This window comes from Litorivivens sp., from assembly GCF_057445395.1.
In genome coordinates this window covers 1-47,947 of record NZ_JBVBUV010000024.1, presented here as the reverse complement: position 1 = coordinate 47,947, position 47,947 = coordinate 1, and the positions used below count along the sequence as shown (strand labels likewise).

General features: G+C 53.8%; 40 protein-coding genes, 1 tRNA gene and 1 pseudogene. 32 read left to right on the top strand and 10 right to left on the bottom strand.

Features of this window, described 5'->3' with window-relative positions:
- Positions 1 to 64: 64 nt before the first annotated feature.
- Together AC222A_RS09210 and AC222A_RS09205 are read left to right on the top strand one after the other, a co-directional pair.
- A complete protein-coding gene (locus AC222A_RS09210) occupies positions 65 to 634 on the top strand; it encodes a chalcone isomerase family protein (protein WP_372759112.1) in 570 nt (189 codons plus the stop codon).
- A 190-nt stretch (positions 635 to 824) separates the two neighbouring features.
- Positions 825 to 1,820: a hypothetical protein gene (locus AC222A_RS09205; RefSeq protein WP_372759111.1), complete on the top strand. Its 996-nt coding sequence runs from the start codon at positions 825 to 827 to the stop codon at positions 1,818 to 1,820.
- Positions 1,821 to 1,839: 19 nt separating this feature from the next.
- Here the strand turns inward: AC222A_RS09205 and AC222A_RS09200 are convergent, their stop codons facing one another.
- Positions 1,840 to 2,016: a carbon storage regulator gene (locus AC222A_RS09200; protein WP_372749153.1), complete on the bottom strand. Its 177-nt coding sequence runs from the start codon at positions 2,014 to 2,016 to the stop codon at positions 1,840 to 1,842.
- 269 nt (positions 2,017 to 2,285) lie between these two features.
- Between AC222A_RS09200 and AC222A_RS09195 the strand changes: the two genes are divergently transcribed.
- From AC222A_RS09195 to AC222A_RS09175, 5 genes are all read left to right on the top strand, one after another.
- Positions 2,286 to 2,726, top strand: a complete 441-nt coding sequence (locus AC222A_RS09195; RefSeq protein WP_486774884.1) for a response regulator — start codon at positions 2,286 to 2,288, stop codon at positions 2,724 to 2,726.
- 159 nt (positions 2,727 to 2,885) lie between these two features.
- Positions 2,886 to 4,094 (top strand): acetyl-CoA C-acetyltransferase, encoded by a 1,209-nt coding sequence (locus tag AC222A_RS09190; RefSeq protein WP_372749155.1) that lies wholly within the window; start codon positions 2,886 to 2,888, stop codon positions 4,092 to 4,094.
- Positions 4,095 to 4,160: 66 nt separating this feature from the next.
- On the top strand, positions 4,161 to 6,305 hold the full coding sequence (locus AC222A_RS09185; protein ID WP_486774883.1) for a 3-hydroxyacyl-CoA dehydrogenase NAD-binding domain-containing protein: 2,145 nt from the start codon (positions 4,161 to 4,163) through the stop codon (positions 6,303 to 6,305).
- A 72-nt stretch (positions 6,306 to 6,377) separates the two neighbouring features.
- On the top strand, positions 6,378 to 7,547 hold the full coding sequence (locus tag AC222A_RS09180; RefSeq protein WP_372809979.1) for an acyl-CoA dehydrogenase family protein: 1,170 nt from the start codon (positions 6,378 to 6,380) through the stop codon (positions 7,545 to 7,547).
- Between the two features lie 10 nt (positions 7,548 to 7,557).
- Positions 7,558 to 8,340, top strand: a complete 783-nt coding sequence (locus tag AC222A_RS09175) for an enoyl-CoA hydratase/isomerase family protein (RefSeq protein WP_372782933.1) — start codon at positions 7,558 to 7,560, stop codon at positions 8,338 to 8,340.
- 178 nt (positions 8,341 to 8,518) lie between these two features.
- Here the strand turns inward: AC222A_RS09175 and AC222A_RS09170 are convergent, their stop codons facing one another.
- Positions 8,519 to 8,707, bottom strand: a complete 189-nt coding sequence (locus tag AC222A_RS09170; RefSeq protein WP_372782931.1) for a hypothetical protein — start codon at positions 8,705 to 8,707, stop codon at positions 8,519 to 8,521.
- 307 nt (positions 8,708 to 9,014) lie between these two features.
- Here AC222A_RS09170 and AC222A_RS09165 point away from each other — a divergent pair, with 307 nt between their 5' ends.
- From AC222A_RS09165 to AC222A_RS09110, 12 genes are all read left to right on the top strand, one after another.
- The gene (locus AC222A_RS09165; protein ID WP_372782929.1) at positions 9,015 to 9,443 is read left to right on the top strand and encodes a c-type cytochrome; all 429 of its coding nucleotides are present in this window, start codon (positions 9,015 to 9,017) and stop codon (positions 9,441 to 9,443) included.
- 214 nt (positions 9,444 to 9,657) lie between these two features.
- On the top strand, positions 9,658 to 11,607 hold the full coding sequence (locus tag AC222A_RS09160; protein ID WP_486774882.1) for a PKD domain-containing protein: 1,950 nt from the start codon (positions 9,658 to 9,660) through the stop codon (positions 11,605 to 11,607).
- Between the two features lie 235 nt (positions 11,608 to 11,842).
- On the top strand, positions 11,843 to 12,688 hold the full coding sequence (locus AC222A_RS09155; protein ID WP_486774881.1) for an HDOD domain-containing protein: 846 nt from the start codon (positions 11,843 to 11,845) through the stop codon (positions 12,686 to 12,688).
- A gap of 88 nt (positions 12,689 to 12,776) precedes the next feature.
- Entirely contained in the window at positions 12,777 to 13,460 is a 684-nt protein-coding gene (locus AC222A_RS09150) for a c-type cytochrome (protein ID WP_486774880.1), read from the top strand.
- Positions 13,457 to 14,629: a cytochrome-c peroxidase gene (locus AC222A_RS09145; RefSeq protein WP_372748132.1), complete on the top strand. Its 1,173-nt coding sequence runs from the start codon at positions 13,457 to 13,459 to the stop codon at positions 14,627 to 14,629. Before AC222A_RS09150 ends, AC222A_RS09145 begins: the two co-directional genes overlap by 4 nt.
- On the top strand, positions 14,626 to 16,071 hold the full coding sequence (locus tag AC222A_RS09140) for a parallel beta-helix domain-containing protein (RefSeq protein ID WP_372748131.1): 1,446 nt from the start codon (positions 14,626 to 14,628) through the stop codon (positions 16,069 to 16,071). The genes AC222A_RS09145 and AC222A_RS09140 overlap by 4 nt, the downstream gene beginning before the upstream one ends.
- A gap of 55 nt (positions 16,072 to 16,126) precedes the next feature.
- Positions 16,127 to 18,391: a TonB-dependent receptor gene (locus AC222A_RS09135; RefSeq protein ID WP_486774879.1), complete on the top strand. Its 2,265-nt coding sequence runs from the start codon at positions 16,127 to 16,129 to the stop codon at positions 18,389 to 18,391.
- Positions 18,392 to 18,539: 148 nt separating this feature from the next.
- Complete coding sequence (locus tag AC222A_RS09130; protein WP_372748129.1) at positions 18,540 to 19,049, top strand: TlpA family protein disulfide reductase; 510 nt, start codon at positions 18,540 to 18,542, stop codon at positions 19,047 to 19,049.
- Between the two features lie 88 nt (positions 19,050 to 19,137).
- Positions 19,138 to 19,350 (top strand): DUF4266 domain-containing protein, encoded by a 213-nt coding sequence (locus tag AC222A_RS09125; RefSeq protein WP_372748128.1) that lies wholly within the window; start codon positions 19,138 to 19,140, stop codon positions 19,348 to 19,350.
- 10 nt (positions 19,351 to 19,360) lie between these two features.
- The gene (locus AC222A_RS09120; protein WP_372748127.1) at positions 19,361 to 20,563 is read left to right on the top strand and encodes a DUF3570 domain-containing protein; all 1,203 of its coding nucleotides are present in this window, start codon (positions 19,361 to 19,363) and stop codon (positions 20,561 to 20,563) included.
- Between the two features lie 66 nt (positions 20,564 to 20,629).
- Positions 20,630 to 21,520, top strand: a complete 891-nt coding sequence (locus AC222A_RS09115) for an FAD:protein FMN transferase (RefSeq protein ID WP_372748126.1) — start codon at positions 20,630 to 20,632, stop codon at positions 21,518 to 21,520.
- 160 nt (positions 21,521 to 21,680) lie between these two features.
- On the top strand, positions 21,681 to 24,308 hold the full coding sequence (locus AC222A_RS09110; RefSeq protein WP_486774878.1) for a c-type cytochrome: 2,628 nt from the start codon (positions 21,681 to 21,683) through the stop codon (positions 24,306 to 24,308).
- A 43-nt stretch (positions 24,309 to 24,351) separates the two neighbouring features.
- Here AC222A_RS09110 and AC222A_RS09105 read toward each other — a convergent pair whose 3' ends face one another.
- Positions 24,352 to 25,479 carry a DUF1214 domain-containing protein gene (locus AC222A_RS09105; RefSeq protein ID WP_372749027.1) on the bottom strand — a complete coding sequence of 376 codons (1,128 nt, stop codon included), beginning with the start codon at positions 25,477 to 25,479 and terminating at the stop codon, positions 24,352 to 24,354.
- Between the two features lie 207 nt (positions 25,480 to 25,686).
- Between AC222A_RS09105 and AC222A_RS09100 the strand changes: the two genes are divergently transcribed.
- From AC222A_RS09100 to AC222A_RS09085, 4 genes are all read left to right on the top strand, one after another.
- A complete protein-coding gene (locus tag AC222A_RS09100) occupies positions 25,687 to 26,235 on the top strand; it encodes a heme NO-binding domain-containing protein (RefSeq protein WP_372749028.1) in 549 nt (182 codons plus the stop codon).
- Positions 26,232 to 28,604, top strand: coding sequence for a response regulator (locus AC222A_RS09095; RefSeq protein WP_372758604.1), 2,373 nt, complete (start codon positions 26,232 to 26,234; stop codon positions 28,602 to 28,604). Before AC222A_RS09100 ends, AC222A_RS09095 begins: the two co-directional genes overlap by 4 nt.
- Entirely contained in the window at positions 28,601 to 29,677 is a 1,077-nt protein-coding gene (locus tag AC222A_RS09090; RefSeq protein WP_372749030.1) for a response regulator, read from the top strand. The genes AC222A_RS09095 and AC222A_RS09090 overlap by 4 nt, the downstream gene beginning before the upstream one ends.
- 95 nt (positions 29,678 to 29,772) lie before the next feature.
- Positions 29,773 to 29,849 (top strand) — tRNA-Met (locus tag AC222A_RS09085).
- Between the two features lie 70 nt (positions 29,850 to 29,919).
- Here AC222A_RS09085 and AC222A_RS09080 read toward each other — a convergent pair.
- From AC222A_RS09080 to AC222A_RS09070, 3 genes and pseudogenes are all read right to left on the bottom strand, one after another.
- A pseudogene (locus AC222A_RS09080) lies at positions 29,920 to 30,247 on the bottom strand (transposase); the annotation flags it as partial.
- 176 nt (positions 30,248 to 30,423) lie between these two features.
- Positions 30,424 to 32,514 carry an elongation factor G gene (gene fusA, locus AC222A_RS09075; protein WP_372759606.1) on the bottom strand — a complete coding sequence of 697 codons (2,091 nt, stop codon included), beginning with the start codon at positions 32,512 to 32,514 and terminating at the stop codon, positions 30,424 to 30,426.
- Positions 32,515 to 32,839: 325 nt separating this feature from the next.
- On the bottom strand, positions 32,840 to 34,024 hold the full coding sequence (locus AC222A_RS09070; protein ID WP_486774877.1) for an autotransporter outer membrane beta-barrel domain-containing protein: 1,185 nt from the start codon (positions 34,022 to 34,024) through the stop codon (positions 32,840 to 32,842).
- A gap of 268 nt (positions 34,025 to 34,292) precedes the next feature.
- Here AC222A_RS09070 and AC222A_RS09065 point away from each other — a divergent pair, with 268 nt between their 5' ends.
- The 3 genes from AC222A_RS09065 to AC222A_RS09055 all read left to right on the top strand — a co-directional run bounded on the left by AC222A_RS09065 (position 34,293) and on the right by AC222A_RS09055 (position 36,268).
- Positions 34,293 to 34,775 (top strand): Dps family protein, encoded by a 483-nt coding sequence (locus AC222A_RS09065; RefSeq protein WP_372783102.1) that lies wholly within the window; start codon positions 34,293 to 34,295, stop codon positions 34,773 to 34,775.
- Positions 34,776 to 35,352: 577 nt separating this feature from the next.
- The gene (locus AC222A_RS09060) at positions 35,353 to 35,796 is read left to right on the top strand and encodes a PleD family two-component system response regulator (protein ID WP_372760466.1); all 444 of its coding nucleotides are present in this window, start codon (positions 35,353 to 35,355) and stop codon (positions 35,794 to 35,796) included.
- 13 nt (positions 35,797 to 35,809) lie between these two features.
- Positions 35,810 to 36,268 (top strand): response regulator, encoded by a 459-nt coding sequence (locus AC222A_RS09055; RefSeq protein ID WP_372760468.1) that lies wholly within the window; start codon positions 35,810 to 35,812, stop codon positions 36,266 to 36,268.
- On the opposite strand, the gene AC222A_RS09050 is transcribed toward AC222A_RS09055, so the two are convergent.
- Both AC222A_RS09050 and AC222A_RS09045 read right to left on the bottom strand, forming a co-directional pair.
- On the bottom strand, positions 36,269 to 37,063 hold the full coding sequence (locus AC222A_RS09050) for a tyrosine-protein phosphatase (protein ID WP_486774876.1): 795 nt from the start codon (positions 37,061 to 37,063) through the stop codon (positions 36,269 to 36,271).
- Positions 37,064 to 37,162: 99 nt separating this feature from the next.
- The gene (locus AC222A_RS09045; RefSeq protein WP_372763822.1) at positions 37,163 to 39,535 is read right to left on the bottom strand and encodes a TonB-dependent receptor; all 2,373 of its coding nucleotides are present in this window, start codon (positions 39,533 to 39,535) and stop codon (positions 37,163 to 37,165) included.
- 210 nt (positions 39,536 to 39,745) lie between these two features.
- Here AC222A_RS09045 and AC222A_RS09040 point away from each other — a divergent pair, with 210 nt between their 5' ends.
- The 5 genes from AC222A_RS09040 to AC222A_RS09020 all read left to right on the top strand — a co-directional run bounded on the left by AC222A_RS09040 (position 39,746) and on the right by AC222A_RS09020 (position 44,856).
- Positions 39,746 to 40,600: an alpha/beta fold hydrolase gene (locus tag AC222A_RS09040; RefSeq protein WP_372748237.1), complete on the top strand. Its 855-nt coding sequence runs from the start codon at positions 39,746 to 39,748 to the stop codon at positions 40,598 to 40,600.
- Positions 40,601 to 40,691: 91 nt separating this feature from the next.
- Entirely contained in the window at positions 40,692 to 41,867 is a 1,176-nt protein-coding gene (locus AC222A_RS09035; protein WP_486774875.1) for an acyl-CoA dehydrogenase family protein, read from the top strand.
- 24 nt (positions 41,868 to 41,891) lie between these two features.
- The gene (locus AC222A_RS09030; RefSeq protein ID WP_372748235.1) at positions 41,892 to 42,569 is read left to right on the top strand and encodes a glutathione S-transferase family protein; all 678 of its coding nucleotides are present in this window, start codon (positions 41,892 to 41,894) and stop codon (positions 42,567 to 42,569) included.
- A gap of 199 nt (positions 42,570 to 42,768) precedes the next feature.
- The gene (locus AC222A_RS09025; protein ID WP_372748234.1) at positions 42,769 to 43,926 is read left to right on the top strand and encodes an acyl-CoA dehydrogenase family protein; all 1,158 of its coding nucleotides are present in this window, start codon (positions 42,769 to 42,771) and stop codon (positions 43,924 to 43,926) included.
- A gap of 60 nt (positions 43,927 to 43,986) precedes the next feature.
- A complete protein-coding gene (locus tag AC222A_RS09020; RefSeq protein WP_372748233.1) occupies positions 43,987 to 44,856 on the top strand; it encodes a helix-turn-helix domain-containing protein in 870 nt (289 codons plus the stop codon).
- A gap of 8 nt (positions 44,857 to 44,864) precedes the next feature.
- On the opposite strand, the gene AC222A_RS09015 is transcribed toward AC222A_RS09020, so the two are convergent.
- Both AC222A_RS09015 and AC222A_RS09010 read right to left on the bottom strand, forming a co-directional pair.
- Positions 44,865 to 45,530: a fumarylacetoacetate hydrolase family protein gene (locus tag AC222A_RS09015; protein ID WP_486774874.1), complete on the bottom strand. Its 666-nt coding sequence runs from the start codon at positions 45,528 to 45,530 to the stop codon at positions 44,865 to 44,867.
- A gap of 85 nt (positions 45,531 to 45,615) precedes the next feature.
- A complete protein-coding gene (locus AC222A_RS09010) occupies positions 45,616 to 47,115 on the bottom strand; it encodes an amidase (RefSeq protein ID WP_486774873.1) in 1,500 nt (499 codons plus the stop codon).
- A gap of 309 nt (positions 47,116 to 47,424) precedes the next feature.
- Between AC222A_RS09010 and AC222A_RS09005 the strand changes: the two genes are divergently transcribed.
- Entirely contained in the window at positions 47,425 to 47,793 is a 369-nt protein-coding gene (locus AC222A_RS09005) for a PH domain-containing protein (protein WP_372748230.1), read from the top strand.
- The last annotated feature ends 154 nt before the right edge of the window (positions 47,794 to 47,947 follow it).

Below are 47,947 nucleotides of genomic sequence, written 5' to 3'. Positions count from 1 at the left end.
GGTGCTAATTTAATCTTTTTCATGCGAAATTGCGTATGAACTGCAGGTTAAAATGGAGAGCGGTATGCGTTCGATGCTGAGAGTTTTGACAGGGTTATGTGGCGTGCTATTGGCGGCGACGATACATGCTGCCCCTTTCGGTGAGACAGTAACCGTGGGCGAACAGACTCTTTCAAAGGTGGCACAAGCGCGCTACTCGCTGTTGTGGAAGCGAATTACAGATGTGGCGCTCTATGTTGATCCGGCACAGGTGAAGCCAGACTCCATTCTCGAGGCCGATTACGCGAAATATTTGACCATAGAATATGGTGTGCCGGTCAGTGCTGAGCGGTTTGAAAAAATGTCTCGCGATCTGCTGGTTGAACACTGGCCAGAAGAAGTGCTGGCGCGGCACCGTGCCGCTATTGATACGTTCTGCGATTGGCTCGAAGGGGTAAAGCCTGGAGACAGGTATGCCGTGTACTGGTTACCTTCGCAGGGCTTGACGTTGGCTCTGAATGATCGGCCGCTTGGGTCTCTGAGTGGCGATCCTCAGGGCGCGGCCATTGTGTTGAGCCTCTGGTTGGGGCAGGCCGCCGTCAGCGAGGCGCAGCGTGATTCTCTACTGCAGGCCTGGCGTACCGCTTCCTTATAGCAGGTCCCTTTACTAGGTTGCCGTCGTTTCCAGCGAGCTGTGCCGTTAGATAGGATTGACCAATAGCGGTGCGCTGTATAACCATCTATAGTAGGTAAAAAAAGCTGGTGGCAGGAAAGTATTGTCTAGTTCATGGGGAAATCATGCGTCCGCGACCGGGCTGGTATGGGTGCTGCTATGCACAGTGTGTATGCTGGCTCCGCCTGCGATACATGCGAAGGAGCTGACGCCAGTCACCGAGAGCGATGAGATTGATTTTGGTGCACCTCAGCGAGATAAGACGAAAAAGACCGAAAGCAGTCAGCCCAATCTTATAGTGCGCAGCTTGCAGCAGATGGAAATTCAGCGTGACTGGATTTCTAAAGGCTACGTCAAAATGTGGCGCGGCCTGGATAACTATTTTTCAGACGGTGCCTCTTATGAGTCGGAAAACCACAGTGAGCTGCGTCTTGAGCTGAAACAAACTTGGGCAGCTGAAGGCGATATCGGCAGCGATGCCAAGCTGCGCGTGCGTGTGGATCTACCCAATACTGAGCACAAGCTCAAACTGTTTTTCAGCTCCGATGAAGATAGTGATGCCGAGGAGCGAGTGCGCTCGGTTTCCAAGGGGGAGCGGATTGAAAAGGACAATTCTGTTTCCGGTCTCGAATTCTTCCCTGACGACAAAGAGCGCAAGTGGAAGCGTAAGTTTAGCGGTGGCGTGCGCTTGCGCTCGTCGCTGGTGCCTTATGTGAAATTCAGGATCAAGCGCGAGTGGGGCGAAGAGGACGGTGAAGGTTGGTATCGTCAGTTTCGACAGCAGGTTGAGTACTTTGACGACGACGAGCGCTGGAGCGAATCTACCGAATTTACCATGTCGCGGCCCTTTGGCGAGGTCTATATCTTCAATGCTTGGGTTGAGGCCGAGTATAAAGACCCGTTGAATGTATTCGAATTTGCCAATGTCTATACGCTGACACGCATCTTGTCTGAGCGCTCGGCACTGCATTATCGCATCGGCGGTATTGGTGCGAGCCAGCCCGTGCCTCGCCTCAACGGTGTGTTTTACGGCTTAAGTTGGCAGTTCCAACTCTACGAAGACTGGGTTTTCCTGGGGCTCTCGCCAGAGGTATTTTATCCGCGAGAAGAAAACTGGGGCGCGGAGCCCACGATCACAGCCAATCTCGAGATATTTTTCGCGGAGTAAAAAGGGGGCGGGACGTGGATCAGTCCCGGGGTTTGGAATCGTCGGCCCGCTTTTCCAGTTCTGCGCGCAATACGGTGACTTCACGTGGTGCTTCGATACCAACGCGGACGTTTTTGCCATTCACAGATACAATGGTAATGCTGATATCATCACCGATGGTGAATACCTGCCCTGGCGTTCTATTCAAAACAAGCATAACTTCTCCCTACGCGGGCCGCCATTTCAGCCACGATCTATACAAAAGAGCTGGAATTCTACCCCACTTGTTCAGAAATAGCATGGTTCGGTTGGGCCTAATTGTAATTAATAGGTCACAGTATGGCTGGCTATTCTTCGCCAGCCTTGATGACGTGCCATACCCCATCCGGAAAAATACCTATAGTGTTTAGCCGCTGAAGAAGCGGTAATAGGCGGAGGTAAATCAATATAGCGAGGCTGGGAGCAAAACTCGCCAGGGCGCAGGTTTTGACATATTCCACTATGGACAGCAACTTTCTGGTTTTGATGACCGCCGACTGTCTCAGCGACATCGTTGTGATCAATCGCGTGCTCGGAAAGCGCATTCCCGGATTTCGCGAAATCTGGGTGAATGACGGTGAGGAGCTGCTGGACTATTTGGAGCGTGTTGGCAAATTTACCGATCCGCTTTCGAGCCCGGAGCCTAACTTGGTTTTGTTGGCAGATAGCCAGTCTGCGACATCGGGTTTGCGCACGCTTCGTCTTGCGGCGCGCCGAGGGTACCCGCGTCGCATCCCCTTTATTTTCCTGTCAGAAAATGCCGCCGAAGACGATGAGCGGTTTGCCCAGCAACTCGGCGCCAGATTCCTGCTTCCCCAGCCAATCGATAAACTTCGCTTTGACGACCAGCTATCGGCCCTGAAAGAGCTGCGCCGCCGCGCCGCCTGAGCCGGTATTTGTGCAACTTGTCCGCTAGTCTCAGGTCCGTGCAGCGTCCGCCCAAGCCAATCTATCTGTAACAAACTGTCAATCGGCTGTCATTGCGCGTCATTGGCAGTTGTACGCTGACGAGTAATTCTACGGCCAGTTAACTGACCGGAGAATACAATGAGTCATTCCGCTTTCATTTTCGATGCGGTTCGCACACCGCGCAGTAAGGGTAAGAAAGACGGCACACTGCACGAAGTTAAACCAGTGGATTTGCTCGCTGGCTTGCTCAATGGCCTAAAGGACCGCTACGAGCTGGATACCGCCAAGGTTGATGACGTGGTGATGGGCTGCGTGGTGCCGGTAGGTGAGCAGGGTGCCTGCGTAGCCAAAACGGCGGTTTTGAAGGCTGGTTGGGACGAATCCGTGGCAGGCGTGCAACTGGATCGATTTTGCGCCTCCGGTCTTGAGGCGGTGAACATCGCAGCCCAGAAAATTGCGTCGGGCTGGGAACACCTGGTGGTTGCCGGTGGCGTGGAATGCATGTCGCGGGTACCTATGGGTGTCAACGGGGGTGCCTGGGGCGAAGATCCAGCAACGGCGATTGACACAGCGTTTGTTCCTCAGGGCATTGGCGCAGACCTCATCGCAACACTTGATGGCTACAGCCGCGCAGACGTCGATGCTTTTGCTGCAGAGTCCCAGCGTAAGGCTGCTGCGGCGCGTGAGGCGGGATATTTTGACCGCTCGGTGATGCCGGTGCGTGACGACAACGGCCTGGTCATTCTAGAAAAAGACGACTTTATCAAGCCTGCAACAACCGTTGAGAGCCTGGCGGGGCTGAAACCTTCTTTCGAGTTTCTGGGGTCGTTGGGTTACGACGATATCGCCCTGAGCAAGTACCCTCAAGTGGAAAAGATCAATCACGTACACCATGCTGGCAACTCTTCCGGCATCGTCGATGGTGCCGCAGCGGTGTTGATCGGCAGCGAAACAATAGGCAAGCAGTTGGGACTCACCCCGCGTGGCCGTATTGTGGCCACGGCGGTAACCAGCACCGAACCCACCATCATGCTGACCGGGCCGGCACCGGCTGCGTTCAAAGTGCTTGAGCGTGCAGGTATGTCGCTTGACGATATTGACCTGTTCGAAGTTAACGAAGCATTCGCCTCGGTACCTATGCGCTTTCAGAAGGCCACTGGCGTTCCGTTTGAAAAGATCAATGTAAACGGTGGTGCTATTGCTATGGGCCATCCGCTGGGTGCAACGGGCGCCATGCTTACCGGTACCTGTCTGGACGAGCTGGAGCGCCGTGGGTTGCGCTATGGCCTGATCACCCTGTGTGTTGGTGGTGGTATGGGGATTGCGACCATTATCGAGCGAGTTTGAGGCTTGCCCCGTCCCACGCACTGCAGATTAGATGCAAACGACATAACCGAATAGCAGGACAGAACAATGACTGGACAATTTCACTACGAAAAAGACAGCGACAGTATCGTAACCATCACCATGGACATGAGCGGTCCGGTGAATGCGATGAACGACGAGTACATTGAGTTAATGAGCGCCACGATCGAGCGCCTGGAAAAGGAGCGCGATAGTATTGCCGGCGTGGTGCTCACCTCTGCCAAGAAAACATTCTTCGCCGGTGGCGATATCAAGAATATGCTTAAGGCCCAGCCTGGCGAGGAAGAGGCACTCTTCGTCATGTGCGAAGACATCAAAGCCATGCTGGCGCGACTTGAAACTTTGGGTAAACCCGTGGTCGCCGCAATTAACGGCGCTGCGCTTGGTGGCGGCTATGAAATCTGTCTGGCCTGTCATCACCGTGTGGCACTGAACACACCTGCAGTGCAGATGGGCCTGCCAGAAGTGAGTTTGGGTCTGCTACCGGGTGGCGGCGGTATAGTTCGCTTGGTGAGCAAGCTCGGTGTTGAAAAGGCCATCATGCCCTTGCTGGAAGGCACGCGATTTAACGCGTCCAAAGCGCAGGCTGCTGGTCTGATCGAAGAATTGGCAGACTCACCTGAAGACATGATCACAAAAGCCAAGGCATGGGTGAAGGCCAATCCCGAGGCCAGTAACCCCTGGCATCAGAAGGGCTTTAAAATTCCGGGTGGCGATATGCGCAACCCTAAGGTGGCGCAAATGGTGCAAGGTGCCATCCCCATGCTGATGCAGAAAACCCGTGGGCTGGTGCCCGCCCCGGCGCGCATCCTCGATGTGGTGGCCAATACCCTGAGAGTCGATTTTAACACTGCCATGCGCATTGAAAGCCGCGGTTTGGCGGCGCTGGTCACTACCCCTCAGGCGAAAAACCTCATGACCTTTTTTATGCAGATGAATCAGGTTAATGGCGGCGGAAGTCGGCCTAAGGGCATTGCTAAAAGCGCGGTTAAAAAGGTCGGTATTCTGGGGGCGGGCATGATGGGGCAGGGCATTGCTTATGTGTCGGCCAAAGCTGGTATTGAAGTGGTGTTGAAAGACATTAGTCAGGATGCCGCAGATAAAGGCAAGGCTTACAGTGAAAAGCTGTTGGATAAGGCGGTTTCGAAAGGTCGCATGACCGAAGACAAGAAGGCGGGCATTCTCGCTCTGATCAAGGCCACGGCCAATGCGGAGGACCTCAAGGGTTGCGACCTGATAATTGAGGCTGTGTTCGAAAATGTGGATCTCAAGCATCAGATGACACGCGAGCTGGAGCCGCAGCTTGCCGAAAACGGCGTGTGGGGTTCTAACACCTCAACCCTGCCGATAACGTTGTTAGCTGAACCGTCCGAAAAGCCGGAAAACTTTATTGGCATCCACTTCTTCTCGCCTGTGGACAAGATGCCGCTGGTGGAAATCATCGTAGGCGAAAAAACCTCAGATGAAACACTGGCCCGAGCCTTTGACTACGCACAGCAAATCAAGAAAACCCCCATCGTCGTAAACGATTCCCGTGGTTTCTTTACCTCACGTGTGTTTGGCACCTATATCGACGAAGGCGCATTGCTGCTGGAAGAAGGGCTAGCTCCGGCCTTGATTGAGAATCTTGGTAAGGCCATTGGTATGCCGGTAGGACCCTTGGCGGTGCAGGACGAAGTAAGTCAGCAGCTTACGGTAAAAGCCAACGAAACCAATCGCGAATTAGACAAGCGTCTGGGCCAAGAGATCGGTTCCGCCAATGCAGGCTACCGCCTGGCAAAGAAAATGATCGACGAATACGGTCGCGGTGGGCGGGCTCACGGTGGGGGCTATTACCAGTATCCGGAAGGTGGGGCCAAGCATTTGTGGCCGGAGGTAAATAACTGGTTCTACGACGCGTCGGTTGAGTTGCCTCAGCAGGATATCAAAGACCGTTTGTTGTTTCGGCAGATCGTTGAATCACTGCGCTGTTTCGAAGAGGGCGTAATGAACAATGTGCCCGATTCCAATATTGGCTCCATTATGGGTATTGGCTTTCCACCCCATACCGGCGGGGTCTTCCAGTTCATCAATACCTATGGGCTGAAACAGTTTGTGGATCGCTGCAATGAGCTGAGTAAAAAGTATGGTGAGCGTTTCTCGCCGCCGCAACTGCTGCTCGACAAAGCCAAAAACGACGAGCTGTTTGTCTGAAATCACACCGACGACGATTCACGCGAGCCGCCCTTTGGGCGGTTCTGCGCACGCCTATGCGGAGATAAGAATATGCTAAAGCGCAACTTCACCGAAGAGCAGAACATGTTTCGAGGTGCTTACCGGAAATTCCTTGAGAAGGAAATTGCCCCGCACGTTGAACGCTGGCGTGAACAGGGAATTGTTGACCGTGAAGCCTTTACCAAAGCTGGGGAGCAGGGCTTTCTGATGATCTGGCCGGAGGAGCAGTACGGTGGAATGGGGGATGATGATTTTCGATTTGAGCAAATCATTATTGAAGAAACCGCCAATGTATATGCTGGTGACTGGACCAATACGCTGCACAGCCGATTGGTAGGGCCTTACTTGTCGCGCTTTGGTAGCGACGAGCAGAAGGCTCGCTTTCTACCCAAGTGTGTTACTGGGGAATGCATTCTGGCGGTCGCCATGACTGAGCCGGATGCGGGTTCGGATCTTGCCGGTATGCGCGCGACCGCAAAAGATATGGGTGATCACTGGCTGTTAAACGGCGCCAAAACCTATATCAGCAACGGTATCAATGCCGATCTTGTGGTCGTGGCCGCCAAGACAGACCCGGACAACAATCCGCATGCCATGGGGCTGTTTCTGGTGGAGCGCGGAATGGAAGGTTTTGAGCGAGGCCGCAACCTGAAAAAAATGGGTATGAAAGCCCAAGACACCGCCGAACTGTTTTTTAACGATGTGAAAGTGCCGAAAGAAAATGTACTGGGCGACCCGACCCTGGGTTTTGTCTATCTCATGCAAGGTTTGGCAGAAGAGCGTTTGATTGGCGCCTGCGGTTTTATTGCCTCAGCGCAGAAGGCGTTTGAGGTAACGCGGGAGTTTGTGATGGAGCGGAAGGTGTTTGGTAAGCCCTTGTCTTATATGCAGAACACCCAATTCAAGATGGCCGAGCTGCGCACGGAAATAGATGTGGCCCAAGCCCATGTTGATGCCTGTGTCGCCGCGCACAACGCCGGCGAATTAACCGTTGAAGATGCGGCCAAGGCCAAACTCTATACCAGCGAAGTGCTGTGCCGAATGGTGGATGAAGGCGTGCAGCTGCACGGCGGCGCAGGCTATATGGACGAGTACCCCATTTCCCGGATGTATACCGACGCACGTATTACCCGCATTTTTGCCGGCACTTCTGAGGTGATGAAACTGATCGTCGGGCGCGACATCTTTTCAGAAAACTTTGTGCCTTATATCGACCGCTAGGAGGCTGGCCATGTCTGGTTATGACACCCTGCAGTATTCTGTTGATGGGCATGTGGCAACGATTCTGCTGAATCGACCAGAAACGCTGAACGCCTTTACAGTGCAAATGCGCAAAGAGCTGCTGTCAGCCTTAATGGCTGTGGATGAAGATGCCGATGTACGCACGGTCATATTGGGCTCCACCGGCAAGGCTTTCTCTTCCGGTGCAGATTTGGCAGAAGGGCTGGGCGAGCAGAAAACTGTCGAAGACCAGCTGATGAAGGAGTATGCGCCCATACTGGCTGCGATGGCCGAGCTCAAAAAGCCAATTATCGCGGCTGTGCCGGGAGTAATGGCTGGAATTGGTGCGGCTTTTGCGATGAACTGCGATCTGGTGGTGATGGCCGATACCGGTAGCTTGCTGATGGCCTTTACCAATATCGCATTAGTCCCCGACGGCGGCGCCAGTTGGCAGCTTCTGCGCCATCTAGGCTACCAGAGGGCATTTCAACTGATTGCCGAAGGCGGTCGTCTCAGCGCCCACGAATGCCTAGAGGCAGGCATTGCCAACAAGCTGGTGCCGGCAGGCAGCTTGATGGACGAATCGCACAAGTGGGCCGCTGAGCTGGCACAGCGAGCCCCTGTGGCGTTGCGGGAAGTGAAGCAGCTGTTGCGCAGCGCAAGCAGCCTCACTTATGCCGAGACAATTGCATTAGAGGCGAAAACCCAAAATATCTGCTTGGCCACCGAGGATGCTACGGAAGCTGTGCAGGCCTTTATGGACAAACGCCCGGCGGTATTCCAGGGGCGATAACAGTGAGTCTAACGCCTGAGTGAAATTTGGCTGATAGACCAGTGTATTTGACGTTTCCCAGAACCCCGCGATAGGTGCTTTTGGCCGCTCCCCCGTCCAGGGTTGCCTGCGCGGCTATCGCTACACATAGCAATAGCCGTCAAAACCTATATCAATCGCAGTGCGGTCAAAGCGTTTTTTACTGGTTGATAACCGGTAATTCCATTAGCTCGGCATCGCCAGGCAGGTCGATGGCGGCAATTTCAATGTTTTCATTAGCTCTAACGGCGCCTGTTACGACCACTTCTTCGATCTGTCGTACAGCGTCGTCGGCGACGCTTACGCTGGTGGCTACAGTCAGGGCTATCAATGCAATCATGCGGTTCATGGAATATCTCTCCCGGCTTTTGGAAATTCTGTGGGCGCTATTCTCACCGCTAATTGTGACGGGCGTATGACAATTCCTTTCCTCTCATTTTATGGCATGTGGTTACCGGAAGGGTGTTCGCGTCTTTTGACGGTGATATTGAGTTGCTGGGTAATAGCGAGCGTTGGGTCGATGTCATCGCGGCTGTTGTGCTGAGATCTGACGGGCATCTATTTGCGGGTGGCCTACCGGAGGCGGAGCCGCTATAATTCGCGTCCAGTTTTCCCAAGGCGGCGCCATTCCCGCCACATCATTGAGGACGGTACTAGTGAAAAAGGCAGTGAGTGTTAATCTGGCGGCGATTTTTGTGCTTCTGGCAGGTTTTAGTGCATCGGTATGGGCGCTCACCGACCAACAGCGCGCCGAAATGGAAGAGCGTATCAAGCCGGCCGGGCAAGTATGTCTGGAAGGTGACAGTAGCTGTGGCAGCGCCTCTGCGTCCAGTGACGGAGTGGGTAAATCCGGCGAAGAAATATACAGCACCTATTGTCTGGCGTGTCACACTACAGGTGCAGGTGGCGCCCCCAAGATTGGTGATAAGGCCGCTTGGGCCGATCGCATGAGTAAGGGTATTGGTGAAGTTTACGCTAACGCCATAAATGGCATTAACGGTATGCCGCCAAAGGGAACCTGTATGAGCTGCTCTGATGGCGAAATTGAGGCGACAGTCGACTATATTATTGAAAACAGTAAGTAAAATAGCCTGTTTTTTTAAAAGCCGCGCCCGTCGCGGCTTTTTTTTTGCCTACCACACCTGCTTTGCCAAAATGAGACGAGGCCTTCAATCTTCGCGTTGTCTTACATGAGCTTTGTAAGTACACTTTTTCTCATAATACCTAAATTGTGTAATGACGGCTCGCGCCATGGACTGAGCCGGTGCGTACTATTTCAAGGATGTCAGGTACTTAACGATGTATAAAAAACTCCTCGTGCTCTCCCTAGGGGCGGTTCTTGCCGCGTGTAATTCAGGTTCAAGCTCATCGAGAGGCGGCGGCACTGCCAGCGAGCCTCCGCTGACCGAAGGCCGTCTGATTGACAGTCCGGTAGCCGGGTTGGTCTATGAGACTAACTCTCTGGTGCCGGTGACTACGGACTCAAACGGTACATTTGAGTACCGCGTTGGTGAAGAAGTGCGTTTTCTGCTCGGCGAGCAGGTTTTGGGTAAGTCACCAGGTAAGGAACTGCTTACTCTACTGGATATCGTGCCGGGGGCACGAGAGGCTCGAGATGCTGAAGCCACGCTTGAAGACGTATATAACCAATTTCCCCAAATACTGAACATCGCCCGCTTGTTGCAGAGCCTGGATATAGATCGTGATCCTACGAACGGATTGAGCATTCCGATTGAGGCTCAGCGTATTGCGGAAACGTATGGCAATATCGATTTCTCATCAGCTGATCTTTATGCAGATGAGGCCAGTACCGGCTATAAATTTGTCTGTGACGTGCTCAAGAGCCGGGCAGCTGGCACTCAGAAAAATTCAGCCTGCGATGGCGACATTATTGTATCCAGAGCTGATGCTGCAGCCGAGGTGACGGCCACTGAAAACGCTCGTGATTCTGGAGAGCCCATAAATAAACTGCCGGTCGTATCGGCGGGGCGTGACCAGATTGTAGCGGAGACTCGGGCAGTGGAATTGCTAGGTAGTGCTTCGGATCCGGATGGCAATGGTGTCTTTGATTCGATAGCTTGGCGTCAGAGTGATCGCAATGGGGTGGCGCTGGATAACCCGACAGTTACGATTAGGGATTCTGACAAGCTCGTCGCCTCTTTTGATGCGCCGGAAGTGTCGCAGGATATAAATCTGTATTTCACCCTCTCGGTGGTCGATAGTCGGGGAGGTAAAGGCTCAGATACGGTAGCGATTTTGGTCGCCGATGATACAGATCTGGATCCAGTTGCAAACGCGGGTCCGGATCAGCGCGTGGGGCCCGGTGCCGTCGTTACCCTGGACGGGTCGTTGTCTGACGATGATCTTGATGGGAATGATCTGGCCTATTCCTGGGCGCAGGTCGGCGGTGAAAATGTAGAGCTGACCGGAGCGGATACCCGCTCACCGACGTTTACAGCACCGTCACCTGAAAACAACGCCGTGCTGATTTTTCAGCTGACGGTTACTGACTCAGCGGGGCAAAGCGATAGCGACACTGTCCAAATCGATATTCAGGTAAACCCTGGCTTAAATCCACCCACCGTTGATGCGGGCAATGATCAAAACGCTGTTTCGGGCGAAGTGGTGGTGCTGGATGGCAGCGCATCGGATCAGGATGGTGATCCACTGACTTACACGTGGACACAGGTTGGTGCTACTGACGAGACGAGAGTAACGATTTCGGATGCCGATTCGCCGCAAGCTTCCTTTACTGCTCCTGACGTAGATCAAACTACGGAGTTAACATTTAGTCTCACGGTTTCTGATGGCCTTTCCTCTCGATCCGACCAAACGAAAGTCACTGTAGTGCCCGCTCCTAGCTGCAGTATCGAAGATCCGGCCACGTATAGTCTGTGCTTTGAGGCATGTTCCGATCAAAACCCTGAAACGGCTTGCCTTGTCCCAATAGAAGGTGATCCTGCAGCCGTTTTTGACCAGCTCGATGCCTGTGCGGACCGTGATCCTGCAACAGTCTGTCCGCTGCCGGTAGAACAGCAGCCGGGCGGTGGTGATCCGGTGGCATGTGACTCCACTAATCCGGAAACTTACGGCCAGTGTTTTGCAGACTGCACTGATCAGGATGTATCTACGGCCTGCCCGTTGCCGATCGAAGGCAATCAGGCTTCTCCGGAAACCGTACTTGAGCAGCTCAATGCCTGTGCCGATGGTGATCCTGCAACAGCCTGTTTGCTGCCTATAGAGGGCTAGCTTGGATTGTCCCCCGCCTGCTGAGCGTGTCATGTAGTGGTGTAGTGGCGGTTTTAGCTGGCAATCTTTGAGAAAGCCGCTAATTAGCGGCTTTTTTGTTTATCAAATAGTTAAATCTTTGTGTGTGGCATTAGGGCTAGCCCGTATTGCCATTTGATTCGCTGAGAGTGACAGTGGAGTTTTAGTTGTCGCAGGGTACGGACTAATTAGCGAACGATCCCATGAGAGTGGCAGCTTGAGCGCTGTTCGACGTGAGTTTTTTGCGCGAATTTTGAGGGCACTTAAGGACGGCACGCTCGAGTTGCCCAGCTTGCCCGACATAGCACTGGAAGTGCGATCGATAGCGCTTGAACGCAATTTGGCTCTGAACGAGCTAGTACAAGTGATCCAGCAGGATCCTGGCTTGAGCGCCTATTTGATCAAAATAGGGAACAGCGCACAGTATAATCGCGGGCGTGTGGTTTCTTCTTTAACGACGGCGTTGACGCGGCTTGGCATTGATGCCACCCGTGATCTCACCGCAAGTTATGCCATCCGCACCCTGTTTTTTCTGAAAGAGCCCACTATCAAAGGGCATTTACGTGCGGTCTGGCAGCGTAGCGTCCACACCGCTGCTATGGCGCATGTAATGGCGCCGCGCTGTGGGTTTCCAACGGAAAAAGCCTTGTTGGCGGGGTTGATGCAAGATATAGGAGCACTGCCAATTCTGGCGCAGCTCCAACACTTTCCCGATCTTGCAGCCGATTCCGCCAGTGTTCAGGAATTACTGCAACAGTTTGCCGGGAAAGTAAGCGGATTAATCCTGAATGCTTGGGGCTTCGAGCCCGCCATGGTTGTCGTCGGACTTGATCGCGAAGCATGGCTGCGGGACAGGCAGCCAGCTCCCGAGCTCGCCGATCTGATTCTGGTTGCCCGCTACCACACCTATATCGGACAACCCGGTTTTAAGGCATTGCCACCCTTGCCTGATATGCCCGCCTTTGCCAAGCTCGATCTTGGCGCTTTGGGGCCTGAACAGGGTCTGTTGTTTTTGAAGGAAGCCAAAGCCGAATTGGAAGCCCTCCGCCTAGCGTTGCAGTAGCGCCATGTTTTCGCTGTGCACTTGACCTGCAAACTGGGTTAGAATCTGAACGCTACCATGTCTACCCGCTTTGTCTCGGAGAAATATAATGATAATCAAGCGCTTGGCAGTGTTTGTCGCCGCACTTTTTCTGTTTGCATGCAGTGACGAACCTTCGATCACTGCCGATAGCCAGGAAGCCGCAAGCGATGCCAAGGCCGTGCTCGCACAGGCAAGTGCGAGTGATGGTAAGGCGCTATATATCGCTTGTCAGGCCTGTCACGGCCCAAAAGGCCAAGGCAATAGAGCGCTGAATGCGCCGTCGTTGGTCAATCAGAGTCCCTGGTACCTCAAGCGCCAAATGTTGGCCTTCATGGAAGGACGGCGCGGTGCGCACCCGGAGGATACTTTCGGGCAGCAAATGGCTGCTATCGCCAAAACCTTACCGGATCAGGCCGCGGTGGATGCATTGGTCGCCTATATAGATTCCCTCTCAGGCCACACTCCTGAGAGAACGGTAAAAGGCGATACTAAAAAAGGCGAAGATTACTACACCATGGTGTGCGGCTCTTGTCACGGGCCCAAAGCCGAGGGTAATGAGCTGCTGGATTCACCGGCGTTGGCCGGGATGGACGATTGGTACCTCGTTCGCCAGTTTGAACTCTTTCGTAAAGGAATACGCGGGGCCGACGACAAGTATGGTCGTCAGATGGTGATGATGGCGCCAGCCTTGCCAACCGATGAAGACGTAACCAACGTCGTCAGTTATATCCAGTCTCTCGCAGAGAAATGATGCGCCGCTTTTGGTTGAGTATGCTGGTTGCTGTCGCGCCGTGGGCGTCAGCGACAGACTGGCAGTTATCGGAACATTGCCCTGCGGGCTTTCAGTTGGATGAGGGCCGCTGCTATTTCGCATCGCTGTATTCCGACTATCGCTCGCTGCAGGATTCGGGCGTTGGAGGGTTGAAAACAGGTTTGCCGGAGATTCGGGACGGATTTTCGCCGCAACAGATTGATCTGGGACGTTTGCTTTTTTTTGATCCCTTACTGTCTGGTGATCAATCTATAGCCTGTTCTTCTTGCCATCAGCCCGACAAGGCTTTTACCGACGGCTTGCCGCTAAGTCGTGGTATTCACAACCGGCTGGCCGCTCGCTCAGCTCCAAGCCTTTGGAATGTCGGGTTTCTTAAGACGCTCTTTTGGGATGCGCGCGCCACCACGCTTGAGCAACAGGCAGAAGGCCCGTTGTATGCGGAACACGAGATGGGCAATACACCCGAACAATTGCTTTCAAGCCTTTCGCAGAATGCGATCTATCACGAACTGTTTGCGCAAGCGTTTCCCGGTATGGGGTTGTCGTTAGAGGCTGTCTATAGCGCGCTGGCAGCATTCGAGGCGTCATTGATTTCACTCAACAGCCGTTATGATCTCTATGCCCACGGCTTTCACAACGCGCTTAATGCACAAGAAATCGCGGGAATGAATATCTTTCGCTCGTTTGTTGCCCGCTGCGCCGAATGCCACACCCCGCCCCTGTTTACCAATCAGCAACTTGCGGTGCTGGGTACCCCTGAGCCTGAAGGCCGTGCGCTGGATATTGGTGCTGAGGGGCCAACAGGGGATCGTTCTTTGCGTGGCGGCTTTAAAGTGCCAAGTCTGCGTAATATAGAGTTAACCGCACCTTATATGCATTCTGGTCGTTTCAAGTCGTTGCGCGAAACCGTTGAGTTCTACACCAAGGGGCGGGGTCATGCGGTACCCGAGGGAGAGCACCTGAGTATCCACTGGCATATTTGGGAGCCTAAGCTCACGGATGCCGAGCTTGACCGGCTAGTAGATTTTCTTCGCACTCTTACAGATCAGAGTTTTATGCCCATTATTCCGGAGCGCGTGCCGTCAGGCTTACCTGTCGGCGGACAAACCCAACATCCTTCATCCCTCGCAATGGGAGATAAACCATGAAAAAAATAACGCTGCTGCTAAGCCTGCTTTTCTGCCTGCCGCTTTATGCTAAGGAGATAACAGTAAAAGACGGTGAGACCATACAGCAGGCCGTCAACAAGGCTGAATCGGGCGATGTCATTCTGATTCACCCCGGCACGTATCGTGAAAGTGTGTATATCGACAAGGACAACATCACGCTGCGGGGCGTTGTAAAGGAAGGTAAATGGCCATTGCTGGAGGGCGATCACAAGCTCAATGACGCCATTCTTTATTCCGGTAATGGCATCACAATTGAGTGGCTCAAGATTATGCATTACAAGGGTAATGCGATCATGGGGCAGTCCGGTAACAACTACGTGATTCGGAACAACTGGATTATCGATACCGGTGTTTACGGCATCTTCCCACAGTTCGGCAAGAATGGCTTGATTGAATACAACGTGTTGAGCGGCATTGAAGATGCGGCGATATACGTAGGTATGTGTGACAACGTAGATGTGCGCCACAACGAAGTTTTTAACAGTGTCGCAGGTATCGAGATTGAAAATACCCGTCATGCATTGGTAGAGAACAACTACGCACACAATAATACTGCGGGCATACTGGTGTTTATTACGCCGGGCCTGCCCATCAAAACTGCCTACGACATCATTGTGCGCAACAATTTTATCGTCGATAACAACACGCCGAACTTTGGTGCCCCAGGCTCAATCGTATCCAAAGTGCCCGTGGGTATTGGTGTCGTGGTGATGGCGGCTGACGATGTGAAGATTGAGGGCAATATCATTACTGGCAATAAAACCGCCGGCATCGTCATTACCGATCTGGCGTTTGTGACCGATGTCGCCAGTGACAAGGAAAGCGAGCCCAATCCGGACAACATCAAGGTGCTGGACAACCTGATGTTCAACAATGGCGCTGAACCGGTTGCCGAGGTCAAGGCTGCCATGCTGACCAAATTCAAGACCACTGGCCCGGACATTCTGGCCAATGTGGGCAGTGCCCAGGAACCGGACAACTGCATACTCAATGCCGAACGCTATACTTCCTTTGGTATTGGCAAGTGGAGCAAGTGCGAAATCACGACCACGGCAGACGTGACCACCTACCTGCTGCCGGAAGATGCCGCCCCTCGCACCATCGAAAGCGATGCCGACCGTGTGGCGCGTTTGTACAAAGGAATCTGTGCTGGTTGCCATGCCTACAACCTGCGTATGATTGGGCCTCCTACCATGGCTATTCAGGCGCAGTACTACGAAAACCCGCAGGGTATTGCCGACTACCTTGCCAATCCGGTGAAAAAGCGCCCGGACTTTCCACCGATGCCCTCGCAGGGGCATTTGTCCGAGGAATTGCGGCTGAAAGTGGCCGAGTACATGCTGTGTCTGTCACCGAAGAAACTTAAAGAAGTGGCCGCCGCTCAGGGGCAGGTCGCCAAGTGTGAAAAAATGGCCGACTAACGCAAGCCCGGGGCTGCCTCCGGGTTGAACAGCTGCTAAACGAGAGTAAAGAATAATGAAAAAAACGTCGCATCGATTAGCTCTCCCCCTGTTGGCTTTTACCGCCACGGCGGTGGCAAAAGACCTGGCGCTGGAGGAGGTGGTGGTGACCGCCCAGAAGCGGGAGCAGAACGCCCAGACCGTGCCGGTTACCGTGGACACGGTAACCTCGGCAGACATTGAAAACACGGGCGCCCTGATTCTGGAAGACATGCAGGATTATATTCCCGGCTTTCAGATTGGCAGCACCAAGGATGGTGAAGCGGGCGGCGGTATTACCCAGTCGCAGCTGGTCGTGCGCGGTGTGGAGGGCTCGAATATCAGCACCGGCGGCGACCCCTCGGTAGCGGCTTTTTACGACGAAGTTTATCTACCGCGCGCCGCCACAACGGTCGCCTTTTCCGATATGCAGCGTATTGAAGTGCTCAAGGGGCCGCAGGGTACCTTGTTTGGGCGCAATGCGGCGGCAGGTGTTGTTAGCATGATTCCCAATGCGCCGGGCGAGGAAACCGAAGGCATGCTCAGCGCGCGTATCGGCAACTACGGTCTGCGACGCTACGAAGCGATGGGCAATATCACGCTTGGTGGCGTTGCCTTCCGGGTTAACGCATTGACCAATACGCGCGAAGCGGTGATCGAAAACTTTGGCCCGTCGCCGAACGATCCGCGCGAGCAGGACAATCAGTCAGCGCGGCTGGCAGCGCGCTGGGATGCCAGCAACTGGCTGACCCTGCAACTGTCCTATGATTATGACAAGGTCGACAACGGACCCAAGGCAGCACTGGGTGTGCTCAACGATAGAACCCAATACCCCGACCCAACCGATCGCAAGCTCAATACCGACGTTATCGCAGGTCGCGAAACCCGTGATATGGATGCCTGGATCGCCAAGGCCTTTTTCGATATCAACGAACAGTGGGCGGGTAAGTTCATCACCAGTTACCGCCAGTTCGATACCTTCAACCTGCAGGACGAGGATGGTACCGGCGAGCACGAGGTATACGTTGATACGAACAATATCGAAGACTCTGATATTTTCTACAACGAACTGCAGTTCAATTTTACCGGTGACTTTCTCGACCTGGTTGTAGGGCTGAATTACAGCGACGAAGATACCTTTCAGCGTACCGATCTTACCTTCAGTACCGCTGCCGCTGTGTCGCTGGCGTCAGCGCAGGTGGGGATTCCGCCATCGCTGCTCAATTCGCTGATTGGCCCGGGCTACGAGGGCACCTTTGGCAGCGAAAGCATGCTGAACGAGGGTTCTTTCAAGAACTATGGCGTATACGGCGATGCGGATTTCACTTTGAGCGATCGCTGGAACGTCATAGTCGGGCTTCGTTATTCCAAGGATGAGAAAGAATTCAGCTGGCACGCGCCGCATTCGGACTTTGTGATCGCCCAATTGCTCGGTGAAAACCTTATCTTCAATACTGAAAACAACGAGCCGGAGTATGCCGCCGAAGAATGGAGCAAGGTGACCGGCCGGTTGGTGGCCAATTACCAGATGACCGAAGAGGCCATGACCTACCTGTCGTATTCCACCGGGTACAAGTCGGGTGGTTTTGACTCACTGAATCCGGGCAGCGGTCAGGCGCCGCTGGAGCCGGAAGAAGTGGTGAATATCGAGCTGGGTATCAAGGGCGACTTTTTCGACAAGCACCTGCGTACCCAAATTGCGCTGTTCTATATGGAGATAGAGGATCGGCAGGAATCCATCGAATCCCAGCAACCCGGTACCGGCGCGGCAGTTCCCACGGTGATCAATACCGACGAGGAATTTACCGGCACGGAAATCACCCTGGATTGGCTGATTTCAGACCAGCTGCGTACCGGCATTATCTACAGCTACCGGAAGCAGGAATCCCAGCGTGAAGCCCACTTCGATGCCCAGGCCGAATTCAAGGAAGCCGAGCAGCTGAATGTCACTGCTCCGCAGGACTACACCATTACCCTTGACTGGTCGCCAGTGCTGCCCTTTGGTTCCCTGTTGGTCCATCTGGATTATATTTTCAAAGACAACACCGACCCGGAAAACGAAGATCACGAAGACTTCTTCTATCAGGTTAACGGCTACGGCGAAGATTCCCGCGTGTTCAATGCCCGGGTCTTGTTTGTGCCCGGCGCGGGAAATTTTGAAGTGGCGCTGTGGGGCCGCAACCTGACGGGGGATGATGGCATTTCGCAGCCGGGTGGTCTCACTGGAGATCTGCTGGGCACCTACCACGTTGGTGTGCGAGATCCTCGCACTTACGGTGTGGACCTAAAATACGTGTTCTAGTTTTGGTTTGGACGTAAATCGCTCACTATACTGACGGTATGCGTCTTTCCAGTGCTGGCACGGCAAAGCCAAACTTGGCGTGGGTGGGTGCCGAGGTAGCGGCAACAAATAGTTAGTCTCTATATGGATGGGGAGGGCGCGTCTTACGATGATTTTGCGATGTGTTGTACTAACACTGCTGTGGTTTGCGCCGCTGAGCTACGCGTTGAAGGTGGGTGACCCGCTGCCCAACTTTGCACGCCCGGGCTTGCTGCATTCGGATACCTTGCGCACCGAAAACCTGAAGGGCCGTGTCCTCTATATCGATTTCTGGGCTTCCTGGTGTGGCCCTTGCCGCGTATCGCTACCGGCAATGGATGTCTTGTTTCGCGAATTTCAGTCGCAGGGCTTCACTGTGGTGGCCGTTAATCTTGATAAAAATGAAAATGAGGCTCAGGCCTTCCTAAAAGCCCACCCGGTAAGTTACCCTTTGGTGAAAGACGACGGCAGCTTGCCCAAGCGCCTTGGCGTGGTCGGCATGCCAACCGGTTTTCTGGTGGATCACACCGGCCTTGTACGGGCTGTGCACGAAGGGTTTCGCAAGGGCGATGAACGCAAATTGCGTACCCAGATTGTACGGTTGCTCGAGGAAGCCCGGCAGCAGAAAAGTCGGCAATAGCCGCTGGCAATAACAGCTGGCAATAACAGAACCAAGACCTGCACAACCAAACAGCCAACGATAACAATACACTGGTGGTAACAGGTAAATGCGCATACTCAGTCTCGCGACCGTGATTTTTCTTCTCAGCGCCTGTAGTGTCACCAGGGTTGATCCCTGGGACAGGCAGTATCTGGCGCGACCTGAAATGGCTTGGGACCCTGACGGCAGTAGCGCCACCTATCGGGCGCATGTGTATTTCAGTAAAGAAGCCAGCAACGGTGGTGCCAGTGCCGGCGGTGGTGGCTGCGGCTGTAACTAGGGCTTAGCGAATGAACAACAATAACAAGAAACCCTCTGCGCTGATGGCGCTGACCAGTGCCGCCATGGCACTGCCTGGAGTTGGAGGCAAAACCGAGGCAGCAGCTCCGGTAAGTGAGCCCGTACTTAGCTACCACGTCTCTCATTATCGCGAAGCTGACATTGAGCGCAAAGATCATCTAGGTGGCGCGCGCGAGCGATATGAGATCGATACCCATCAATTAGGTTTCGCGGCACCATTAACGCGCGCCGCCGACCTTAAGCTCGATCTGATGGTTGAATCCATGAGTGGCGCCTCTCCTTGGTATATTCAGCCTGATGCCGATGGGCGGCCGGTACAGGCGATGAGTGGCGCCTCGATAAAAGAAGAGCGCTACGACGTGCAGGGTCGCTTTAATCATTTTGTCAGTAAAGATACCGTGTTGTCCTACCTGGCGGGCTATTCCGACGAACATGATTATCAAGCCATCAATGTAGGGCTCGAGATTGAGCACAATATTCCAGTGCAGCAACTTACTGTGTCGGGCGGCATTGGCTACAGTGACGACGAACTTGAGCCTACTCAGGGCACCACGCCGGTCAGTGTGGTTAAGGCAGACAAGGATAACCTGACGGCTTTTGTTGGCGTCGGCCTGATCGTGAACGAACGTACGGCAGTGCAGACTAATTTGAGTGTGAGTGATCAGCAGGGTTTTTTATCTGATCCCTACAAGCTGGTTTTTATTGCCAATCAGGTCAACCCTCTGTTTGCAGACTCGCGACCAGACGATCGGCGGCAGTGGGTGTGGCTTACTCGGCTGCGACATTTTGTGCCTGCGGCGAATGCTGCGTTTCACGCGGATTATCGTTATTTCGACGATGATTGGGATGTAGAATCACACACGCTGGAGCTAGGTTGGTATCAGAATATAGGCGTAAGCTGGCGCTTCGATACAGCGCTTCGTTGGTACTCTCAAACGGCGGCTTACTTTTACGCCCCGTATTTTCTGTCGGCGCGGCCAGACGGTTACGCCACCAGTGACTATCGGCTGTCGCCCTATGGCGCTTTGGGCTTGCGTCTGAAGTTAGTGAAGAAGCTTGGCCCGTGGCAATTAAGCGCCGAGCTGGAAAGCTACAGCGCAAAAGACAGCTATTCGCTCGATAGTGTTGAAGTGGAAAATCCGGGCTTGGTGGAATTTACGACGTTTTCACTTGGTTTCGATCGTGTCTTTTGAGGCTTCGTGTGTACATGTTTTCCAACGATAGCGTCTGGCATATTTCAAGTTTTGGTTGAGCACCGCTTGATCTATCAGTCCTTCAAGTTTCACGCGATGGGTGGCCCCTGCGAGCTTAAGCTCTATGCAGAAAGTGCGCAGGCTGTAGAAACCGCCGCTGAAGCAGCAATGGCAGAAGTACAGCGCATCGAAACCAAATATTCCCGCTATCGCGATGACAGTATTGTTTCACGCATCAATAAACTTGCCGGGCGCTCGGGCGTGGTGGTTGATGACGAAACGGCTGCGCTGCTGAATTACGCCAATACCGCTTTTGAACAAAGTGACGGGCTTTTCGATATTACATCCGGTGTGCTGCGCAAGGTGTGGGATTTTACCAGTGGCAAACTTCCGCAGCCGGAAGCACTGGCTGAATGCTGCCAGAAGATCGGCTGGCAGCGGGTTGTCTGGAATGGATCGCAGTGTAGCTTGCCGGAAGCCGGAATGGAGATCGATTTCGGCGGTTTCGGAAAAGAGTATGCAGCAGACCGCGCTGCTGATATCTGTCGGGAGCATGGAATAGCGCACGGGCTTGTAGAGCTGGGAGGCGATATTCATGTGCTTGGTCCGCATCCAGATAATTCTCCTTGGCAAATTGGATTGCGCAACCCCCGCCAACCGGATCAGGCAATCGACGTCGTCAGTATCAGTCGAGGCGGGCTTGCGAGCAGCGGTGACTACGAACGCTTTATGCTGGTCGATGGTGTGCGCTACAGTCACCTATTGAATCCCTTCACCGGCTGGCCCGTGGCAAGCAACCTTGCACAGGTCAGTGTGCTGGCGCCGTTGTGCCTGGTGGCGGGTACTGGGGCCACGGTGTCCATGCTGAAGGGCGAAAGCGGAGAGGCGTGGCTGCAGACATTAACGTTGCCCTATGTTGCTGTCACGCCGCAAGGCCAGATCTCGCGGCGCTTCTGATAGAACGAGCAAACTATAACCGGGTTCATGCTGAGAGTTTTTTGATTGATGCGTTTCCGGGTTTTAGGCCAATAGCGGGTTGTCGGGGGCATAGATCCGATGACGTCCTGACGGCACAGTAGGGGTGAAAGTGGCTTCCATAGCGGGGTAGGCAGAAATCATGGCGGCGAATTATCTGCAGTTATTGCTTATCAGCCTTGTGGTGTTGTTGGTTGGCTGCCGCAACGGTGACAGCAGCGGGGTTCCGCAAAATCCAAAGGGGACTGTGCTGGAGGGTGGACATAGCGGTGATGATGTCGACAGTCTGGACGGCTATTTTGCGGCCAGTGTTCAACCTCTGCTGAGCTATTGCCGTACGTGCCATCAGCCGGGTAAAACGGGTGACGTGGAAGGCGGCAATACATTTATGCTCAGCGCTAACCCAGCTGAAGATTTAACCCGGATGCACACTGCCTGGAAGAACTTGGGCGCTGGTGTAACGTCGAACGCAATTCTTACCCAAAATTCTGACAGCAGTGAAAACCACACTGGTGGTACACCGTGGCGGCTTGACTCAACGGAGTATCGCGCCGTCGCCGCGCTGCTACAGTGCTGGGATGAGCCGGCCAGTTGTGCGTTTGGCGATGTTGGTAAAGTAGACGCGCTACTTCCGCTATTAGGCAGTGCTCGCGGCGGGCATTTCTGGGATGACTACTGCAATGGCCTGGTGGAGGCCGATGGTGCCAGGCTCTTCGATGAAAACGGCGTTTATCTTACCAAGAAAAACGCTACGCCCTTGCCGGATTCCGCTTTGCTTCCACATGACCCGCGCGATCTGGTGCGCGCTGGAGTGAGTGACGGTAAATACGTCTACTTCAATGCATTTTGGCGTGATTGCCATGTGGTACCGGAATTGGTGAAGGAGTTTCCTCATCCGGAAAACTGCGGGCAGTACCGCGCGAGTATCGCGCGTGGCTCTATTATCATGGGTGCCGCCCCGGAAATTGATGCTAGCGGAAGGGCTTATACCTACGGCACCCATGAACCCTACAAGTCAGGTGTGGCGAGTATCTACAAGGGTCACAAAGACGAAGGTCGGATGATTCGCAAGGGCACCACCTTTGCTGGCGATTCTCCCCATGGTGCAGCGGCACTCACTGCCCGGCAAATCAATAATCTTTGGATTACCTGGGGCTTGCCTTCCCGCCCCGATAATTTTGATCAGCTGATGGCAGAACGCTATGGTTTCGGGCAGCCATCCGCGCAGTTTCCCTACCCGGTAATCGACCAGGCGAAGGGCATAGATGAAACTGCCCAGCTCAGTAAAACGTTTGGGGGCACCGGTAAGCTTCCCTTTGGAATGGTGCAAACACGGCTGAAAGACGGTACTTACAGTGGAGAAGTGAGCACTAACTGCCAGGGCTGTCATGGTTCGCAGGTGGGGCAGGAGTTTGTGGTGGGCGCCGGTGGCGGCATGCTGGATGCCACCGTATCGTCCAGAGATTTCGCGGCCCTTGGTTCTGCCGCTGGAGTGGCGATTGATCGCGCCGGGCTGGCCGGGCGCGTGCGCGGCACCAACAACGCACAGTTTTCCAATATCACCGCGTTGTCGGGCGTGCGCTCACCGCAGCAGATGGCGGATGTGCTTCAAAACGGAACCACGGGTACCGGCGATACGCCGGCGTGGTGGAATGTGGGCAAGCGGCCGGTCAAATTCGTAGACGCGATGTTTTCCGGCGACGCAGTACGGGTAGATTTCGCCTTGTTCAGCCCACTTTTGACCAACAAATATGGCGCTGCGGGTGAGCAAAATGATTATGACTCGTGGAGCAGTGATCATGTGCAAGATGGCGACCACTACATTACGTCTCGCAAGGCTCCCTTGTATCCTCTGCCAATCGATAAGGCGTTAGCGCAGGAGGGTGCGATACTTTTTCATACCAAAAACCTGTGGGCTAACGGTAATGTTGTGCCAGCACCCGCTGGTGGTAATGGTTCCTGCGCCAGTTGTCACGGGGCCTACTCACCGCGCTTTATCAATGATCCTGCCTTTCTTGCTGATCCACGACTCGAGGGGATTGCAAGTTATGTCGTGCCACTCGACATTATCGACACAGATCCGGTGCGCATGGAAACCTATAACGATGGTACCAACGAGGGCAATTCGAATACTGCCGTTGGGTACCCTGAAACGGCGCCGGGCAGCGCAGAACGCGCCGAGCTCAGCTCGGCTGACAATGCTCGTGTCGAAGACTGTCGCGTGCAGAACCTGGCGGATTTACAGAAGAACAGCCAGGGAGAACAACGCCCACAGGGCTATGCAGCACCGCCACTTTACGGCATTTGGGCTACGGCCCCCTATCTGCACAACGGTGCTGTGCCCTCGGTGGAGGCGCTGCTACATTCAAGTTCGCGACCTGACATCTGGCGCCGCGTCTCGAAACCGGCGCCGGCAGGTCAGGACAATGTGGTGATGGGCTTCGACCACGATCTGCAGCGGGCATATGATCAGCGAGCAATGGGTTGGAAATATGATGTATTGGAGTGCGGTGGTAGTGACGCGATTCCGCAGCTGGATTGCACGCCGTTGGCTCAGGAAAACCTCGATTTTTTCTTGTCGGAATACTACGGGGGGCTGCTGCTAGGCTGGAATATCACCAACCCGCCGTCACTTTCGAACAGCGATATTGAAGCGCGGAAAATTTATAACGCACGCATGTTCAGTCAGGGTAATGGTGGTCACGTGTTTACCGACGTGCTCACTGCGCAAGAGCGCAGCGCGATTATCGAATACCTGAAAACGCTGTGATTGCGCCGCCAGTAACCGACTCGGCTTGCCGGTCGGTGGGTTACTAACGCAATTGCGTCAGGTCGACCACTTCGGCATGTGGTGTTTCCACCTCGCCATCAACCAAAAAGAATCGCCAGAACATAAGGCCCAGCACTCGGCCTTCAGTATCTAGCCAATTTGGCAAGCCGGGATCTTCATGGGCGATGATCATACGAAAGGAGCCATCTTCTTCGAGCTGAGTTTGTGCGCGATTAAGCGAGGCACGGCGATTATTATAATCGTAGGTTTGCTGATGGCGCGTCCATAAATTCAGGCTGCCAAAACGGCAGCTGGGCCAGCGACCGGTAATCACCAGTGCCTGGTGTGGTTCCAGATAGTAGGGTGCCATGGAGTAATGAGCATCAAAGGCAGAAAGACCAAAGTCGCCCGGTACTACCGGCTTGGGAAAGGCGTTAGGTGTCAGCGCGACAAAGGGCGGTTGCTCGGCCTTGGCCATCGGAGGCATGCCTAGGGTGCGGCTTCGAACAAAACCGGCCACTCGGCGAATGCCTTCCGCGACGGATACGTCATCAGGTATCAGTGAGGGGCGATCCGGATTGATTGCTTCAATCAACAGTACTGGCTCACGGGCGGGGTTGCCGGCGGCGCACTGGGCTTCCTCAAAGTAGTGACGGGTTGTGATCCGGGACGCGCCTTCCGGTAAGGGCAACCAGTTACGCTCTGAGGGTGCTCCGCCCAGTCGCAGCTCAAACCAGCCATCGTCGTCCACATCAAATTGGGTGTCGTTGATAACGCCCGCAGTTTTACTCGCCATGCTGCCATCGTCAGTGCCAATTTCAATTGTGATGGATACATACACGGCGCCGTTGATCTGGCCACGCACCCGGTAGGCATAGTCCGGGCTTACCGGAGCGTCAAAGTAGATCGCGTCGCCATTATCGCCGGTAAATTTGCGCCAGGGCGTGACAATGCGCCGAAATTGCGGGTAGGCAACATCGAGCTCAAACATCCCGGCCAGACCGCCCTCAAGCACATGCATCAGCGAGCGATGAGCGGCCGCAACATCCGCCTCAGTGTGAATGTTCCACTCAGGGCTAGCCCAGCGGCTGTCTATTTCCTCAAGCAAATCAATGAGTTCTCGTAGTGCGCTGCGGCTTTGGCTGGTGATGGGCTTTGTGGTTTCTGGCATGACAGATGCTCCGGTGGGCTGACAGCGACTATTTTTATGGATGCTGTTCTGAAATTACCGTACAGGTTACGTTTTTTCAATAGAGTGAGTCGTGGCGTTCGCGCTAATCGTCACATATAGTTAAGTACTAACGCGGATAACACCATAAGCAAAAAACGTAGAAGCTATTGATAAATAGTGCGTTATAACCAATTTTGAGGGTGGGTAATGAAAGGCATCGTATTTACAGAGTTCATGGAAATGGTCGATGAGAAGTTTTCGCCGGAGATGACGGAGTCCTTACTCGACGAAGTGGATCTCGAATCCGGAGGAGTCTACACCTCGGTTGCCACCTACGATCATGGCGAGATAGTCAGTCTTGTTGGCAAGCTGTCGGAAAAGACCGATATTCCCGTGCCCACGCTTATTCAGGTATTTGGTGAGTACCTGCTTGAGCGCTTTACCGTACTGTACCCTGCATTTTTTGAGGGTGTCACATCCACCTTTTCATTTTTGGATAGCATCGAAAACCACGTACACATTGAGGTTAAAAAGTTATACAACGATGCGGAGCTGCCGACCTTCAAAACGGAAAAGAACGGCGACCTGGAAATGACCATGATCTACCAGTCGCAACGTCCATTTGCCGATTTGGCTGAAGGTCTGATAAGGGGTTCTGTTGCATTTTTCGGCGAGGAAATACGAATAACTCGAGAAGATCTGGGCGACTGTAATGGCAGTCATGCCAAATTTCGCTTGGAAAAAGTAGTGGCATGAGTCTAACGCCCGAACAAATTGCCAGGCGCTACGAACGGGAGAAAAAAGCGCGCCTATCGGCTGAAAAACTACTGGAGGAAAAAAGCCGCGAGCTTTACGACGCCTATCAATCCCTGAAATCAGCTGCAGAGGGCTTGGAACAGCAAGTGTCTGAGCGGACTGAGGAACTGCAGAAGGCGATGGAAGAGGCCAAGGCGGCCAGTGAGGCAAAGTCTGATTTTCTGGCGAATATGAGCCACGAAATTCGCACGCCAATGAATTCCATTATTGGCATGACACATCTGCTCAGCCAGACCCCTTTGACGGATAAGCAGAAGAACTACATTTCCAAACTCGGTACCTCTGCGAACTCTTTGCTCGGCATTATCAACGACATACTCGACTTCTCGAAAGTAGAAGCGGGCAAGCTGGAAATAGAAAACACAGCATTTTCAATTGAAGAAGTGCTTAAAGAAATCATTGCTGTGCTCAGTATTCAGGCCACCAGCAAAGGTCTGGAATACCTTATTGATTACGATGAAACCATTCCCGAACAGCTGATGGGTGATGCCCTGCGGCTTTCTCAGGTGCTGATCAATCTCTGCAGTAACGCCATCAAATTCACAGAGGAAGGGGAAATTATCACTCGCGTTAGCGTGAACGACAGAAGTGAAAGTGCTATTACGCTGAATTTCTCGGTCGAAGATACGGGTATAGGCATCGCTGAAGATCGTCTGTCGGAGCTTTTTCTCTCATTTTCTCAAGCAGATGCATCCATCACACGCAAACACGGCGGTACTGGGCTCGGGTTGTCCATTTCCAAGCGGCTGGTTGAACTTATGGGTGGTGAGCTCAAGGTAGAGAGCGAGCTCGGGCAGGGCAGTAAGTTCGGGTTTGCGCTAACACTGCCTTTGGCAGAAGAGACCGAGTCGAGCGTGAGCCCGCAAGATACTTACGCGGAGAAAAAAATACTGGTGCTTGATGATAATCGTGCTGCCAGGGAAATTCTCGAGGCCATGCTGGAAAAGCTGGGGGCGAAAACTACGAGTGTGAGTGCGAAGACTGAGCTCAATGCGTTGTTGGGTGACGGTCAACAGTTTGATCATTATATTATCGACTGGCGAATGCCGGACGGTGGTGGCGTTAATACCGTTCAGTCGCTGATCAATGACTATAGGGTGGATGCTTCTAGAATTATTATGATGTCGGCTTACGATATCGATGATCTGAAGTCGGAGTTACGCTCCCGCGACATAAGTGTTGGTGGACTTCTTGCCAAACCCATCATGCGTAGGCATCTCGCGCAAAAGCTCGGTTTACATGAAGACAGTGATACCGACTCCAATGTAGATGCAAGCGAAGCCTGTAGTCGTCTTTCTGGATTAAGCCTGCTTGCTGCCGAAGACAACCCGGTAAATCAATTTATCCTTAAAGAAATACTCGCGAAACTTGGTGTGCAGGTTCAGATTTGCAATGACGGCGTCGAGCTGGTGTCGGTGCTGGAAAAAACTACCGATTTCGACTGTATTCTGATGGATGTTCAGATGCCCAACATGGATGGGCTGGCGACCGCGAAACATGTTCGGCAGGAGCTCGGGCTAACGGGAATTCCTATCATAGCCTTTTCTGCCAACGTCATGGCCCAGGATCAATTCAATGCGCTGCAAAGCGGTATGAATGACCACCTTTGCAAACCTGTAAATGTAGAAATTTTGACCGACATTGTTGAGCGATGGACGGCCTTTTCACGGCGTTGCCTTAACCGCCGTGACATTGAAAATGGCAGCGCCGAGTTTCGGTTCTTTTCACCTGACAAGGCACTCGCTACGTCTGGAAATAATGAATCGCTGGTGAAAAATATGCTCGGCACTTACGTTGCCAAAGCAGCCGGCGAGGAAGAAATGCTAACTACCGCATTGCACAATGCAGACGATAGCACTTCGCTAGAGGTCTGCTCTCGTATTGAGAAAACCGCGACCGCTATTGGGGCCGCGCAATTGGCGGGTAGCGCCGCTGAAATTGCCATGCTGGTGAGAAGAGAGGCGCATGAAGAGGCGCAATTGCGCCTGAATATACTCAGTCGAGACTTGGAGAATTCCCGGCGGGAAGTGGAGAGCTATTTGCGCAGTGCGCAGGAGGCGCCTTCTCTACACGGTATCAGTGATGAGGAACTGCGCGAAAAAGCCACTGGAATAATGAAGTTGCTTGAAGGCTATGATGCCGGTGCAGAGGATCAGTTGGTGGCGCTGCGAAAATTATTTGAAGCACATCCACTTAAGCCGAACCTGGAGACAGTAATTTCCGCCGTGCAACGCTACGATTTTGATGCTGCAGCCAGTCAACTCTCAGAACTGCTGAGCGAACTTTCCAGTCAGGAGAATCATGCATGAGTGGTGAGACTGTCCTGATCGTTGACGACACGCCGCAGAATATTGATGTTCTGAAGTCTGTGTTGGCCGACGACTATCAGATTAGAGCGGCGATCAACGGGCAGTTGGCGCTAAAGATTGCCGTGGCTCAGCAGCCCGACATTATCCTGCTTGATGTGATGATGCCAGAAATGGATGGCTATGAAGTGTGCCGCCGCTTGAAAGCAGACCCGGAAACCTGCGATATACCTGTGATCTTTGTCACTGCTGTGACAGAGAGCATCAAGGAGGAGCAGGGGTTTGCGCTCGGTGCGGTGGACTACATCACCAAGCCTATCAATCCGGCAATCGTTAGAGCCCGCATGAAAACGCATTTAACGCTGGCTAACCAGCAGCGCGCCACCCGTGCCGCTGTTATAGCCAAGACTGCCGAGCTCTCCGACAGCCAGCGCAGTGCTATTTACATGCTCGGCGAAGCGGGTCACTTCAATGATACCGATACCGGTGTGCATATTTGGCGGATGGCGGCATACGCCTCTACCCTGGCAACCAAAGCCGGCTGGTCGGTTGAGGACGCCAAACTGTTGGAGCTCGCGGCTCCTATGCATGATACCGGCAAGATTGGTATCCCTGACGAAATCTTGAAGGCCCCCCGACGCCTCACCGACGATGAAATGGCGGTAATGCAGACCCATACCACCATCGGGCGGGATATTCTGGTGAAAAGTACGACGCCCCTGTTCCAGTTGGCTGCCGAGATTGCATACAACCATCACGAGTGTTGGGACGGTAGTGGTTACCCGCGCGGCATCAGCGGTACCGACATTCCGGAGTCGGCGCGAATTGTCGCCATTGCTGATGTGTTTGACGCATTGAGTATGCGTCGCCCCTACAAGGAGCCGTGGCCTCTGGATGAAATACTCGAATTCCTGAAAGAAAAGTCCGGTTCACACTTTGATCCGTCCTTGCTCGCATTGTTTATGGAGCACTTGGATGAGATTCTTGAAATCCAAAAGCGCTGGGATTCCATAGAGCATAGCGGTGAGAGTGCGCTTGCTACCATGATCAAACTGCAGCATGAGGGCGAGCTTTAAGTAAAGTTTCAAATGGGCCTTGCAATAGCTAAACAGGCTCCCTATAATGCGCAGCCTCGATTGGCGAGACGCAGTTAGCCAGTCAACAGTTTTGATGCGGGGTGGAGCAGCTTGGTAGCTCGTCGGGCTCATAACCCGAAGGTCGTAGGTTCAAATCCTGCCCCCGCTACCACTTTAAAAGCGGATCAACGTAAGTTGGTCTGCTTTTTTTTGGCTCTACCCCATTAACGGGGGATGGGCATTCATCTCACCCTGTTGATTATCCCGTCCCATCCACAATGGGCCAGCACTCTTAATCTGTAATTTTCAAAGTTTCTAAAACCATACGCTCGCCGTGACATCATTTCCATCTTGTTCTGAAAGCCTTCGGTAATTCCGTTCGCTTTCGTAAAGAGTCGCATGGCGACAATGGGCTGTAGCCAAGATTGTAAAGTCCCTGTCAACGCTCTTCGCGGACTGGCGGCCAGCTGTTCCAGCAAGGCCATAAGCGCGGGCAATTATGGCCTAGGCGTCGCGCCGGGTTAATGTCTTGAATGGTACAAAGCGGATAAGGCGCTGGTTGGTGATAAAGGGTGTAGCCGGAGGGCCGGGTTGGGCAAATTCTAATCAATTGATCGCTGAAAGAGTTTCTATATTATGGCGATTCTATAATCTCTCTTCAGGCTGTCGCCGCTGTAGTTTTGCAATCGCCCACAAAAAAGCCCTGTCAGCGTCGCTGACAGGGCTCTGAGCGTACAAAGAGCGGGTTACTTCGACTTGGCAGCCTTTTTCTCTCTCTCTTTGGCAATCACTTCTTCTGCAACATTGGTGGGGCAGGCTGCGTAGTGCGAGAACTCCATGGAGAACTGGCCGCGACCGGAAGTCATGGTACGCAGGGTGCTGATGTAGCCAAACATTTCAGACAGTGGTACGTCAGCTTTAATGCGAACGCCGGTTGAGTTGGGCTCTTGACCAGAGATCATGCCGCGACGACGGTTAAGGTCACCGATAACATCACCAACATTGTCTTCCGGGCTGAACACGTCAACCTTCATGACCGGCTCCAGGAGCTGTGCGCCAGCTTTAGGCATTGACTGACGGAAAGCGCCTTTTGCGGCAATTTCGAAAGCCACTGCCGAGGAGTCAACTGCGTGGTAAGCACCGTCGTGGAGGTTGATGGCAACGTCCAGAACCGGGAAGCCGGCCAGCGGGCCAGTTTCCATCATTGACTTGAAGCCTTTCTCTATAGCCGGGAAGAATTCCTTGGGTACGTTACCGCCCACGACCGTTGAGGTGAAGGTGAAACCAGAGTTCGGCTCGCCGGGTTCCATCGTGTAGTCGATCTTACCGAACTGACCAGAACCACCAGACTGCTTCTTGTGCGTGTAGCTGTCTTCGATTTTCTGGGTGATGGTTTCGCGGTAGGCAACCTGTGGCTGACCAACTTCCAGCTCTACGCCGTAAGTACGCTTAAGGATGTCGACTTTGATGTCGAGGTGAAGCTCGCCCATACCTTTAAGGATGGTTTCGCCTGAGTCTTCATCAGTTTCAACGCGGAACGAGGGATCTTCAGCAACCATCTTGCCGATGGCGATACCCATTTTTTCGGTAGAGCCTTTGTCTTTCGGTGTTACCGAAATGGAGATAACGGGCTCAGGGAATACCATGGCTTCCAGCGTACAGGGGTGATCCTGGTCACACAGGGTGTGGCCGGTTTGTACGTTTTTCATGCCTACGATGGCGATGATGTCGCCAGCCTGAGCGTTGCTCAGCTCGTTACGCTCGTCAGCCTGCATTTCTACCATGCGGCCGATACGTTCGGTCTTGCCGGTAAAGGAGTTGAGGATGGTGTCACCCTTCTTCAGCCTGCCTGAGTAAATCCGCACGAACGTCAGGGCGCCGAAGCGGTCGTCCATGATTTTGAACGCCAGTGCGCGCAGTGGCTCGTCGGGCGAAACGATTGCGTATTCGCCGGTAGGCTCGCCTTCTTCGTTGGTCAGCGGCTGCGGGTTAACTTCGGTTGGGCTGGGCAGGTAATCAACAACCGCATCCAGCAGCAGTTGCATCCCTTTGTTTTTGAATGCAGAACCACAGTAGGTCGGGAAGAAGGTCAGTTCCAGCGTACCTTTACGGATACAGCGCTTGATGTCATCAATGGAGGGGTCTTCGCCGTCCATGTAAGCCATCATCAGGTCGTCGTCCATTTCTACCGCAGTTTCGATCAGTTGCTCGCGGTACATTTCAACATCGTCCACCATGTCGGCGGGGATGTCGGTAATTTCGTAGTTTTCTGGCTGCCCAGTTTCATCCCAGATATAAGCTTTTCTGGTCAGCAGGTCGACAACACCGGAGAATTCGTCTTCACGGCCAATTGGCAGGGTCATAACCAGTGGGTTGGCGCCCAGTACCTTTTTAACCTGTGCGGTTACGCGGTGGAAATCTGCGCCAATACGGTCCAGCTTGTTAACAAAGATCAAGCGGGATACTTTGGATTCGTTCGCATAGCGCCAGTTGGTCTCTGACTGGGGCTCAACACCACCAGAGCCGCAGAATACGCCAATGCCGCCATCGAGTACTTTCAGTGAACGGTAAACTTCTACAGTGAAGTCAACGTGCCCAGGGGTGTCGATGATGTTCAGGCGGTGACCATTCCACTCACAGGTAACAGCGGCTGACTGGATGGTAATACCACGCTCAGCTTCCTGTTCCATGAAGTCGGTGGTTGATTCGCCCTCGTGAACCTCACCCAGTTTGTGGATTTTACCGGTGAGTTTGAGGACTCGCTCAGTTGTGGTGGTTTTTCCGGCATCAACGTGGGCGAAAATACCGATGTTGCGGTAGAGGGATAAGTCAGTCACGGCGCTCTCTAATCTAAAGTAAGATGGGTTAAAAATGGGCGCCTACGATACTGGAATTGAGGGAAAATTTCTCGTTTATTTTGTCGATTTATGCTATTTCCTCCAAAATAGCCCCGAAAGCAGCTGCTGGAGGCGCTCAAACCCGCCTTTGGGGCGTTGCGGGGGCTAGTTGGGGCGCCCAGCAAGCCGGCGCGGCAGGTATTTCTCACGCTTGGTTCCTTCTGGGTGCTTTTCACTAATAGGGTGCTCCCGACCCCGGCGGCGCCAGTTGGCCAGGCGGTATGCCTGGCATCATCAGCGCACCGAAATTCCTGCACCGCGGGCATTAAAGCTCTTTTCGAAACCCCAACGTACTGCGGTATTGGTCATACTCGCTGTTACCGAATAGCTGTTCGTAATCCAAGTAGAGTGACCAGCCCTGAGCCAACAGTGCGACCACACTGAGTCCGGCACGTACATAGCTCTTATCCGGATCGTCGCCGGCGAGGGTAAATACTGTACCGCCGCTGTCATTGACAAAGATGGCATCAACCTCCTCGTCGTCGCGTTCAAACTCGCGCTGGTAGTCTGCGCGCAGTTGGGTGGAAATGACGCCAAAATCAGTACTGAACGCTCGTTGGAGGCTGGTTCCCACAATGCCTAGTAAGGAATCCTGTTTATAGCGTTTGTAGCGCATGGCCAGGCCGCTGTTATTAGTATCTTTCTCTCGGTAGCTGTCGGTGGTGGTGTTTACGTGCATTACGCTTGTCTGCGGGCTCACGCTCCAAGCGCCCAGCTGGATACTTTTCCCCGCGCGCACATGAAGCGAGAGTCTCTGACCGTCAGCGTCGGCTTCCGTACTCACATCCAATTGTGAGACCCGCGACGATGGCTGGTATACCGAGTTGCGCTCGAAGTCGTGGGACAGGTCGGTATAGCCAATACTGGCATCAGCGAACACCCCTGTAGAGGTGGTGTATTGCGCAAAGCCAGTTATCGCAATGCCGTCAGTTTCATAGCGACCCGCCCGTGGTTGGGGGGTGAAGGGTGAGCCCGAGGGTTCAAGGGCGTCGAACTCGAGTTCGCTGCGCTCAAAGGAGAGTATGGCCCCCGAGACCAGTTGTTCCGAATGGCGGTAATCAAACGTCATGGCAAAGCTGGATATGTCTGCCGTGTAGCCTCGTTCGGCGTTGCTCCCGTCTCGATCATCGGCGTCGAGTTCCCCGGTGCTGATGTTGAAGGCGACACTTAACGGGCCTATTTTCAGAAGCTCGCCGCTGTCCAATGCCTTTGACTCGGCCGTCAGCAGGCTTGCATCGCCTGCGCTGAGCATCTGGCTTGGAGTGAGCGATGATTCACTGTCTCCCGAGAGGTTGCTGCCCGTAGGGCCGCTGCACCGTGTGGCCATGCTGCCTGTGGCGTTGCTACAGGCCTGATCAAAAAAGCTCTGGAATTGTGGGTTGGCTGCCTGTGCGCTGCTAGCTGCAAACACACTCACCCAGGTTAGATGTCGGATCAGAATGTTATTCATCTTATATCTCCCCGGTTAACGTTGGTTTCCCATTACCACCGTGTGTGCTCTTTTTTTTGTGTAAGTGCACATTTTCTAAAAATAGCTTATTAGCAAAAAATTGCAATCGTTGGGTGCGTTTTTAAGGCGCGCGACGTATTACGTAGATCGATGTTTCGTCATAGGTTTTTTCAATCGCCATGATCGATAAAAGCCATTTTTTCTAAGCTTTGGCCTATGTTTACACTGTTCATCAAGGTTGAAAAAGATAGAGAGCAAGGAGGACATTATGAGAAATACTGCACCGGCTATAGATATCGGGATTGAAAAACAGCGTCGCACGGACATCGCCAAAGGCCTCTCACTGCTATTGGCTGACGAATACACGCTGTATCTGAAAACCCACAATTACCACTGGAACGTAACCGGCCCGATGTTCAATACACTGCACAAGATGTTTGAAGAGCAGTACCTTGAGCTGGCACCGGCGATCGATGAAATCGCCGAGCGAATTCGCACGCTCGGTGAGCCAGCGCCGGGATCCTACAAAGAGTTTGCGCAGCTCTCGTCGGTGTCAGAAGCATCGGGTCAGGAAGACGCAGAAGAAATGATTCGCGAACTGGTGCTCGCGCGGGAGGCCGTGGTGCGAACCGCGCGCAAGATGTTACCTGCAGTAAATGAAGCCGATGATGAGCCCACCGCAGACCTGCTGACCCAGCGTATGCAGGTTCACGAAAAAACGGCCTGGATGCTGCGCAGTCTGCTGCAGTAACGTCGTTGCCTCACAGCCCGCCGTCGGTGCACGGCGGGCTTTCTAGAACACTTATAGAAACGCTTCCCCAACCGCCCCCACCTTATTTTGAATTCATTGCCGCTTGATTACGACAGTATCGCCGCAGAAGTTTAGTGGCGTATCAGGAAATAGTGCGGGTACGTTATGCAGCCGCGAAATGGATGGTTGGCGCTGTTGGGGTGGCAGTTCGATGCTGTTGAGCGTATCCACCGCCTGGCTTCAGGGTAGTCACACCCGTTCAATGCGGCTGCAAGAGGAAGTAGGTCGAGCGCAGCCGATGATCACAATGCCTCAGTTGCGGCGCTGCGAACCGATGGAGTGATTTTCAGGCAAGCATTTTAGCGCTCAGGCCCTTGTGCTCGAGCACGCTTTCGCTTTGCTTTGCAACTTGGATTGCATTTTGCGATGCAATTGAGCCAGGTTTTGCGATTAGGACAATCGAGTGCCGATAACTCTTTGTAAAATAAATAGAAAAACAAATTTATCGGTTTTGGCCTCCAGTTTGCAACGAAGGTTATGTCATCAGACATGAGCAAACCCAAAAGAGGTTACTACCATGAAAGCGAATGTAGAGCGTGCTGATGAGGGGGAAAAGGGTGTCGTTTTGATTGCAGACCGGGCGCTGGGGCGCCGTCTGACAACTAAGCGTTTCCTTGAGGAGCAAGGTTATCGTGTTATTGCGGTGGGCAGCGGTGCTGAAGCTCGCTTGACCTTGCAAAACAATAACGTGGCAGCCTTGCTTGTAACGCGGCAGCTGCCGGATTCGAGCGGGTTGGAAATTGCCAAAGATCTTTCGTTGTTCTCCCTAAGTGGGCGTCCCTATGTGTTGTTGATGAACGAGGCACACGATACGCCTGTCAACGCGGCGCCCGGGGTCGACGATATCATGGCCGCAGAAAGCCGCAGTGCAGAGGAGCTGCATTTGCGATTGCGGCGTGCGTTCCGCTGCCGCGCCTATTGGAGCGGGGGCTCGTTTTCCAGCTCTTCTCTGGTCGCCTAGCGGAGAATGAGTGATGAATACTACACCTAATGAATCCGCAGCCATTTACACCGCGCTGGTCGTAGACGACTCTCTGGCGGAGCGCGAGCGAATCAAGGTGCTTTTGGGGCGGCGCGGTGTGAATGTGGTTTGTGTCGGCGACGGCGAGCAGGCACTGAAGTGTCTGAAAAAACCTTTGTTCGATATCGTGTTGTGTGACTGGGAATTGCCCTGTGTCAGTGGTTTGGATATTTGCCGGGAGGTGCAGCAGATGCCGCTGTCGAGCAGGCCCTACTTTGTCATGATAACCGGACGCTCACAGCGTGTGGATCTTATTGCGGCGATGGATGCGGGGGCGGATGATTTCATCCGCAAGCCCCTCTGGGAGGAGGAATTGCGGGTCAGGCTGTCACTGGCAGCGCAGATTATTGCCTGGCGCCGGGTGGTAAAGCAGGCTGGGCTGACCGACGCCGTACAGCAATCCTCGCAATGATTACTCGACGTAACGAGCTTTCAGCTTTTGCCGCAGTGCGCGGTTGATGCCCAGTTCCTGTTCTAGGTAGTGATCCGTGGAGTCGTAGTGCTCTTCAATCGCGTTGAAAGCCGAATTCAGATATTCCTCGCGGGTGTCCATCAAGGCATGAAACACGCTCAAGTCAGTCTCTGGCGAGTTGTCCATATACTTTCCGGCCAAATATTCCAGCTCGCCCTTTGGCGGGTAGTACTGGGCTGTTAGCAGGTAGTCTTCCATGATGGTTTCGCGCGGCACATCCAAGGCGGCGAGTATCAGGGCTGCGGCAAAGCCGGTTCTGTCTTTGCCCGCCGAGCAGTGGAACAGAAAGCCGCCATCTTCGGTGTCGAGCAGCAGTTCAAACATCCGGCGGTAAGTGTGGGTCTGTTTAAGCGCCAGTTCACGGTTGATCAGCACCATCCATTCGAACATCTGTTCACCGCTTACCTTGGTGAACTCTGTCTCGGCAATAGAGCGGGTGTGGTTGCCTGGCGAAATGGCGAGGTTATGAATCGCTGCATCGGCGAAATCGCCCAGGTCTGTGACGTCTTTCAGATACTCGTCTTCGCGCCGGAAATCGCAGATCACGCGCAGGTTAAATTGCTGTAGCGTGGCTTTGTCACTGGGGGTCAGGGCAGATAGTCGGCCGGCCCGGAAGATACGGCCCCAGCGGGTAGTGCCCCCGTCTGCGGTCGCGTATCCGCCCAAATCGCGGATATTGGGCGCGCCTTCTAGGTCGAGGCGGCGTTGGAAGGTGTTGGTTTGATCAGCGCTCATGGTAGTCGTCAAAAAATAGTTTAGTCCTCTAGTGTAACGCCTATGGATAAAAAAAGGGCAGCCCGAGGGCTGCCCTTACCAAATGGTCACCTTTTCAGGTTAGAAGTCGTAGCGGGCGGTAATGCCTGCAGTGCGGGGTTGGCCGACGCGGTAGCCGACGCGGGCGCGTCCTCCACGCTCGCGGTCAAGTGACTGGCGAACATTCTCATCCGTCGCGTTATTTACAAACAGAGCAATATCCCAGTTTGCGGTGCGACCACCAAAGCGGAGGTTGACGGTCTGGTAGCTATCCAGATCACTGTCGAAGTTAAAAGTTGATTGCGTACCGCCGCCAACGTTTTGGAACAGGCTTACCGTACCTGCGCCAGCAGTCTGATCATTAATCTGTGTATAGCGCGCTCCGACACTCTGGAAGGCACCAGTCACATAGCCTTCCCAGCCTTCCGTGAGTTCAAAGAAGTAAGTGCTGGTCAGGGCCAAACTGTAGTCTGAAGCGGTAGGCAATTCATTGCCATCCTCGATACCTGCCAGAATAGTAACATTCCCACCGCTATCAGTTGACGTGACAGTCGAGTCGAGCTCGGCATCGATATAGCTTGCAGCCAAGCTTACTTCCCAGTTGTCGGTGGGGCGAGCGGCGATCTCGATCTCAATACCTTGGGAATGAGCATCTTCGACGTTGTACACGATTCGTGATGAGCATGTACCAGCGTCAAGGGTTGCCTGCAGGTTTTCTATGTCAGAATAGAACGCGGAGATGTTAAAGGTGCCTCGACCTCCAAACGCAGTAGTTTTGGCGCCAATTTCGTAGTTTATGACTTCTTCATCGTCGAACTCATTAAAACCACCAAATGTTGCGGCATCCTGCGGAGTACAAAGGGCCGTATTTATTGGGTCGTTGATACCACCCAAGCGAAAGCCTTTGGCTACTTGCGCATTAAGCATGACATCGTCGTTCAAGTCGTACCGTGCAAGAATTCGAGGTGATACGCCACTGCTATCGGTCTCACCAGGCACATCGATTGTTCTAGTTGCAAATGAGCCGTCGAAGGTCAGTATCCGGTCTTCTTCGAAGTCGAACCAGCGAGCGCCCACCGTCAGGTTGAGTCGTTCGGTTACGTCATATGACATTTCGCCAAATACTGCAAACTGCTTTAGCTCGTAGGGAATGTCGGAATAGTAGAGCTCGTCGGTGCTGGCGCGAGGGCCTGCTGTGGGGGCGAACGCGGTACCACCATTGGCTTCGTAGCCTGCGACTACCAGGGACTGACCATAGTGACGGTCGATTTCCGAGTAAAACACACCGGCTACCCACTGCAGTTGACTCTCGTCATTGGACGCCAAACGAAACTCTTGGGTCGCAACTTCTACTTCTGTCTCATCAGCCAGCGGCGCATCCAGCGTGTAGATCGTTTCGGACTCATTGGCAGATCCACCTGTGATACTAGCCGTGAGTGCGGTGGCATCGCGCAGCACAAGCACATCGCGGTCTGTCCAGGATGTGATGGAGGTGAATAGTAGTTCGTCAGTGCTGTAGTTGACGGTCACATCAGCAAGGAAAAACTCGTCTTTAAACTTCTCTTGCAGCTGCGTGTACTGCTCGCGCTCGTCCATATCAATGGCGGGGCGTGTGGTAGTAAAGGGGTTTGCCAAAATATTGTAGTGGTCTTCGCGGTTGAAACCATCCATATCGATGTTCTGATATGCCACTCTAGGGGTAATGCTGAGCTTGTCATTTGGCTCAAACTTGAGCGCGATTCTCGCCCCTTCGCGGTTGCCGCTATTGACGTCTTTCTTCATGCCACCATTTGGCTGGTGAGCATCAATGTAACCAGCGAACTCCTCGGCATAAGCGACTGCGCGAATAGCGAGAGTATCACTTAGAGGAATATTGACATGTCCTTTCAGGCTGCCGCCCCACTCGCCGTCTGTTACGTGTTGGGCTGTACTGCTGATTGAGCCTGAAGTTTCAGCTAAATCTGGCTCGTTACTAATGTAACGAATAGTGCCCGAGAGAGAGCCAGAACCGAACAGCGTGCCCTGGGGGCCACGAAGCACCTCTACGCGGTTGGTGTCATAAAAGTCCAGATCAGGCGTAAAAAGGGACAGTGAGATAACTGATTCGTCGAGATATACCCCGGCTTGCTCCTTCACTCCGGGCTGATCTCGGACTATCTGTCCCGCAGAGATACCGCGGATGGCGACCTGGCTTTGACCGGGGCCTAAATTCTGTACCGCCAAGCCGGCTACGCCATCAGCCATCGTTTCGAGGTTGGTAGCACCTGAACGGCGCAGCTGACCTTCAGTTTGAGCAGCGATAGAAAAAGGTACATCCTGCAGCGTTTCAGAGCGCTTCCGCGCGGTGACTACAACTTCTTCCAGTACAGCTTGTTGATTTTGGGCAATACCCGGTGAGGTATAAGACGCAGATATCGCGGCAATTGCCGCAGCTAAAGGCAGGTGTTTTCTCATTATGGTCTCCCCGTGAAAACACATTATTGTCTGCACCCCAATGGGGCGCAGGATTTCGAGCCCTACATTACAAAAAATGGGCACAAGTTTCCATGCCTATGTTTACGTTGTTTCATACGGAGAATCAATAGCTTGAATTGATTTCATGATTGCTTCACAGCAGCCCGAGAGTGTGTACCATACAGGCTCTTTAAATTTTGCGTTGAGATTATGAGTGAGTTGGATCTGCCACCGTTGAGTCGTCGCGCCCTGAAATGGGGCAAGGGAGAGGCAAAAGCCGTATTTTTGGCTGCCAACGGTTTTCCGGTCCGAAGCTATGACTTCCTGTTGAAAGGCTTGTCGGATCAATGGCCTTTGCTCGGCTTGGAAAACCGTGGTGTTTGGGATAAGAAAATACCGCCGGAGGGTTTTAACTGGCATGGCCATGCCGAAGATCTGCTAGCATCTCTTGAGCCGAGGGCGATAACACTGCCGACGATTGGCATTGGCCATTCCATCGGCGCTACGGTGACTGCGCTGGCAGCGCGTCGTCACCCGGAGCGATTTCGCGCTCTGGTGTTGATTGATCCGGCAACGGTGCCCGGGCGCTGGCTGCCCTTCTTGGTTCGCCTGGTCCCGGCATTGACCAAACGCATGGAGCTGGTGACCCGTACCCGCAATCGCCGGGAAATCTGGCCGGATTCGGATGCCTTTGTGGCTTACCATCGGGAGAAAGCGGTGTACCGCAGCTTCACGGAGCAAGCGATGGCCGACTATGGTGCCGCCGCCCTGCGTAGTCAGGGTTCTGGCTACACATTGGCGTATAGCCGAGAGTGGGAAGCCCGGAATTTTCAACACACAGCGGTCTTCTGGCCGGTGGCACGCAAGCTGGAGGTTCCAACCCTGATTTTGCGTGGAGAGACGTCCTATCTGCATCCCCAGGCGGAATTTGCCCGCAATCAGCGGCGGTTGCCTGCCCATATCCAAGCCATCACGGTGCCCGGAGTTGGGCATATGCTGCCTCAGGAGGCGCCTGAGCAGGTGCTCATTGCTATTGCCGACTGGTGCAGACAGCAGGGGTTTTAATTCCAACATTTTTGGCGCCATCTCCCAAGTTTGCTGGGAAAACCCCGCTACACTGAGCATCGATAATAAGCGTGTGTCCAAAGGAGATACCATGTCGCTGTGTTTCGACAGTGCCCGCCTGCACAACCCGCATCTGACGCCTGAGCACGAAGCCTGGCGCACCCAATTACGCAAATTTCTTGATACTGAAGTTGTCCCCTATCTCGATGAATGGGAGGAGGCCGGAAAAATTGCAGATGAGCTCTGGCCCAAAGCCGCCGAAATTGGTCTGCTGCAGCTAGGCTATCCGGAGGCCTACGGTGGCATCTCTGAAGGTATCGATGCCTGGCACGTGGGAATTGCCAATGAGGAGCTTACCCGTGCCGGTTCTGCCGGTGGCCTTGCCAGTAATCTGATGATTCACGGTATTGGCCTGCCGCCGGTGGTGCACTTCGCCAGAGAAGAGATCAAGAAGCAGGTTATTCCGCCAATCATGGCGGGGCAGAAGCGCATTGCGTTGGGCATTACTGAGCCTTCGGGTGGATCTGATGTTGCCAATATCACAACCACCGCACGCCGTGAGGGTGATTACTACATTGTGAATGGCAGTAAGACCTTTATTTCCGGTGTGATGGGCGCGGATTGGGTAAGCACCGCCGTGCGTACCGGCGGTGATGGCGCGCGCGGTGTGTCTATGCTGCTGATTCCCACTGATCTTGAAGGGGTCTCGCGCACGCGTCTGGATCGCAAACAGGGTTGGTGGTGTGCGGAAACTGGCACCATCTATTTTGATGAGGTGAAGGTGCCAGTTGAAAACCTGATTGGTGAAGAAGGCCAGGGCTTTCTCGTGATCATGAGTAACTTCAATGCGGAGCGCATCGGCCTGGCGGTGACCATGGAAGCGGCTTCGCGGGTTTGTCTTGAAGAGGCGGTGGAGTGGGCGCAGCAGCGAAAAACCTTCGGCAAGCGGCTGGCTGACCATCAGGTCATTCGCCACAAGATTGCCACCATGAAGCAGAAAATCAATGCCACTCAAGCCTATTTGCAGCACGTAACGCTGGCCCACATTGAAAACCGATTGAGCCCGGGCGACCTGGCATTGGCTAAGGTTCAGGCCAGTGAAACCATGGAATACTGTACGCGTGAAGCCAGCCAGATACTGGGCGGGGCCTGTTACCTACGCGGTAACCGGGTGGAGCGTTTCTACCGAGAAGTGCGTGTCAACGCTATTGGCGGGGGCAGCGAAGAAATAATGCGTGATCTTGCCGCGCGTCAATATCAATTGTAGGTCAACCGGATAGTAGGAATAACGATGAGTAAACTGAAACTCTGGCACAGTTACAGCGCTCGCTCCTTGCGACCGCTGTGGGCGCTTGAAGAGATGGGGCTGGACTATGAGCTGGTCTTGTTGCCGTTTCCACCGAGGGTCTTTCAGCGGGACTACCTTGAGACCAACGCCTTGGGAACGGTGCCTTTTTTTACTCACGGTGAGGTAGAGATGACCGAGTCTTCCGGTATTTGTCTTTATCTGGTGGAGAGATTCGAGCGCTTTGACTTTGGGGTTAAAGTAGATCAGCCGGAATACGGCGACTATCTCAATTGGCTGTTTCACTCGGATGCAACCCTGACTTTCCCGCAGACCATTGCGCTGCGATATTCCCAGCTCGAAGCTAAAGATCGACGCCTGCCGCAGGCGGTAGAAGATTACAGTACCTGGTTTATTAAACGTCTCAAGAGGCTGAACGCCCACCTCGAGGGGCGCGAGTTTCTCTGCGATAACCGTTTTACCATCGCCGATATTGCCATTGGCTATGCGTTATACCTGGGGGAAAGCCTGGGGCTTGATCAGTTTTATGAGCCGGTTGTTCGGGACTACTGGCAGCGCTTGAAAGCGCGCCCGGCTTTTGTAAAGGCGGAAGCCGTTGGCGCAGAGCAGGCGTTGTTTAAGCCGGTAAAGTATCCGTTTACCGATGCGCCCGAGTTGTTTTAAGCCCGATTTTCCGTAAGCGCTCGTCCGCAAGTCTACGGGCGGTGCGTCGAGCAATTGCCAGTAAGGCTGGCTCCCGCTGGACTTTGTTTGATTGGTGGGAGCTTGCCTGCAGGCGAAAAGGTTAGCCATCAAATGTTCACCCGTCGCGTTGGACAATAGCCAGGTGCGACAGGAATGCCAATATAACAAGGAGAGCACCATGCGTTTTACTGAAGAACACCAAGCCATTCGTAACACGGCAGCCCAGTTTATCGAAAAGGAGATCAACCCCTTTGCGGATGCCTGGGAAGAGGAAGGGATTTTCCCGGCGCACCAGGTGTTTAAAAAGCTTGGCGACCTTGGCCTTCTGGGGATCAACAAGCCTGCCGAGTATGGCGGTATGGGGCTCGATTACAGCTACCAGATGGCGTTTATTGAAGAAATGGGCCTGATAGCCAGTGGCGGTGTGTCGATGGGTATCGGTGTGCAGACCGATATGGCTACACCCGCGCTGGCCAAGTTTGGCAGCGATGCGCTGTGCAAGGAATTCCTCGTGCCAGCCATAGCAGGCGATGCTGTTTTCTCCATTGCGGTGAGCGAACCCCATGCAGGCTCTGATGTGGCTGCGATCAAAACCACTGCGCGCAAAGATGGTGATGATTATGTGATCAACGGCACCAAAATGTGGATCACTAACTCTACCCAGGCGGATTACCTGTGCTTGCTTGCCAATACCAGCGACGATAAACCGCATCTGAATAAGTCGCTGATCGTTGTGCCGACCAATGCGCCGGGTGTTTCCTTTTCAGCGCGCCTGAACAAGCTCGGTATGCGGTCATCGGATACTGCGCAGGTGTTTCTGGATGATGTGCGGGTACCGCAGCGCAATCGCATTGGTGAAGAAGGGCAGGGCTTTGTCTATCAGATGCTGCAGTTTCAGGAAGAGCGGCTGTACGCGGCAGCGGGTGGTCTGAAGAGCATGGAATACCTGATTGAAAAAACCACGGAATACACCCGGGAGAGAAAGATTTTTGGCAAATCGGTGCTCGACAATCAGGTGGTGCACTTCCGTCTGGCCGAGCTGCTAACCGAAGTGACTGCCCTGCGAGCCCTGACCTACGATGCTGTAGAAGGCTATATCAATGGCGAAGATGTCACTATGAAGGCGTCGATGGCGAAATTGAAAGTGGGCCGTCTGCAGCGTGAAGTGACGGATGCTTGTCTGCAATATTGGGGCGGCATGGGCTTTATGTGGGATAACCCGGTGGCGCGCGCCTACCGCGATACGCGGATTACCTCCATTGGCGGCGGTGCCGACGAGGTGATGCTCAGCATAATTTGCAAAATGATGGGAACATTGCCGGGTAAGGCGAAATAAGCCTCGGCTGACGGGGCCGCTTGGCCCCGGCGCTTGCAATCGGACGTCGTCACGTCAAGAATGGCGCATTCTGTAGCGCGCTCATCTCAAATAATGTCAAAAAACGAAATCTCCAGTGTCTTTAGCCGCTTTCTGCGCTTTTGGCGTAGTGTGCATAAAGTTAGCCAGGAAGAGCTAGCTTATCGGCTAGATAGCTCGCCGCGTCATATCAGCCGACTGGAAAATGGTTCGAGCCGGCCCAGCGAAGCCATGGTGACGGAAATCGGCGAGGCGCTGTCGCTGGGATCGCGCGACCGGAATCATCTTCTGCTCGCGGCAGGATTTGCGCCGGCCAACGAAGGTCGCGATTTTAACTCCCCTGAACTTAAGTGGCTGCGCAAGGCGATGATCATGAACCTGCGCGCGCTGGACCCCTATCCGACGTCGGTGGTGGATGGCGCGGCGAACCTGCTAATGGTGAATCGCGGCTGGGTGAGCTTTTATTCTCATGTGGTAGAAGACGAAGAACTCAATAACGTTAGCAATCTTTACGATTTCATTTTCGACCGCCAAGGCGCCGGTAATATCATCAGCGATTGGGAAGACACGCTTTCCGCGATATTGATGTCGATACAGCAAACGGCACTGTTTACCAATGATGAAACAACCAAGGCGACGTTGGAACGTTTGCAGCAGTATCCGAGTGTGCCGGAAGACTGGCAGCAAAGAGCGGCGCGCACGGAGCCTATGGCCAGTTTCAAAGTGCAAATTCCGATTGATGGCACACTGAAGCGCTTTTTCAGTGTGGGGACGATGGCTGGCGCTTTGGGTCCTAACGCGTTTGCTTCAGAACCCAGGCTAAGTATTTTTACGCTTTATCCGGAAGATGACAGCTTTGATTTCGATGCGCTGTTGGATGAAAGTAAAACGCATCCACTCTTGTTTTATTAGCCAGCCCGCTAGGCTACGGTTGTTTCAAGGCTAAGCACGTTTGCCAATCTCATGGACAGGCGGTCACCGCTGACGAGAGGCCCCACCCCTTGCGGTGTGCCGGTGAGTACGATGTCGCCGGGTTCCAGCGTGAAGTAACGGCTGATTTCACATAGCAGGCGGGGAATGGGGAACAGCATATCGCTGCTGTTTCCGGTTTGGCGGGCTTGTTCGTTAACAGCAAGGCCGATGTCGATCCGGTTTAATGGCGGGCACTGGCTTACCGGGACAAAGTGCGATATTGCACAGCTACCGTCGAAAGCCTTGGATTTCTCCCAAGGTCTGCCTGTCTTTTTCAGCGTACTTTGCAGGTCGCGCAGGGTCAGATCCAGTGCCAGCGCGATGCCGCTGACAGCGCCCCGGGCCTCGGATTCGTTGCAGTCCTGCAGTTTGCGGCTGATCAGCACGGCAATTTCAAGTTCATGGTGCACGGCGCCGCGTGTTTGTGGAATGTTCAGCGGCTGATGCAGGCTCTGCAATGCCGTGCCGGGTTTGATAAACAGTACTGGTTCATCCTCTGCAGGCGTGCTGTTCATTTCCTGCACGTGCAGCGCGTAATTTAATCCGGCGCAGACAATTTTTCCGGTCTGCAACTCTATAACCTGGCCGTCCTGCCATTGGTGTTGGAATCCCATACTGCTCCTGTCTGACTATCGCGTTTAGGGTGCCGTCGTGTTGTCTATCTTTCGAGAATAGCGGATCGCGCGAAAAGCGCGAATCTTATTCGGTAAACAAGGGGGCTCTCATATGCCACCAGGGTTTTGCCTGTTCAAGCTGTACGGCCAGTTGAAACAGCACGTCGTCGCGGCCGAATTGTCCGGTAAACATCATGCCAACGGGCAACTTGTCATCATTCCAGTGCAGTGGCAGCGAGACGGACGGATTGCCGGTGATATTAAAGGCCATGGTCGCGCTGACCCAATCGAATGCCTGGTCGGCCAGCCGCTGCAGCGTGGTGGCGTTGGCGCTCAGCTTGCCCAAGGGGACGCGACTTGCCAGCGGCGCCAGCCATTTCTCGAGGCCGCGTGATTTGAAATAACCGTGCTCCACGGGTGGCCCGCTGAGTGTGGGCGTGAGAAAAATGTCATAGCTTTGCATAAAGGCTTCAAAGCGCCGGCTTTCTGTATAGAGGCGGCGATGGGCGATGTCGAACTGGGCAGCGGAAAAACTGCGTCCAAGCTGCGCCAGCATCCAGGTTTCCGGTTCCAGCTCGCTATAGCGCAGTTTGCGGCCAAGTAAATCCTCAGTGGCCTGAATTTCCCCCCCGACCGACGTAGCGATACGCAGTAGGTAGCCTTCCGTCAGTGCCCCTACGGAAAAGGGGGGGTGAGCTTGCGTGACCTCATGGCCGAGTTCCTGCAAGAGCGTAACGGTCTGGTTCAGCCCCTTGATCGCATCCGGGTGAAGTTTGCCATCGCGCATCAGCGGTTGGTCAGAAAAGGCGATACGCAATTTTTTCGGTGCCCGGGTGCAGGCATCGAGAAGCGTGCCTGTCAGAGGAGGTTCGGCGTAAGGCGCGCCGAGATCAGTGCCTCGAATCGCATCGAGCATGGCGGCGCTATCGCGAACACTGCGGGTGATAACGCCGTCCTGTACCTGGCCGTACCATGGGTCGCCGTGCAATGGGCCGTGGGGTACGCGGCCTCGCGAGGCTTTGAATCCCACGAGTCCTCCACAGGCTGCCGGAATGCGCAGTGAACCGCCGCCGTCACCGCCGCTGGCCATAGGCACAATGCCAGCTGCAACCGCTGCGCCTGAACCACCGCTGGAGCCGCCCACGGTGCGCTGCGGATTCCAGGGATTGCGGCAAGTGCCGTGTAGTGCCGGCTCTGTGGCGCCAACAATCGCAAATTCAGGGGTGTTGGTTTTGCCAAAGGTGACTACTCCGCTGGCCTTGAAACGCTTGACGAGTTCGCAGTCGTAGTCCGGCACATACTCTTTGAAGGCGCGGCTGCCGTTGGTCAGGGGGACGCCGGCATAGGCGGCGCAGAAATCTTTCAGTAGAAAAGGCACGCCAGTGAACGGGCCTTTGGGTAGCGGATTGGCGATGGTCTGTCTGGCCACGTCGTCCATCGGATGTACGACCGCGTTAATCTCTGGGTTTACCGCGTCGCGGCGCCGAATGGCTTCGTCCAGCAATTCGCTGGGGGTTACCTGGCCATCGGCAACCAGTTTGGCCAGGCCCAGTGCGTCGTAATCGGCGTATTCCTTAAAAGACATTCGCTTACCTGCTTTTATCGTTAGAGTTGTCAGTGTTAACACCGTGCTGCATTATAGCTTGATGGGTGAGTACCATATCAATGGTCCGGTAATGTCCGTTTTTATGTTCTATAGTCCCCCGGCTCTCTGAGGAGTTGGGTGGGCACACTGCACTTGCCATGGTGTTTTCTAGTGCTGATCAATATCTAGCTGGAGTGTGATACGCGCTAGCCTATGGGTTAAGGAATCGAGTCATTCAGGATATGTGTCTTGCAAATCTCAGGGGCATAGACTCAAATAAGAAATTAAAAACCATCAAGGAGTTCTTTCGTGTCTCTGAATTACAGCGAACACCCCGTCATGTTTCGTGCTCGCCCCTTTGCATTTATCGGGTCGTTGATATTGGTGCCGGTAGGTATCGGCATAATTATCTTCTTGGTCTGGTATATGAAATGCAAGGCAACCAAGCTGCAGATTAGCGGCGGGGAAATCTGTTTGGAGCAGGGGCTCCTCAGCAAGGATCGCACAGAGGTAGATGTCAGAACTGTACGCACGGTTAAGGTGTATCAGTCGTTTATGAACCGTATGTTAGGTGTGGGAGACGTGTCGGTGTTTACGGCTGGCGACGAGGCGGAAATATACGCTCGCGGTATGCCACGCCCACAGGAATTTCGCGACATAATTAAAGGTGAGCAGTGAGCGACGCCGACGAGAGCAACGCCGCACTGAAGTTGCTCGTGGTGTTCGTTGTTCTGATTGCGCTGCTCGGTGTTGCGGCCTTTCTGGCGTGGCCACTGGCGGCAGAGTTTGCCGCAACCCAATTGACGCCAGGGCTTGGCATGCGCGATGCGGC

What these genes read in the sequence shown, in the direction of transcription:
- AC222A_RS09210 (WP_372759112.1), top strand. Translation starts at nt 65, where the DNA reads ATGCGTTCGATGCTGAGAGTTTTGACAGGGTTATGTGGCGTGCTATTG.
- AC222A_RS09205 (WP_372759111.1), top strand. Translation starts at nt 825, where the DNA reads ATGCTGGCTCCGCCTGCGATACATGCGAAGGAGCTGACGCCAGTCACC.
- AC222A_RS09200 (WP_372749153.1), bottom strand. Translation starts at nt 2,016, where the DNA reads ATGCTTGTTTTGAATAGAACGCCAGGGCAGGTATTCACCATCGGTGAT.
- AC222A_RS09190 (WP_372749155.1), top strand. Translation starts at nt 2,886, where the DNA reads ATGAGTCATTCCGCTTTCATTTTCGATGCGGTTCGCACACCGCGCAGT.
- AC222A_RS09185 (WP_486774883.1), top strand. Translation starts at nt 4,161, where the DNA reads ATGACTGGACAATTTCACTACGAAAAAGACAGCGACAGTATCGTAACC.
- AC222A_RS09180 (WP_372809979.1), top strand. Translation starts at nt 6,378, where the DNA reads ATGCTAAAGCGCAACTTCACCGAAGAGCAGAACATGTTTCGAGGTGCT.
- AC222A_RS09175 (WP_372782933.1), top strand. Translation starts at nt 7,558, where the DNA reads ATGTCTGGTTATGACACCCTGCAGTATTCTGTTGATGGGCATGTGGCA.
- AC222A_RS09170 (WP_372782931.1), bottom strand. Translation starts at nt 8,707, where the DNA reads ATGAACCGCATGATTGCATTGATAGCCCTGACTGTAGCCACCAGCGTA.
- AC222A_RS09160 (WP_486774882.1), top strand. Translation starts at nt 9,658, where the DNA reads ATGTATAAAAAACTCCTCGTGCTCTCCCTAGGGGCGGTTCTTGCCGCG.
- AC222A_RS09150 (WP_486774880.1), top strand. Translation starts at nt 12,777, where the DNA reads ATGATAATCAAGCGCTTGGCAGTGTTTGTCGCCGCACTTTTTCTGTTT.
- AC222A_RS09145 (WP_372748132.1), top strand. Translation starts at nt 13,457, where the DNA reads ATGATGCGCCGCTTTTGGTTGAGTATGCTGGTTGCTGTCGCGCCGTGG.
- AC222A_RS09140 (WP_372748131.1), top strand. Translation starts at nt 14,626, where the DNA reads ATGAAAAAAATAACGCTGCTGCTAAGCCTGCTTTTCTGCCTGCCGCTT.
- AC222A_RS09135 (WP_486774879.1), top strand. Translation starts at nt 16,127, where the DNA reads ATGAAAAAAACGTCGCATCGATTAGCTCTCCCCCTGTTGGCTTTTACC.
- AC222A_RS09130 (WP_372748129.1), top strand. Translation starts at nt 18,540, where the DNA reads ATGATTTTGCGATGTGTTGTACTAACACTGCTGTGGTTTGCGCCGCTG.
- AC222A_RS09125 (WP_372748128.1), top strand. Translation starts at nt 19,138, where the DNA reads ATGCGCATACTCAGTCTCGCGACCGTGATTTTTCTTCTCAGCGCCTGT.
- AC222A_RS09120 (WP_372748127.1), top strand. Translation starts at nt 19,361, where the DNA reads ATGAACAACAATAACAAGAAACCCTCTGCGCTGATGGCGCTGACCAGT.
- AC222A_RS09110 (WP_486774878.1), top strand. Translation starts at nt 21,681, where the DNA reads ATGGCGGCGAATTATCTGCAGTTATTGCTTATCAGCCTTGTGGTGTTG.
- AC222A_RS09105 (WP_372749027.1), bottom strand. Translation starts at nt 25,479, where the DNA reads ATGCCAGAAACCACAAAGCCCATCACCAGCCAAAGCCGCAGCGCACTA.
- AC222A_RS09100 (WP_372749028.1), top strand. Translation starts at nt 25,687, where the DNA reads ATGAAAGGCATCGTATTTACAGAGTTCATGGAAATGGTCGATGAGAAG.
- AC222A_RS09095 (WP_372758604.1), top strand. Translation starts at nt 26,232, where the DNA reads ATGAGTCTAACGCCCGAACAAATTGCCAGGCGCTACGAACGGGAGAAA.
- AC222A_RS09090 (WP_372749030.1), top strand. Translation starts at nt 28,601, where the DNA reads ATGAGTGGTGAGACTGTCCTGATCGTTGACGACACGCCGCAGAATATT.
- AC222A_RS09070 (WP_486774877.1), bottom strand. Translation starts at nt 34,024, where the DNA reads ATGAATAACATTCTGATCCGACATCTAACCTGGGTGAGTGTGTTTGCA.
- AC222A_RS09065 (WP_372783102.1), top strand. Translation starts at nt 34,293, where the DNA reads ATGAGAAATACTGCACCGGCTATAGATATCGGGATTGAAAAACAGCGT.
- AC222A_RS09060 (WP_372760466.1), top strand. Translation starts at nt 35,353, where the DNA reads ATGAAAGCGAATGTAGAGCGTGCTGATGAGGGGGAAAAGGGTGTCGTT.
- AC222A_RS09055 (WP_372760468.1), top strand. Translation starts at nt 35,810, where the DNA reads ATGAATACTACACCTAATGAATCCGCAGCCATTTACACCGCGCTGGTC.
- AC222A_RS09050 (WP_486774876.1), bottom strand. Translation starts at nt 37,063, where the DNA reads ATGAGCGCTGATCAAACCAACACCTTCCAACGCCGCCTCGACCTAGAA.
- AC222A_RS09045 (WP_372763822.1), bottom strand. Translation starts at nt 39,535, where the DNA reads ATGAGAAAACACCTGCCTTTAGCTGCGGCAATTGCCGCGATATCTGCG.
- AC222A_RS09040 (WP_372748237.1), top strand. Translation starts at nt 39,746, where the DNA reads ATGAGTGAGTTGGATCTGCCACCGTTGAGTCGTCGCGCCCTGAAATGG.
- AC222A_RS09035 (WP_486774875.1), top strand. Translation starts at nt 40,692, where the DNA reads ATGTCGCTGTGTTTCGACAGTGCCCGCCTGCACAACCCGCATCTGACG.
- AC222A_RS09030 (WP_372748235.1), top strand. Translation starts at nt 41,892, where the DNA reads ATGAGTAAACTGAAACTCTGGCACAGTTACAGCGCTCGCTCCTTGCGA.
- AC222A_RS09025 (WP_372748234.1), top strand. Translation starts at nt 42,769, where the DNA reads ATGCGTTTTACTGAAGAACACCAAGCCATTCGTAACACGGCAGCCCAG.
- AC222A_RS09020 (WP_372748233.1), top strand. Translation starts at nt 43,987, where the DNA reads ATGGCGCATTCTGTAGCGCGCTCATCTCAAATAATGTCAAAAAACGAA.
- AC222A_RS09015 (WP_486774874.1), bottom strand. Translation starts at nt 45,530, where the DNA reads ATGGGATTCCAACACCAATGGCAGGACGGCCAGGTTATAGAGTTGCAG.
- AC222A_RS09010 (WP_486774873.1), bottom strand. Translation starts at nt 47,115, where the DNA reads ATGTCTTTTAAGGAATACGCCGATTACGACGCACTGGGCCTGGCCAAA.